This is a genomic window from Dactylosporangium sp. NPDC050588 (assembly GCF_040654975.1).
In the GTDB taxonomy this organism is placed as follows: domain Bacteria; phylum Actinomycetota; class Actinomycetes; order Mycobacteriales; family Micromonosporaceae; genus Dactylosporangium; species Dactylosporangium maewongense.
This window is the reverse complement of record NZ_JBFAJA010000075.1, coordinates 1-56,116: the sequence shown is the minus strand read 5'-3', so window position 1 is coordinate 56,116 and position 56,116 is coordinate 1. Positions and strand designations below refer to the sequence as shown.

The following is a 56,116-nucleotide window of genomic DNA, read 5'->3' as shown; positions in this document are numbered from 1 at the left end:
GGCCTCGAGTCAAGGTCGGCACCCAGATGCGTACGGCGGTCGGGCTGGTCGAGATCACGTCGGTCGACCGGGTGCCGGTGAGGTCGTTGACCGCCACGGACGCCCGCCGGGCCGGCGCGGCGTCGCTGGTCGCGCTGCGGGAGGGGCTGGACCGTGTCCACCCGGAGCGTCCGGTGTACCGGATCGGGCTGCGGTATGCGGGCGTGGACCCGCGGCACGCGCTGCGGGAGTCGGTGCCCGACACCGCCGAGATCGACGCGATCGTCGGGTGGCTCGACCGGCTCGACCGTGCCTCGCCGACCGGGCCTTGGACCCGCCAGACGCTGCTGCTGATCGACGAGCTGCCGGCCACCCGGGCGCCCGATCTCGCGCAGCGGATGGGGCGCGACACCCCGTCGTTCAAGCAGAACGTGCGCAAGCTGAAGGAGCGCGGCCTGACGGAGTCGCTCGACATCGGGTACCGGCTGTCGCCGCGCGGCGCCGCCGTCCTGGACCATGAGGGTCATCCCCGGCCGTCCCGGGGGCGACCGGCGCCGGAGCCGGGCATCCCGCTGCCGCACGTCGGCGCGGCCGCGACGCGTGCGCTCACCGGACTCGGCGTGGTCCGGCTCGAACAGGTGGCCGGCCTCAGCGAGCGCGAGGTGCTGGCGCTCCACGGCGTCGGGGTCTACGCCCTTCAACGCCTACGGGCAGCGCTGGATGAGGCCGGGCTGAGCTTCCGCGACGATCCAGGCGCATCGTCGTAAGTCCTCAGCGCGGTCGCGGTGCAAGGAGTCACGTGGTCGCGGTGCCGGAAGGGCCGAATCCGGGCGAACCGCTTGACGGTGAAAATGAAAACCGATACCACTAACGGTGTGAAGACAGCGTTTGTGGGCAAGGGTGGCAGCGGCAAGACGACGCTGGCTGCGCTCTTCGCCCGGCACCTTGCCCGACAGCACGTCCCGCTCCTGGCGATCGACGCGGACATCAACCAGCACCTGGCCGTGGCGCTCGGCGCCGGACAGGACGAGGCCGCGCTGCTGCCGGCGCTCGGCGACCACCTCGATGAGATCAAGGAACACCTGCGCGGGGACAACCCGCGAATCGCCTCGGCCGCGGCGATGCTGAAGACCACGCCGCCCGGCGCGGGGTCGCGGCTGGTCGGTGTCGGCGACGGCAACCCGATCTACGACCGCCTCGTCCGGCCGGTCGGTGGCGTCCGGCTCGCGGTGACGGGCCCGTTTGCCGTCGACGACCTCGGCGTCGCGTGCTACCACTCGAAGGTCGGCGCGGTGGAGCTGCTGCTCAACCACATGCTCGACGGGCCGGGGGAGTACGCGGTGGTGGACATGACCGCCGGCGCCGACTCGTTCGCCTCCGGGCTGTTCACCCGCTTCGACCTGACGTTCCTGGTCTGCGAGCCGACCGTGCGCAGCGTCGGGGTCTACCGGCAGTACACCGGCTACGCCCGCGACCACGGGGTGCGCGTCGCCGTCGTGGGCAACAAGGTCGACGACGCCGACGACGTCGCGTTCCTGCGCGACGAGGTCGGCGACGACCTGCTGTGCTGGATCGGCCGGTCCGCGTTCGTGAAGGCCGCCGAGCGGGGCCGGCACCTGCCGATCGGCGATCTGGAGGCGGGCAACGCCGAAGCCCTGCGCACCATGCGGGCCGCGCTGGACGGCTGCGGCAAGGACTGGCCCCGGTACGCCGCGCAGGCCGCCGAGTTCCACACCCGCAACGCGACCGCCTGGGGCAACGCCCGCGCCGGCGCCGACCTGACCGCGCAGATCGACCCCGACTTTGTCCTGCAGCCGGCGACCGTCGCCGCGCACTGACCGAAGGAGCACACGATGTCACTCGACGTCCCCACCGCACTGCTGGAGCGGGCCGAGGCCGGCCCCGTCGACGATGCCGAGTTCGTCGCCTGCGTGCGCGACTCCCTGCCATACGCGTGGACGGTCATCAGCGGCGTCGCCGGCGACCTGCACGCCTCCGGCGGCGACTTCGCCGACCACGAGGTGCCGCCGCCGAGCGAGGCCGAACGCGGCCAGCTGCTGCGCGCCCTGGCCAGCGACGCGATCCGCGGCGGCCTGGAGCGGCACTTCGGGGTGAGGCTCGCGTTCCAGAACTGTCACCGGGTCGCCGCGTTCACCCCGGCGGCGGTCGGCGGCGAACGGTACCAGGCGTTCGTCTCCCCGCGCGGTCAGCTGCTCAACCAGTCGCCGGAGCTTCGTGACTGCTGATCCGGGCGCCGGCATCGGCCCGGCCGGCGGGGCGTTGCGTGTCGACGCGTTCCTGCTGGCCGGCCAGTTCCCCGGCGCCGGGCACGGCGACGCGCTGCGCGCCGCGGTCACCTACGCACGGGCGGCCGAGCGGGCCGGCTTCGACGGCGTCTGGCTCGCCGAGCACCACTTCGTCACATACGGCACGTGCCCGTCCGCGGTCGCCATGGCGGGGTTCGTCCTCGGCCGGACGAGCCGGCTGCGGGTCGGCACCGGCCCGCTCCGGCACCGCTTTTCGGAACGAGCACTGGTGTGTCTTCCGCATGCGCACATTGCGATGCGATGTCTCGTTATTGAAAATGAAAACGAGTACCGTCTGGATCGCTCGGGCGGCTGACCGCCCGACGGACGACTCGTATCCGAGGAGCAACCGAAATGAAGCTGCGAACACTCGCAGTCGCCGCCGCGCTCACCGGCCTGGCGGCCGGGCTCGCCGCGTGCGGCGACGACGCGGGCACCACGGCCCAACCCGCGAACGCCGCCGGCGCCAGGCTGGCCGTGGTCGCGACCACCACCCAGGTCGCCGACTTCGCCCGCAACATCGGCGGCGACCGGGTCGCCGTCACGCAGCTCATCAAGCCCAACATCGACCCGCACGACTACGAGCCGACCCCGGCCGACCTCACCGCCATCGGCGCCGCGAAGGTGCTCGTCAAGAACGGCGTCGGACTGGAAGGCTGGCTCGACGCGACCATCAGCTCCGCCGGGTTCAAGGGGACCACGGTCGACGCCAGCACCGGTGTGAAGATCCGCCAGGGCGAGGGCGACGAGGCCGACGAGGCCGACCATGGCGACCCGCACATCTGGCACGACCCGCGCAACGCCAAGCTGATGGTGCAGACCATCGAGAAGGCGTTCAGCGCCGCGGCGCCGGCGGACGCCGCCACGTTCGCCGAGCACCTCGCCGACTACAGCGCCAAGCTGGACCAGCTGGACGCCGACATCGCCGCGAAGATCGGCAAGCTGCCCGCCGGCGACCGCAAGCTGGTCACCAACCACGACGCGTTCGGCTACTACATCGACCGGTACCAGCTACAGTTCGTCGGCTCGATCATCCCCAGCTTCGACACTTCCGCCGAACTGTCCGCCAAGGACGTCGACGACATCGTCGCGAAGATCAAGCAGAGCGGCACGAAGGCCGTGTTCTCCGAGAGCTCGCTGCCGCCGAAGACCGCCGAGGCCATCGCCCGGCAGGCCGGCGTCAGGGTCGTCGCGGGCGAGGACGCCCTGTACGGCGACACCCTCGGCCCCGAAGGCTCCGCCGGCGACACCTACCTCAAGATGGAAGCCCACAACACCGACACCATCGTCAAGGCGCTCGGTGGCTGAGCAGGCGTCGGGACCGGCGACGCCGACGGCCCTCCCCGTCGGCGTCGCCCTGCGCATCGAGCACGCCACCGTCGCCTACGACGGCACCCCCGCCCTGCAGGACGTCGACGCGCAGGTGCTCCCCGGCGAGACCGTCGCGCTGATCGGCCCCAACGGCGCCGGCAAGTCCACCCTCATCAAGGCCGTCCTCGGCCTGGTACCGGTCACCGCCGGCGCGATCACGGTCCTGGGGAAGCCGCCGGCCGCGGCCCGCCGCGACGTCGCGTACGTCCCGCAGGCCGACACGCTGGACCCCGAGTTCCCGATCTCCGTGGCGCAGGTCGTGCTCATGGGCCGCTACCGCCGGACCGGCTGGCTGCGCCGGCCCGGCCGCGCCGACCGGCGCATCGCCGCGGAGGCACTCGCGCAGGTGGGTCTCGCCGACCGGGCCGGGGCCAGGTTCGGCACCCTGTCCGGCGGGCAGCGCCAGCGCGTGCTGCTCGCCCGGGCCATCGCCCAGCAGCCTCGGCTGCTGCTGCTCGACGAGCCGTTCAACGGCGTCGACGCGCTCAGCCAGGACGCGCTGCTGACCGCGATCGCGGCACTCAAACGCCACGGCGCCGCCGTCGTCATCAGCACCCACGACCTGACCCTGGCCCACCTGGCCTGCGACGCGGCCTGCCTGCTCAACCGGCACATGTACGGGTTCGGGCCGGTCCACGACGTGATCACCCCCGCCCTGCTGCGCGCCACGTACGGCAGCCAGGCCCTGGAACTGCGCGGCGACCGCGTCGTCGTCGCCCACCCGGTCGCGAACCGCCATGCGTAGCGTCCTCGTCGAGCCGTTCACCCCGCCGTTCATGGGTCGCGCCCTCGCCGAGCTGCTGCTCCTGGCACTGCTCGCCGGCGTCGTCAGCACGTTCGTGCTGATCCGGCGGCTCGGGTTCGTCGCCGACACCATGACCCACACCGTCTTCCCCGGCGTCGTCGTCGGGTTCCTCGCCGGCGGCGCCGGCGGCGTGTTCCCCGGCGCGCTCGTCGCCGCGGCGGTGACCGCGGTGCTGCTGACCCTGCTCACCCGGTCCCGGCGGGTCACCGACGACACCGCCCTCGCCGTCCTGCTCGCGGCGATGTTCGGCGTCGGGGTCGTCCTCGTCTCCCGCCGCAGCTCGTACAGCGCCGACCTCACCGCCTTCCTGTTCGGCCGGCTGCTGGCCGTCACGCCCACCCAGCTGGCCCAGACCGCGGCCGTGACCGGGGTCGTCCTGCTCACGCTCGGCCTGCTGGCCAAGGAGCTGCGGCTGCGGGCGTTCGACCCGCAGACCGCGGCGGCCATGGGCTACCGCGTGTGGCTGCTGGACCTGCTGCTCAACCTGAGCGTCGCCCTCGTCGTCGTGGCGGCCGCCCAGTCCGTCGGCACCATCCTCGTCGTCGCGCTGCTCGTCGTCCCCGCCGCGACCGGCCGGCTGCTCTCCGACCGCCTCGCGGTGATCGCCGCCGTCGGCGTGCTGGCGGTGGCGGGAGCCGGATACGCCGGCCTCGTCGTCAGCTATCACGCATCCGTCACGTACGGGCTGCGGCTGGCCAGCGGCGGCACCGTCGTCCTGGCCCTCGTCGCCCTGTATCTGCTCGCTCTGCTCGTGCCGCTCGTGCGTCGGAGGCCGTCCGATGTCGTGGCTTGACCTGGCCCTCAACCAAGCCTTCAACCGCGCCATCGTCGAAGCGGTCTTCATCGGCGCCGCCACCGGTCTGCTCGGCGTCCAGGTCGTGCTGCGGCGCCTGTCGTTCTTCACCATGGCGATGACCCACGCCACCTTCCCCGGCGTCGTCATCGCCGCGGTCGTCGGTGTCGACCTGTACCTCGGCGGCGCCACCGCCGGGGTCCTCGCCGCACTCGCCGTCGTCGCGCTGTCCCGGCGGCGCGGGCACGACCCGAGCACCGCGACCGCTGTGGCGCTCGCCGCCGGGTTCGCGCTCGGCGTGGTGCTGCTGTCCGCGCAACGCGGCTTCACCAAGGACCTCACCGCGTACCTCGTCGGCTCGATCCTCACCGTGACCACCGAGGACCTGTACGTCGCCGCGGCGGTCACCGTCATCGTCGCCGTGGCGCTGCGCGCCGGCCACAAGGCGCTCACCTACACGGCGTTCGACCGTGCCGGTGCCCGGGCCGCCGGCTACCGCACCACCGCCATCGACCTTGGGCTCCTGCTGCTGATCTCGGCGGTGGTCGTCACCGCCGTGCCCGCCGTCGGCACCATCCTCACCCTCGCGCTCGTCGTCGCCCCGGCCGGTGCGGCCCGGCTCTGGACCGACCGGATCGCCACGATGACCGCCGTCGCCGTGAGCCTCGCCGTTGCCAGCACCATCGGCGGCCTGCTGCTGTCACGCAGCTGGGACGTCGCGGCCGGCGCGGCGATCAGCCTGGTCGCCACCGGCTGCTTCGCCGCCTCGATGCTCGCCGGACCGCGCCGCGGCCTGCTCGGCCGGTGGCTGCGCCGCCGCCACCGCGGACCGGGCGGCGGGAGGGCGCGGATACTCGTACCGTGATCACACGCCGAGCAGCACGCCTGGTGGAAGGTAAGGCGAAGGCGTGTGGTGATCCGGTCGGACATGTCAACGGTGACCGCGAAGTGTCGCGATGGTGAGTATCGTTCCTGTCAGCCGACGTGGACGAGGGGCCGGCGTTCGGGGTCGCGTTCGGCTTCGCGGAGGACCTCGCGGGTGACCGGCGCGATCTCGCCGTCGCCGAGGAAGAGGAAGCGCAGCAGGTATACGACCGGGTTGCCCTCGGTCCAGTTGAAGTAGATGTGCGGCAGGTCGCCGGTCTCGTCGCGCAGGTGCAGCAGGAGCGCGGCGATGGCGTTGGCGATGGTGGGGCTCTGCATCTTGAGGATGCGGTAGCCGAAGCGTTCCTCGCCGGTGACGTGCAGCGCCGCTTCGAAGTCGGACGGGTCGGCGACGGTCACCTCGAGGAACAGTGGCCAGGAGCGGCCCGGGATGTGGTTGTGCTTGCGCTGCTCGAACTCCTTGTCGCGGTACTCGGCCTCGTCGCGGGCGTCGGGCTCGTTGGCGATGATGCGGATCTCGCCTTCCTCGGCAGCCTCCTTGACGAAGCGTTGCGCGAGCGGGTCGAGCCGGACCTCCGTGACCCGTAGTTCGGTGACGCGCAGGATGCGCGACAGCAGCGATGTGGCCACGATCGCGAGGATGAACAGCGACGCGATCTTGACGCCGTCGGGGCGTTCGATGATGTTGTCGACGGTGGTGTACGCGAAGACGAGCGTGATGACGGCGAACGCGATGCTCGACTTGCGGTGGCCGCGCCGGCGGGCGGACATGGTGACGGCGACCGCGGCGGAGGTGATCAGGACCAACACGCCGGTGGCGTAGGCGCCGCCCTGGGCGTTGACGTCGGCGGCGAAGATGACGGTGATCAGGAACGCGGTCAGGGTGAAGACGACGACGAGCGGTCGCACCGCCCGGGTCCAGCGCGGTGCCATGCCGTACCGGGGCAGATACTGCGGCACCAGGTTGAGCAGTCCGGCCATGGCGGAGGCGCCGGCGAACCAGAGGATGAGCACGGTGCTGACGTCGTAAACGGTGCCGAAGCCGTTGCCGAGGTAGGAGTGCGCCAGGTAGGCCAGGGCGCGTCCGTACGCCTTGCCGCCCTCCTCGAACTCCTGCTGGGGGATGAGCAGGGTGGTGGCGAAGCTGCTGGCGACCAGGAACACGCTCATGATCACAGCGGCGGTGGTCAACAGGCGGTGCGCGCCCTGGATGCGTCCGCGGGGCTCCTTCGGGTCGTCGCCGGGGTCGCCCTTGATGAGCGGCATCACCGCGACGCCGGTCTCGAAGCCGGACAGGCCGAGCGCGAGTTTCGGGAAGACCAGGAGGGCCACCAGCACGATGCCGAACACGTCGGGGTGCTCGGTGCGCAGCAGCGCCTGCCAGTCGGCGACGACGTGAGGCCGGGATGCGACGTGCTGCAGCGCGACGGCGACGACGATGGCGTTGAGCGCCAGGTAGACCGCGACGATGCCCACGGCGATGCCGATCGCCTCCTTGAACCCGCGCAGGAACACGGCGCCGAGCAGCGCGATCAGCACCAGCGTCACGACGACCTGCTTGCCGTGCAGCCCTTCGGGCAGGTAGGGGTTCTCCAGCACGTGGGCGGTGGCGTCGGCGGCGGACAGAGTGATCGTGATGATGAAGTCGGTGGCGGCGAAGCCGAGCAGCGCCAGGACGAAAAGTTTGCCGGTCCAGCGGGGCAGGATGCGTTCCAGCATCGCGATGGAGCCCTGCCCGTGCGGGCTCTCCCTGGCCACCCGCCGATACACCGGTAGCGCGCCGAGCAGGGTGAGGCTGACGAGGATGAGGGTGGCGATCGGCGACACGGCGCCGGCGGCGAGGGCCGCGATGCCGGGCTGGTAGCCGAGGGTGGAGAAGTAGTCCAGGCCGGTCAGGCACATGACCTGCCACCAGGGTCGCTGGTGCGCTGTCGCGGGTGCGGCGTGCGGGCCGGTGGACTGCTCGGCGTTGAGGTCCTCCAGGAGCCATCCGCGGAGCCGTCGGCGAGGTGTCGTCGACTGCTGTCGTGCCGGCTGCGCCACTGAGGTTCCCTTCACCGTCCGGGTTGCCCGCCCATCCTCACCCGGCGCCGCGGTGCTGTGCCTGCCTGAGGGCGTTAAGAACGCATCAAGATCCGTTCTCGTGCCACGGGAGGAAGGCGACCCGGTCAGGGGGACAATGCGGGCGTGGACGCTGGAGGGCGAGTACCGGCGCGCCGGGGTGTGCTCGGCGTGGTGGCCGGCGGGGTGGGCCTCGTCGTGCTCACCGCGGTGCTGGTGCCGTTGCGGGGTGAGGTGTCGCTCGCCGGTGTCACGCTGCTGTACCTGGTGCCGGTCCTCGGCGCCGCGGTCGCCGGCGGAGTGTGGTCAGCGTTGCTCGCTGCGGTCGCCGCCGATCTGGTGGTCAACTTCGCGTTCGTCGCGCCGTACCGGACCCTGGCCGTCGATGACCCCGGCAACGTGCTTGTCCTGGTCGTGTACCTGCTGGTGGCGGGCACCGTCGCCGGTGCGGTCGACGTCGCGGCCCGGCACCGCAGCACGGCCGTGCGCCGCGGCGTCGAGTCGCGGCTGCTTGCCCGGATCAGCGCCGCACCGGCCGCCGCGGGGGCGCTGCCGGACCTGCTGGAGCAGGTCCGCGTCACCTACGGGCTGCGGTCGGTCGCGCTGCTGCGTGGCGAGGAGCCGCTCACCCGCGTCGGTGCGGCGCAGGCGCACCCTCCGGACCTGACGGTCCGGGCGGGTCCGGGTCTGCGCCTGGCGGCGTGGGGACGGCCGGTCGGGGTCGAGGAGCGGGGCACCTTGACCCGTCTGGCAGCCGCCGCCGCCAGGCTGCACGAGCATCAGCGCTTAGCCGACGAGGCGGCCCGGGCACGCGAGCTCGCCGAGATCGACCGGCTCCGCGCGGCCCTGCTCGACGCCGTCGGCCATGACCTGCGGACGCCCCTCGCGGGGATCAAGGCCGCCGTGTCCAGCCTGCGGCAACCCGACGTCGACTGGGCGCCGCACGACCGGGCCGAGCTCCTGGCGACGGTCGAGGAGTCCGCCGATCGGCTCATCGCCGTGGTGGAGAACCTGTTGTCGCTCAGCCGCCTCCGTGCCGGGGTCCTGTCCGCCGTGGTGCGCCCGATCGCCCTCGACGCGGTCGTCGCCGAGGCCATCATCCACCAGGCCGACCGGCACCGGATCGCGTTCGAGGTGCCCGACGACCTTCCGCTCGCGCTGGCCGACCCGGGCCTGCTGGAGCGGGTCGTCGCCAACCTCATGGCCAACGCGGTCGCCGCGAGCCCGTCCGACCGGCAGGTCCGGGTGACTGGCGACCACGCGGCGGACGGATCGCTGCGGCTGCACGTCGTAGACCACGGGCCGGGCCTGGCGGCGGCCGACCGGGACCGCATGTTCGAGCCGTTCCAGCGGCTGCACGACCACGGAGGCGGGCTCGGCCTCGGGCTGGCGATCGCCCGCGGCTTCACCGAGGCGATGGGCGGTAGCCTCACCCCTGCGGAGACCCCCGGCGGGGGCCTCACCATGACCGTGACCGTCCCGGCGGCCACCCGAGCCGACCGGAGCGCCTACCCGTGACCCGGATCCTCATCGTCGACGACGACGAACCGTTGCTGCGCGCGCTGCGGGTCAACCTCACCGCCCGCGGCTACCAGGTCGACACCGCGGGCACGGCGAAGGCAGGCCTCGTCGCGGCCGGACACCACCCGCCGGATCTGGCGATCGTCGACCTCGGCCTGCCCGATCTTGACGGCATCCGGGTCGTGGAAGGACTGCGGGGCTGGAGCCGGGCGCCGATCGTCGTGCTGTCCGCGCGGCACAGCGAGCCGGTCAAGGTCGCGGCGCTGGACGCCGGCGCCGACGACTACGTCACCAAACCGTTCGGCATGGACGAGCTCCTCGCCCGCATCCGTGCCGCCTTGCGCCGGGGGACGCCGGCGGTTCCCGACGCGCCGGTGATCCGGGCCGGTGAGGTCACGGTCGACCTCGCAATGAAGCGGGCCACCGGCCCGGACGGCGAGATCAGGCTCACCCCGACCGAGTGGCACCTCCTCGAGGTCCTGGCGCGCAACCCCGGCAGGCTGGTCGAGCACCGGCAGCTGCTGCGGGAGGTCTGGGGTCCGCAGTACGAGACGGAGACGAACTACCTGCGGGTGCACTTCGCGAACCTCCGCCGCAAACTCGAGCGGGACCCGGCCCGGCCCCGTCACCTCATCACCCAGCCCGGGATCGGCTACCGGCTGGAGCTGTGACGCCTTACCCGACGTGCACCGCCGGTCGCAGCCGTGGGTCCGGTTCGACCTCGCGGAGCAGGTGCCTGGTGAGCAGGGCGACCTGTCCCGTGCCGAAGCACAGGAACTGCAGCCAGTGCACCGACGGTCGTCGCTGCGGCCAGTCGAAGTGCACGACCGGTCGTAGCCCGGTCCGGTCGCGCAGGTGCAGCAGGACCGCGGCGATGGCGTCCGGGACGTCCCAGGCGGCGACCCGCAGGACCGGCAACCCGTCGCGGCGGTCGCCGGTGACGGCGAGTGCAGCGGCACGCCGGGCCGTGTCGGGTGCGACGACCTCCAGCCGCAGGGCGGTCCCAGCTCCTGGCGGGCACGTGGCCGGTGCGGTGCCGGGACGCTGCGGCACGACCGTCAGGCGGCCCTCGGCGGCCGCCTCGTCCACGCAACGGGCGGCCGTGCCGTCCAAGTGGACCGTCGGCGGCACGGGCGCGAACAGCCGGCGGACCCGCGCCGCCGTGAAGGTGACGAGCAGCACGAGCAGGGCGGCGCCGAGCAGGGCGGCGTTCACGGTTCAGTCCGCCTGGTGGTCGCTGTCACGGGACAGCAGGTCGGTGAGCGTCTCGCGGCGTACCAGCGTCCGGGCCTGCCCGCCGGCGACCCCGATCAGTGCCGGCCGGGGCACCAGGTGGTAGTTGGAGGCCCGCGAGTGGTGGTAAGCGCCGGTGCCGGCGACGGCGCCGTGCCTGGCCTTGACGGCCGCGCAGAAGGCTACGATGCGGTGGAGCTCGCGTTCGTACACGCTGAACCGGCTGACCTGGTGCCCGACGGAGCAGTCGAACCCGGCGAGCCGCAGGCCGGGCTGACCGACGATCCGGGTGACGGCCGTGTTCGCCTCGCCGGTGCCGATCCGTGGCCCGAACCGGTTGTCGGCGCCGTCGGCGGGCTCCGGGCCGGCGAACACCCGCAGCAGGACCCGCTGCCCGTGGGGTGCGGTTGCGGCGAGCCGGGTGATCTCCGACAGCGACTCCACGACGATCGTGCCGACGCCGGCGGCGTAGGCGGCGTCGAGGTCTTGTGGCGTCTTGGCGCTGCCGTAGAGGACGGTTCGGTCACTGGGGAACCCGGCGGCCTGCGCGACCCGCAGCTCCCCGGCGGAGCCGACGTACAGGTGCAGCCCTTCCTGCTCGATCCAGCGGGCGATGCCGACGCTCAGCAGCGCCTTCGCGGTGTACGCGACCCGGCCGGCGCCGAATGCGGTGAGGTACTGGCGGCAGCGCAGCCGCACGTCGGCTTCGTCGAGCACGTAGGTGGGTGTGCCGTGCTCGGCGGCGAGCCCGGTGAGGCTGACGCCGCCGCCGTCGAACCGCATGGCGGTCAGCAGCCGGTCGACCGCGGAGAGGTCGGCGCAGTGCACGTGGACGGCGAGGTCGATGTCGCCGATGACGTGCCAGGCGGCGACGACACCGTCCACGCCGCCGAGGAACCGTTCGAACCGTGCCGGGCTCGGATCATCGAGCCGCACGAACACCAACGCGTGTATCGGATCAGGGTTGCCGGTCATGCCGTTCACGCTTCCACCGCAGGTCAGGGCCGCCTAGACGTCCTGATGCAATCCCTACGCGGCTTGACGTTCTTCCTAGGCCGGCTGCGGTCACGGTTGGAAGCGGTAGCCCATGCCGGGTTCGGTCAGCAGGTGCCTGGGGCGGGACGGGTCGGTCTCGAGTTTGCGGCGTAGCTGGGCGAGGAACTGCCGCAGGTAGTGCACCTCGTTGACGTACGTGGGCCCCCACACGTGCTGCAGCAGCTCCCGGTGGCCGATGAGCCTGCCGGGGTGCGCGACGAGCAGCTCCAGCAGCCGCCACTCGGTCCGGGTCAAGTGCTGGCGGTCGCCGTCGTCGCGCCGGGCGTCGCGGGTGGCCAGGTCGACGCTGTACCGGCCGATGCGGGCCCGGGCCGGTTCGCCGGGGCTGCCGCGGCGCCGGGTGACCGCGCGCAGCCGGGCGAGGAGCTCGTCGATGTTGAACGGTTTGGTGACGTAGTCGTCGGCCCCGGCGTCCAGCGCCTCGATCTTGTCGCTGCTGCCGCGCCGGCCGGACAGCACGATGACGGGCACCGGCGTCCAGGTGCGCAGCGCGCGGATGACGTCGACCCCGTCGATGTCCGGCAGGCCGAGGTCCAGCACGACGACGTCCGGATGCTCGCCCTGCACAGCGGCGATGGCCTGGGTACCGTCGGCGGCAGCGACCACGTCGTACTGCCGGGCCTGCAGGTTGATCCGCAGGGCGCGCAGGATCTGCGGTTCGTCGTCGACGATGAGGATGCGGGTCATCAGGTGGCCTCCCAGGGGCGGCTCATGTCGAGGAGGTTCTCGACCAGGCGGTTGAGCTTGTCCAGGGGACCGCGAGGACGAGACCGACAAGGTTCTCGGCGTTCACAGCCGCTCCACCGCCCGCACCACCAGGCCGAAGGCCTCGAACAACGCGATCGTCAGCAGCACGGACCACAGGTCAGCCACGAGGGATCCCCTCCCTGACTCCACAACGCGCAGCCGACATCCGGCCGCACCCGAAGTGAAGCCCCGGCCACCTGCCCTGCCCAGAGGCGTTGATGAAATCCATACGCCGCGACCGGGTCCTTGACGGTTTCTTGACGCCCGTGCCTCACACACTCCGGTCCCGGTCTTGACCCTGACGCAGCGTCAACCCCGCATACTCGCGGCCATGAGCGATCCGGCGATTCGTGTGCGGGGCCTGGAGAAGTCGTACCAGGCGCTGCGCGTCCTGCGCGGCGTCGACCTCGAGGTGGCGCGGGGCAGCATCTTCGCGCTGCTGGGCTCCAACGGGGCGGGTAAGACCACGGTGGTGAAGATCCTCGCCACGCTGCTCAAGGCCGACGACGGGACGGCCCAGGTCAACGGCTTCGACGTCGGTACGCAGCCGGGCAAGGTCCGCGAGTCGATCAGCCTCACCGGGCAGTTCGCCGCCGTCGACGAGATCCTCACCGGGCGGGAGAACCTGTTGCTGGTGGCGAAGCTGCGGCACCTCAAGGATCCCGGTTCGGTCGTCGACGGGCTGCTGCGCCGCTTCTCGCTGACCGAGGCGGGCGGCCGGCGGGTGGCGACCTACTCCGGTGGCATGCGCCGGCGGCTCGACATCGCGATGAGCCTCATCGGCGACCCGCCGGTCATCTTCCTCGATGAGCCGACGACCGGCCTGGACCCGGAGGGCCGCCTCGAGGTGTGGCAGGCGGTCCGGCAGCTGGCCGAGGGCGGCACGACCGTGCTGCTCACCACCCAGTACCTGGAAGAGGCGGAGCAACTCGCCGACCGGATCGCGATCCTGCACGAGGGCCGGATCATCGTCGACGGCACCCTCGAGGAGCTCAAGCGGCTCCTCCCGCCCACCAAGGTCGAATACGTACAGAAGCAACCAACCCTGGAGGAAGTCTTCCTCACGATCGTCGGAGGGCACCGATGAACGACACCGCCGTCCTGCTGGGCCGGTCGCTGCGGCACATCGTGCGCAGCCCGGACACCATCATCACCACCCTCGCCATGCCGATCGCGTTCATGCTGCTGTTCGTGTACGTGTTCGGCGGCGCGATCCAGACCGGGACGACCGGCTCATACGTGAACTACCTGCTGCCGGGCATCCTGCTCATCACCATCGCGTCCGGGATCTCCTACACCGCGTACAGGCTCTTCCTGGACATGCAGGGCGGCATCTTCGAGCGACTCCAGTCCATGCCGATCGCCCGGTCCGCGGTGCTGTGGGCGCACGTGCTGACCTCGGTCGTCGCCAACCTCATCTCGGTTACCGTCGTGGTGCTCGTCGCGCTCGCCATGGGGTTCCGCAGCGGGGCGGGCGTGCTGGCGTGGCTCGCGGTCGCCGGCATCGTCACCCTGTTCACCCTCGCCCTCACCTGGATCGCGGTCATCCCCGGCCTCACCGCGTCGACGATCGACGGCGCCAGCGCGTTCTCCTACCCGCTGATCTTCCTGCCGTTCGTCAGCTCGGCGTTCGTGCCGACAGGGTCGATGCCCGGCCCGGTCCGCGCGTTCGCCGAGCACCAGCCGGTGACCTCCATCGTCGACACCATCCGCCGCCTGTTCAACCATGAACCCGTCGGCACCGGCGTCTGGACCGCGCTCGCCTGGTGCACCGGCATCCTCGTCGTCGCCTACGTTCTCGCCGGCATCTCGTACCGTAGGAAGATCTCCTGAGACGGGAGCGGCATGCTCACCATCGGCCAGCTGGCGGCGTACACCGGCGTCACGGTGCGCACCGTCCGGCACTACCACCAGATCGGGCTGCTGCCGGAGCCTGAACGCGACGCCGCCGGCTACCGGAAGTACGGCGCGACCGCCGTCGTGTCGCTCATCAAGATCCGGACCCTTGCCGCCGCCGGCGTCCCGCTCACCCAGATCCGCCCGATGCTGGACGCCGACCCGGCCACCTTCGCCGAAGCGGTCCGCCGCATCGACGAACAGGTCCGCCAGGAGATCGCCCGCCTCGAGGCCGGCCGCAGGCAGCTGGCGCAGCTCACCGCCGGCGACGGCCTGGTCCTGCCGCCAGAGGTCACCGCATACCTCGACCGTCTCCGCGAGCTCAGCGTGTCGGAACGCATGGTGCGGGCCGAACGCGACGGCTGGATCCTCGTCTCGGCCCGCTGGCCCGACCGCGTCCGCGAGTGGATGCCCGGCAAGTTCGCACATCTCGACGACCCGCGCGTGATCAGGCTGTACGAGCTGCTCTCGGAACTGTTCGACAGCGACGCCACCACCGACGACCCCCGCGCCCACGAGGCCGCCGACATCATGGCCGAGCTGGCCGAGCAGGCGTACGCCGCGGGCGAGGTCGACTACGGCGCCGGAGAGGACGCCCTGGCTTTCGACCTGCTGGACGCGCTCGCCGTCGAGTCCGACCCCCGCGCCGAGTGGATGCGGGAGCTGATGCGCCAGCGGGGCTGGGCCGGGTGGAACCGGATGGAACGGGTGCCGCGGCCACCCACCTGACATCCGATCGCCGGGCGTCGGCCATCATGTGTCCCGCGATCGCCGCCGCCGATCCGGCGCCATGCGCACCCCAGCACGGCAGCGGCACCCAACGGCACCAGGTCCCGCCACGTGTCACCGGGCAGGGCGAGCACGCCGGACTCATTGACGAGGAACCCGACGAAGAGCAACGCCGCGACGACGGCGACGGCGAGCACCGCGACAAGGTCCGCCACCGTGGCGGCGAACACGCCGATCATGACCGACATCACAGCGGCTCGTGCGGCGGTATCGCTTCCGGGAAACAGCGCCCCGGCGACCAGCGCCGCGCCGACCGCCGCCGCGCAACCCCCGGCAACGCTGATCCCGGTCGGCGTCCGCAACCGGCCACCGGGACCACTGGTCATCACAGAGTCACGCATGGCCGGCAGCGCCCTTCGTCAGACCGGCGGCCGGGAGGACCGCCGGCCACCGCCTCCATCACATCCGCCGCCGGACCGGGCGACCAGTGCTCTTGACGAAACCAATACGGCCGACCCAGGCAGCGGAAACCCCCGGATCCTCGTACCGTGATCCCGGCGGAAACCGCTGTCGGCACCACCTGGAAGAGGACGCATGGAGACCACGGACGACGCGGCGGCACTGGACGAGTACGCGCTGCCGGCGGTGGTGCAGACACCGGCCCGACGGCCGCCGCGCGGCGGTCCGGTCGCCCGGTGGCTGTTGCGGCACCGGGTGCAGCCGGTCGGCCCGGCGGCGGGGGAGGCGCACGCCGAGCAGCACGCCTGGTGGAAGGTGATGTGCCTGACCGGCGTCGACTACTTCTCCAGCCTCGCCTACGTGCCGGCCATCGCGGCGACCGCCGCCGGGGCGCTGTCGCCGCTCGCGACGCTGCTGATCGTGGCGCTGACCCTGTTCGGGATGCTGCCGATGTACCGGCGGGTCGCGAAGGAGAGCCCGCACGGCGCCGGGTCGGTGTCGATGCTGGAGCAGCTGCTGCCGTTCTGGCGCGGCAAGATCTTCGTGCTGGTCCTGCTCGGGTTCGTCGCCACCTCGTGGATCATCACGATCACGCTGTCCGCGGCCGACGCGAGCCTGCACGTGCTGGAGAACCCGCACGCCCCGGGCTTCCTGCACGGCCACGCGGTGGCGCTGACCGTGATCCTGCTGCTGGTCCTGGGCGGGGTGTTCCTGCTCGGGTTCAGCGAGGCGGTCAGCGTCGCCATCCCGCTCGTCGCGGTGTTCCTGACTCTCAACGCGGTCATCGTCGTCGTCGGCGTGGTCGAGGTGATCACCACGGCGGGCGCGTTCTCCACCTGGACGACCGCGCTGACCGCCGGTGGCACCGGCTTCACCGACCTCGCGCTGCCGGCCGTGCTGGCGTTTCCGCTGCTCGTGCTGGGCCTGTCCGGCTTCGAGACCGGCGTGAGCATGATGCCGCTCGTCGCCGCCGAGGGCGAGGACCCGCAGGATCGGCTGCGGGCGCGCATCCGCAACGCCCGCAAGCTGCTGACCGTGGCCGCCGCCATCATGAGCGTGTACCTGCTGGCCAGCAGCTTCGTCACCACCGTGCTCATCCCGCCGGCCGAGTTCGAGGCAGGCGGCCAGGCGAACGGCCGGGCCCTCGCCTGGCTGGCGCACGAGCAGCTCGGCGAGGTCTTCGGCAGCGTGTACGACCTCAGCACCGTGCTCATCCTGTGGTTCGCCGGCGCGTCGGCGATGGCGGGCCTGGTCAACATCGTGCCCCGGTACCTGCCCGGCTACGGCATGGCCCCGGAATGGGGCCGGGCGGTGCGCCCGGTGGTGCTCGTCTACACCGCGATCAGCGTCGCCATCACGATCGCGTTCGGCGCCGACGTCGACGCCCAGGCCGGCGCGTACGCCACCGGCATCCTCGCCATGATGGTCTCCGGCGCCTTCGCCGTCACCGTGTCCGCGTTCCGGCAGCGGCACAAGGCGGCCGGGTCCGGCTTCGGCCTGCTCACCGCCGTGCTGGCCTACGCCCTGGTGGAGAACATCCGCGACAAGCCCGACGGGCTCGCCATCTCGGGCATGTTCATCGCCGGCATCATCACCATCTCGCTGATCTCCCGGGTGTCACGCACGACGGAGCTGCGCGCGGACCGCATCGAGTTCGACGACACCGCCCGCCGGTTCGTCACCGAGACCATCGCCTACGACGGGCGGATCAACCTGATCGCCAACCGCCCCGGCACCGGCACGGCGGCCGAGTACGCGGAGAAGGAGCTCGAACAGCGCGGCGAGAACGCCGTCCCCGGCTCCGCCGACGTCATGTTCCTCGAGGTCACGGTCGTCGACCCGTCGAGCTTCAGCGACACCCTCACCGTCCGCGGCGCCGAGGTCGACGGGCACCGCGTCCTGCGCGCCGAGGCCCCGGCAGCGCCGAACGCCATCGCCGCGATCCTGCTCGCCCTGCGCGACACCACCGGCGTCCGCCCGCACTGCTACTTCGCCTGGGCCGAGGGCAGCCCGCTGGTCCACATGGTCCGCTACTTCCTGCTCGGCCGCGGCGACACCGCCCCCGTCACGCGCGAGATCATCCGCGAGCAGGAACCCGACCCGCGGCGCCGCCCCGGCATCCACGTCGGCGCCTGACGCCTGACGCTGGCGGGCGCGGCAGCCGCATGCAGGCGGTCGACGCTCAGGGGGTGCCGTATCCGCCGCCGCCGGGTGTCTCGACGACCAGGACGTCGCCTGGCTGGACGTCGACGGAGCCGCAGCCGGCGAGGTGGACGACACTGCCGTCGGCGCGTTCCACCCGGTTGGTGCCGAGCGCGCCGGGTGAGCCGCCGGCCAGGCCGTACGGCGCCACGCGCCGGTGGCCCGACAGGGTGCTGACGGTCATCGGCTCGCGGAACCGGATGCGCCGCACCGCGCCGTCGCCGCCCAGCCACCGGCCGCCGCCGCCGCTGCCGTGCCGGACGGCGAACTCGTCCAGGAGCACCGGGAAGCGCCATTCGAGGACTTCGGGGTCGGTCAGCCGGGAGTTCGTCATGTGGGTCTGCACCACGGAGGCCCCGTCGAACCCTTCGCCGGCGCCTGAGCCGGAGGCGACGGTCTCGTAGTACTGGTGCCGCTCGTTGCCGAAGCTGACGTTGTTCATCGTCCCGGACCCTTCGGCCTGGACGCCGAGCGCGGCGTAGAGCGCGCCGACGATCGCCTGCGACGTCTCCACGTTTCCGGCGACCACGGCCGCGGGGTAGGCGGGCGCGAGCATCGAACCGGCCGGCACCACGATGCGCAGCGGGCGCAGGCAGCCGTCGTTGAGCGGGATCTCGTCGGTGACCAGCGTCCGGAAGACGTACAGCACCGCCGCGGTGACGACCGACGAGGGTGCGTTGAAGTTCGTCGCCAGCTGTGGTGACGTGCCGCTGAAGTCGATCGTCGCGCCGCGGCCGGCGCGGTCCACCGTGATCCGGACCGAGATCGCCGCCCCCGAGTCCATCTCGTAGCGGTACCCGCCGTCGCCGAGGGCGTCGATGACGCGCCGTACCGCCTCCTCGGCGTTGTCCTGGACGTGGCGCATGTATGCCTGCACCACGTCGAGGCCGAAGTGATCGATCATCCGTCCGACCTCTTCGACACCCTTGGCGTTCGCGGCGATCTGGGCGCGCAGGTCGGCGAGGTTGGTCGCCGGGTTCCGGGACGGGTACGGCGCCTCCGTGAGCAGCCGGAGCGTCTCCTCTTCGCGGAACCGGCCGTCCTCGACGAGCGGCCAGGTGTCGAACAGCACGCCCTCCTCGTGGACGTCGCGGCTGTTCGCGGGCATGGAGCCGGGCGTGAGCCCGCCGATCTCCGCGTGGTGGCCCCGGGAGGCCACGTAGAACAGCACCTCGGACCGGCCGGTGCCGGAGACCGGGGCGCCGAAGACCGGGGTGACGACGGTGATGTCGGGCAGATGGGTGCCGCCGTGGTACGGGTCGTTGATCGCGTACACGTCGCCGGGCCGCATGCCGGCGCGGCGGCGACGGATGACCTCCTTGATGCTGGCGCTCATCGAGCCGAGGTGCACGGGGATGTGCGGCGCGTTGGCGATGAGACTGCCGTCCGGGTCGAACAGTGCGCACGAGAAGTCCAGCCGCTCCCGGATGTTCACCGACTGCGCGGTCGACTCCAGCCGGGCGCCCATCTGCTCGGCGATCGACATGAAGAGATTGTTGAAGATCTCCAGCAGCACCGGGTCGACCCGGGTGGTCGCCCCGGAGGCCGGGTCGCTCGGCCGCATCCGTTCCAGCAGCAGGTGGCCGAGCTTCGTCACCGCCGCCCGCCAGCCGTCGTCGACCACCGTGGTCGCGTCCGCCTCGGCCACGATGGCCGGACCGCCGACGGTGTCGCCGGGGCGCAGGCGTTCCCGCTCGTACAGCGGCACCTCCCGCCATGCTCCGCCGGTGTACAGGCGGGTCGTGCCGAGCGGCCGTGCGGCGGCGCGTCCGGGCGTGCCGGCGGGATCGTCCGGCCGGGAGAGGTCCGGGGGTTCGGTCAGCCCGACGGCCTCGACCGAGACCGCCTCGACGATCAGCGGCCGGTCCATGAGGTACGCGTACATGCGCCGGTATGCCGTCCGGAACGACGTCACCATCGTGTCCAGGTCGGCGAGCTCGACCGGCAGCGCGGTGTCGGTGCCCTCGAAGCGCAGGTGCGCGCGCCGGTGCACCCGGATCCGCCGGGCCGGCACGTCCTCGTCCAGCAGCTGCGAGCGGGCCGCCGCCTCCAGCGCGTCCGCGACGCCGGTCAGCTGCCGCATCGCCGCGGGCTCCAGGCGGCGCTCCACCGACTGCTCGCGCATCGCGGTGGTGTCGGCGAGTCCGATGCCGAGCGCCGACAACACACCCGCCATCGGCGGCACGAGCACGGCGCCGATCCCCAGCGAGTCGGCCACCGAGCACGCGTGTTGCCCGCCGGCACCGCCGAACGTCGTGAGCACGTATCCGGTGACGTCACGGCCCTGCTGCACCGAGATCCGCTTCACCGCGTTGGCCATGTTCGCGACCGCGACCTGCCGGTACCCCTCCGCGACCTGCTCCGGCGTGCGCTCGTCGCCGGTGCGCCCGGCGATGGCCGCGCTCAGCTCGGCGAACCCGCGCCGCACCACGCCGGCATCCAGCGGCTGGTCACCGTCGGGCCCGAAGACCTGGGGAAACGTCGAGGGCTGGATCCGGCCGAGCATCACGTTGGCGTCGGTGATGGTGAGCGGCCCGCCGTTGCGGTAGCAGGCCGGCCCGGGGTCGGCACCCGCGGAGTCCGGCCCGACGCGGTAGCGGGCGCCGTCGAAGTGCAGGACCGACCCGCCTCCAGCCGCCACGGTGTGAATGTCGATCATGGGGGCGCGCAGCCGTACCCCCGCGATCTGGGTGTGGAAGACCCGCTCGTACTGGCCGGCGTAGTGCGACACGTCCGTGGAGGTGCCGCCCATGTCGAAGCCGATCACCTTGTCGAAGCCGGCCAGCTGCGACATGCGCGCCATGCCGACGATGCCACCGGCCGGACCGGACAGGATCGCGTCCTTGCCGCGGAAGTGCCCCGCCTCGGCCAGGCCCCCGTTGGACTGCATGAACATCAGCCGTACGCCGCGCAGCTGCTCCGCCACCGCTTCGACGTATCGGCGCAGCACCGGCGACAGGTACGCGTCGACGACGGTGGTGTCGCCGCGCGGCACCAGCTTCATCAACGGGCTCACCTCGCTGGAGCACGAGACCTGGTCGAAGCCGATCCGCTCCGCCAGCCTCCCGATGTCCCGTTCGTGGGCCGGGAACAGGTGGCTGTGCAGGCAGACCACCGCGACGGCGTGGATGCCGCTGTCGTGCGCCCGCCGCAGGTCGTCGGTCAGCCGGTCGAGGTCCGGCGAGCGCAGCACGGTGCCGTCGGCCGACATCCGTTCGTCCACCTCGATCACGCGCTCGTACAGCACGTCCGGCGGCACGATCCGCCGGTCGAAGATGCGTGGCCGGTTCTGGTAGCCGATGCGCAGCGCGTCGCCGAAGCCCTCGGTGATGACCAGCGCGGTGCGTTCGCCCCTGCGCTCCAGCAGCGCGTTCGTGGCGACCGTGGTCCCCATCCGCACCGCCTCGATCCGGTCCACCGGTATCGGCACCGCGTCGGGGACACCGAGCAGCGCCCGGATTCCGGCGACCGCCGCGTCGGCGTAGCGTGCCGGGTTGTTCGACAGCAGCTTGCGTGTCACCAGCCGGCCGTCGTCCGGCCTCCTGGCGACGATGTCGGTGAACGTGCCGCCACGGTCGATCCAGAACTGCCACCGTCCGCCTACCATCGCGGGCCCTCCTCTTCTGGTGCCGATGCCGGTGCCGGTGCCGGTGACGCGTCGCCGTGGGGGCACGGACGGGATACCGTTGGCGGAGTCTGCGGGGAGGCGAAATCCCGGTGGCACACCAGACGGTCGGCGTCTACAGCGAGACCGCGCCCGGCGAGCGGCGCGTGGCGGTCGTGCCCGCGGCCGTCCGTTCCATTCTCGACCTCGGGCTCGTGGTCGTCGTCGAAACCGGCGCCGGCTGCGCGGCCTGGTTCCCCGACGCCGACTACGCCCGGGCCGGGGCGACGCCGGTGCCTCGCGCCGAGGTGTTCGACACGGCCGACATCCTCATCGGTGTCCGGCCACCGAACGTCGCCGCGACCCACCGGTTCCGTGCCGGGCAAGCGCTCATCTGCCTCCTGCGACCGCTGTGCGTGCCGGATCTGGTCCGCCGGTGGGCCGAGCAGGGTCTCACCATCATCGCCGCCGACCTGATGCCGCCCACTCCCGGCCATACGGGGCCGATGGACTTCCTCGGTGCGCAGGAGCGGGTCGCCGGCTACCAGGCGGCGCTGACCGCCGCTGACGTCTTCGGCCGCGCCCTCTCCGGACCCGCTCGCGGCGGCGGCGCGGTCCGGCCCGCGCGGGTCCTCGTCATCGGCCGTGGACCCGCGGGTTACGAAGCCGCTGTCACCGTGCGCCGGTTGGGCGCGGAGGTCCACGTGTGCGAGGCCCGTCGACGCTCGTGCGCGGACATCACGGCGGGCGTCCGGGACAGCGACATCGTCATCGCCACCGCCGAGATCCCGGGCCGGCGGCCGCCGGTGCTCGTGTCCGCGCGAGACGTGCGGACCATGCGGCCGGGATCCGTCGTGCTCGACACCACGACCGACGGGTTCGGCCGCGTGGTCGAGCTCGCGGAGCCCGGCGCCGCACGGGTGGTGGATCCCGGTGTCACGGTCGTCGGCGACGACAACCTGGCGTCCAGGACACCCACCGGCGCGTCGAATGTCTATGCGACGGGCATCGCGGTCCTGCTCACGCATCTCGTCCACGACGGTCGGCTGTCGATCGACCTCGCCGACCCCGTCCAGGCCGAACTGGTGGTGGCGCACCATCGGGACATCCTCAACGACGCGGTGTGGCGGCGGATCCTGGACGGGATCTCACTGGCGGGCCTGCCCTGATGCGTGCCGCGCCATGGAACCCGCGAGTTCGGCGCAGTGCGAGTAGTACCGGCAGGCCAATGCGGCGTCCAGCGCGGCGTCCACATCGACCGGAGCCGGCTCGTGCAGCAGCAGGTGGTCGAGCCGTTGCCGCAGCCGGCCCACCTCGGCACCGGCCGCCTCGATCCGCGCCTCCGTGCCGGCCGGCGTCGCCACGGCGCCGCCCGCCGTGACCATCAGGTCGGCGCAGACCCGGCCCATGCGGCCGACGACGGCCCGCACCTCGGCCGGCATCGCCGGCCGCGCCGGCCGCGAACCGGCGATCTCGGCCAGCCGCTTCGCCAGCCCTGCGACGCACTCCGCGTCGGCGTTCACCTGCGCGGCGGCGAGGATCGCCCGCACAGCGCCGGCAGGCGCTACGTCCCTGGTCTCCTCGATCGCCAACGCCTGGTCGTCGACGGCCCGGCGCAGCGCGTACAACGCCTTCTCGGCAGCCTGCAACGCGTCCGCGGCGGAGGGGCCGGAGTCCGACAGCGCTTCGGTGACGTGCTCCATCGCGACTCGCGAGCGCTCGATCACCTCGGCCAGGTGGCCGCTCAGCCCGTTCGTTTCCTGAGGATTCCACACGCTGGGCCCCCGCTGGATGGTCGCGACACCGGATCGTGTTGCGCCGCCTCCGGGGCGCGTGGCGTCGTGCACGGCCGACTACCCCGGACGCCGCGCGCCAATCACCCGCGGCCCCGCCGATGCCTCACCCGGTCCGACCGGGCATACGGTGGACGATCACCCCGTCGGGTGGTCATGAACGTGGTCGTGTGGGCAACACGAGTCCTTGGCATACCGGATCTGGTGAGCGAGGAGCCATGCCGGGAGACATCGCACCGATCGTGGTCGGCGTCGACGGGTCGGCGGCGAGCCGTGGCGCGGTGCGCTGGGCCGCGGACGAAGCGGCCCGGCACGGGTGTCCGCTGAAGGTGGTGCACGCGCTGGGCATCCCTGTCCCCTTCGGTCTCTACGAGCAGGAGTCCGCTCCGGCCGGCGACGCGGCCGCACTCGTGCGTGGATGGGCACCGACCGTCGAGGTCGAGACCGTCGTCGCCGCCGGCGAGCCGTCCGACGTGCTGTGCGAACAGTCCCACCGCGCGCGGCTGGTCGTGATCGGCAGCCGCGGGCTCGGCGGTTTCGCCGGACTGCTGCTCGGTTCCGTCGGCATGCACCTGAGCTCGCATGCCGCGTGCCCGGTGCTGGTCGTCCACCACGCCGAGCGGTGGGCCGGCCCAGAGACCTCGCTGCCCTCGCTGCCGCAGGACGGCCCGGTCGTCGTCGGCGTCGACGGCTCCTCCGGGTCCGTGCTGGCGCTCGAACTGGCCTTCGAAGAGGCGGCCGCCCGCCATCTCCCGCTGGCCGTCGTCCGAGCCTGGCAGGTGCCGGACTCCGGCTCGGCCGCGGCCGAGGCGGCCGCGGGTCACGCGCTGGCCGCCGAGGTCGAGCCCTGGCAGGCGAAGTATCCCGACGTGGAGATCGATCTCCGGCTGCTGCCGGGCGCCGCGGCAGAGGTGCTGACCCGCGCGTCCGAGCACGCCGTGATGGTGGTGGTCGGCGTCCGGGGACGTGGCGGGCTCACGGGAGCGCGGCTGGGCTCGGTCAGCGGGCAGGTCCTGCACCACGCCGCCGGCCCGGTGCTCATCGCCCGCGCCGCGGGGGCCACGACCGAGACGGTGGCGGACCGGCCGTACCGGCGGATCGGCGTGGGCATCGACGGCACCGAACCCGGCTGGACCGCCTTGTCCTGGGCCTGTGACGAGGCCGAGGCCGGCGCCGCCGACGTCACCATCCGTCACACCGATCCATCGCACCGGTTCCGCGACCCCGGACCCGACGAGTCGGCACTGGAGCGCGCCGATCCCGTCCTGGCCCGGCACCTGCACGCCGTCCGCGACCGCCTCGGCGGGCACGTCGACTTCGAAGTGGCCGCCGGCGGTGCCGTGGAGGCCTTGCTGGACCTGGCCGACCGCGCCGACCTTCTCGTGCTCGGCGCGGCCGTGCCGGCCCGTCTGGGACACCTGTCGACCGCCGCCCGCGTCGCCGCCCACGCGCCCGTGCCCGTGGTGGTCGTGCCCGCTCCGGCGCCGCCGCACCGTCAAGGTCCGTTCGCCGGGCACGTCGTCGTCGGTGTCGACGGCTCGGCCGCGTCGCACGCCGCCATCAGGTTCGGCTACCGGTACGCTCACCGGCACCGCGCGCCGCTCGCCGCGGTCCATGTCAGTGCCCGGGCGGCGGGAGACTTCTGGTTCGACGAGACGACCCTGGAAACACACTTCGCCACCGAGCCGGAGTCGACCGAGCTCCTGGCCGCCGCGGTCGAACCGGTCGCCGCCCGGTTCCCCCGGGTGCCGCTCAAGCGCGCGGTCTTCCTCGGCCCACCCGTCGAGGGTCTGCGCCGCGCCGCCGAGGGTGCTGTGCTGCTCGTCCTCGGCCGCCGTGGACACCGCCTGCCGGCGCCGCTGCGGCTCGGCTCGGTCAGCCGGGCATTCGCCGACCGGCCCCCGGGTGTGGTGGCCATCGTCGGAGCCGCCGGATGACCGGCCCCACCCTGCTGTTGCGATGCCCCGATGACTCACCCCACGCGGTCACGCCCTCGACGTAGCTTGGGCGGTAGGCCTACGAGACGTGCGGGAGAGCCCAACTGGGTGACAGTTGAGCTGAGAGGCTGAACGACCGAGAGGTCGACCGCGATCCCCACGACCTGATCCAGGCAATGCTGGCGAAGGGAAATCGCCTCGTAGGTCTCTTGCCGCGCAAGGCCCCGGTCGTGCGGCGGTGCCGGTACGCGAGCCCCGGGGTCAGGTGGTGCCCTGACGACGTCAGCCCGAGTGCCGGCCGTCCGTCGTGGCGAGGTGCCGAAGGTAAGGGTCGGGCTCGCCGCCGACCGGCGCCAGGCGCAGCTTCACGTCGACCGCGGTGCAGCCGCGCGGGCCGACGAGGACAGGGTTCAGGTCGAGCTCCGCGATCTCGGGGAAGTCCTCGGCGAGGCGGCCGAGGCGCAGCAGCAGATCCTCCAGCGCCGAGGTGTCCGCGGGTGCCGCGCCGCGGTAGCCGGTCAGCAGCGGCGCGGCACGCAGCCCGCCCCACATCGCCGCGGCGTCGCGGTCGGTGAGCGGCAGCAGCCGGAGCGTCCGGTCGCCGAGCAGGTCCGTGTACACGCCGCCGAGGCCGAGCATGAGCAGGGAGCCGAACTGCGGATCGTGGACCACGCCGGCCACCATCTCCACGCCCGGATCGGCCATCGGCTGGACGGTCACGGCGGGCCGCTCGCTGCCGATGGCGACGCCGATCACCCGGTACGCCGCGCGGACCGCGGCCTCGTCGGCGAGACCGAGCCGCACGGCGCCGATGTCGCTCTTGTGCACGAGATCCGGTGCGGCGGCTTTCAGCGCCACCGGGTAGGAGATCAGTTCGGCGTCGCGCAGCGCCTCGTCGGCGTCCGTGGCGATGCGGGTCTCCACCACCGGCACGCGGTAGCAGGTCAGCAGCGATCTGGCCACGTCGGCGGGCTGCCATCCGCCGCCGGTCGCCAGTGCCCGCCGCACGATGCCACGGGCCGCGCCGTGGTCGACGTCGGGCAGCGAGGGGCGGTTCCCGACCGGCTCGCGGCGCCAGGCCGCGTACCGCGCCGCACGGCCCATCGCCAGCACCGCCGGCTCCGGCAGGTCGAACACCGGCACCTTGCGGGCACCCAGGGTGCTCGGCACGTCGGGCGCGCCGACCACGACGGCGGCGACCGGCAGGTGCGGGCAGGCGTCGGCAGCGGCGGCGATGGCCGCGATCGTGGCGGGGGTGTCGTTGGTCCTCGTGGAGACGAACGTGACGACCAGCAGGTCCACCTCGCCGGACCGGGCGACCGCCCGGATCGCCCCGCTCACGGTCTCGGCGGTGGCTTCGGCGCCGAGGTCGATGGGGTTCACGGCGGCCGGCGTGCGGCCGGGCAGCGTCAGCGTGGGCACGGTGAGGCCCGCGGCCGGGGCTGCGTCGGCCGCCAGCACGTTCAGCCCGCCCGCGTTGCCCACCACGGCGAGGCGGTTGCCGGTGGGCAGCGGCTGGTCGGCCAGCACCCGTGCCGTGTCCAGCAGCTCGCCGAGCGTGTCGGTGCGGATGACGCCGGCCTGTTCGAACAGCGCCGCCACCGCCGTCTCCGGCGCCGCGACGGCGGCGGTGTGCGAGGCACCCGCCCGCCTGCCGCCTTCCGAGCGGCCGCTCTTGACGGCCAGCACCGGCTTGCGGCTGGCCAGGGCCCGGGCGATCCAGGCGAACCGGCGCGGGTTGCCGAAGGACTCGACGTACAGGGCGACGGCGCGGGTCGCCGGATCGTCGGCCCAGTAGCTGAGCAGGTCGTTGCTGCTGATGTCGGCCTTGTTGCCGAGTGACACGAAGCTGGAGACGCCGATGCCGCAGCCGGCGGCCGCGGCGAGGATGGCCACGCCGATGGCGCCGGACTGTGACGCCACCGCCAGGCCGCCAGGGACGGGCGGTGCCGGGGCGAAGGTGGCGGTCAGCCGCACGGCGGGGTCGGTGTTCACCACGCCGAGGCAGTTGGGGCCGAGGATCCGCATGCCGTGCCGGCGGGCCTGGCGGACGAGGGCCGCCTGGGTCGCCGGTTCGATGCCGGCGGTCAGGATGACCGCGGCGCGCACGCCCGCGGCGCCGCACTGGCGCACCACCTCGGGGACCGCCGCCGCGGGAACGGCGATGACGGCGAGGTCCACTGCGTCGCCGATCGCCGTCACGCTGGGATGGGCGGCGACCCCGCACACCTGCGCGGCGTGCGGGTTGACCGCGTGAAGGGCCCCGGTGTAGCCGCCGGTTCGCAGGGCCGCGAGCACCTCGCGGCCGATCCCCCCGGGACGCCGTCCGGCACCGATGACGGCCACCGAGGCCGGGGCCAGCAGGGGTCGCAGCGAGTGGTGCGCCGCGGTGCGATCCCGCAGCCCGACGGCGGCCAGCGCCGCCTCGTCCGGCAGCGTCGGCACCCGGATCTGGAGCGTCCCGGCATCGGCCTCGAACCGGCGGGCGACACCCGGCGCGAGGTCCCCGCCCACCTGTAGCATGGCGGCGTTGTACGGCAGCACGTCGCCGACCAGCTCGGTGATGCCCGCCCGTCGCGCGGCGGCGGCCAAATGCTCCAGCAGCAGCGTGCCGAGACCCTCGCCGTGGTGGTCGTCGTCGACCACGAGCGCGAAGTCGGCCCGTGTGGCGTCGATGCGTTCATAGGAGCCGGCGGCGAGGACGCTGCCACGTTCCTCGACGAGCAGGTGTACGTGGTCCGGCCCCGCCGGCCGGGTGAGCCTGCGAATCTCGCCGTCCAGTGCCGTGCCCGCGCTGAAGAACCGCAGGTACCGGCTCGCCGGGGAGAGCCGCTGGTGCAGGGCGAGCAGGGCCGGCGCGTCCTGCGGCCGGATCGCGCGGAGCCGGACGATCCGGCCGTCCGTGGTCAGACAGTCGACGGCGCTCATCCGGTAGGTCATGGTTGCCTCCAGCCCGTTATGCCGCTGTCCGCGGCGTTCGGAGGAATGCGCCCTGCCCGTACACGTCATTCTCGTCCAAGACCGCGGCGAACGGCAGGTGCGGGCGACGGGGGCGCCGGCGGAGGCCGCTGCGCCGGCGGGTGAGGTCGGCCGCCTCCAGCTCCGCCAGTTGCAGGGTCCGGGCCGCGAGCGCGGCCTCCAGGGCGGGGATCCAGTGGCGGTCCAGGGCCCGTACCCGGCGCCGGGTGGCGGCCATCTCGCTCTCGACGGCGGCGAGCGCCGCGTCGGCGGCCGCGTGCCTCACCGCGGCGAGCGCCGCGGCGCGGTACGCCGCCTCGGCCTGCGAGAGCGCGGCCCCGCCCGGCGCAGGCAACCGCGCGGGGCGCGGCGGGATCAGCACCGACGGCTCTCCCGGGCAGCGGACGCCCATCACCGCGGTCCACGGCACGCAGACCTCGGCCGGCGGCATCTCGGCCGCCGCGTCGATCGCCTCCAGGCCGTCGAGCAGCACGGCCCGGTCGAGCCGGCCGCGGGCCGCCGCGTCGGTCGCCGTCCAGTCCCTGGCCGTCTGGGCACGGCGCCGCCGGAGGCGGTCGTGTTCGGCGGCGAGCAGGGTGAGCTTGCGCCGCAGGACGCTGCTGCCGTGCCGGGTGACCTCGAGGCGGTGACGCAGCCACAGCAGGCCCGAACGGCCCACCGGCACATGGCGCAGGGCGATCATCCGGTCGCCCCGGTGGGGTGGGCCGCGCGGATCGCCTCGGGCAGCATGACGAGCTCCCGATCCGGCAGGGTCCGCACCGCCTGCCAGGCCCGGTCGAGCGTGTCGTCCAGGGTCCGGGCCTCGTCCGGCCGCTGGTCGATCAGCCGCTGTTCGACGACGTCGGCGAAGCCGAGGTACTGGCGGTCCACGTCGCCGAGCGCCGCCGCCCCGATCAGGTCGGCCAGCTCGCGGGTCTGCCGGGCGCGCGACAAGGCGGCGAGCACCTGCGCCGCGAGCGGAAGGTGGTCGTCCCGGGTGCGGCCCGGGCCGGCCCCGTGGCGCATGAGCCGGGAGAGCGACGACAGTGGGTCGGCCGGCGGATACACGCCCCGGCCGTGCAGTTCGGTGGAGAGCACGATCTGCCCCTCGGTGATGTACCCCGTGAGGTCCGGCACCGGATGCGTGATGTCCCCGGCCGGCATGGTCAGCACCGGCAGGATCGTCACCGAGCCGGGCCGGTGCCGGATCCGGCCGCACCGTTCGTAGAGCGAGGCGAGGTCGGTGTAGAGGTACCCCGGATAGGCCCGCCGGGCGGGCAGCTCGCCACGGGCCGACGACACCTCCCGCAGCGCCTCGGCGTAGCTGGTCATGTCGGTCATCACGACCAGGACGTCCCGGCCGCCGGTGAACGCGAGATCCTCGGCCACTGTCAGCGCCAGCCGCGGCGTGAGGATCCGCTCGATCACCGGATCGTCGGCCGTGTTCAGCAGCAGCACCAGCTCACCGGCGGTGGCCCGCTCGTCCAGGGCGTCCCGGACGTACGCGGCGTCGGCGTGGGTGAGGCCCATGCCCGCGAAGACCACGCTGAACGGTGCGCCGCCGACATGGGACTGCGCGGCGATCTGGACGGCCAGTTCGAGGTGCGGCAGGCCCGCGACGCTGAACACCGGGAGCTTCTGGCCGCGCACCAGGGTGGTCAGCGCGTCGACCGCGGAGACGCCCGTGATGACCGGCTCGGCCGGAGGTTCGCGCCACGTCGGGTTGAGCGGTGCGCCGGCGACCGCCGCGCTGCGCTCACCGGTGACGGGCGGCCCGCCGTCGATCGGCGCGCCGCGGCCGTTGCAGGTGCGCCCCAGCCAACGGTCGCCGACAGCGATGCGCATCGGTGCGCCGGCGAACGCGACGGTGCTGCCGTGGCGGCCCATGCCCGCCGTCCCCTCGAGCACCTGGACGACCGCCGTGTCGCGGTCGACCTCGAGCACGACGCCGTGCCGGTGGGCGCCGGCGGGCAGGCGGACGGTGACGACATCGTCGTAGCCGGCTCCGGAGACGCCGCCGACGACGACCAGGGGGCCGCGCAGCTCCCGGATGTCGCCGTGCTCGACCACGGGCCACGCGGTCATGCCGCCGTCCCGGGGGTTGTCGCGTCGAGCTGGGCCAGGACCGCGTCGCGCAGCCGGGCGACGCCACCGGCGTCGGCGGGACCGAGCGTTTCGCGGGCACGGGCCAGCGGGCCGAAGTCGATCGCCTCGATGGAGGCCGGCGCGGTGCCGGCGTCGACGAGCGCGTGGCAGCGGTCGCAGACGGTGAGGACGGCGTCGAGCAGCGCCGCCGACTTCACCGCCGTGCAGTGGGCGTCGGTCGCGACGAGGGCGTTCTGTCGCAGGACGCCGTCGCGCAGGAGCCGGCCGGCGAGCAGCGTCATCCGCTCGTGCGCCGGCAGCCCGCCCGTGCCGACGAGGTCGGCGAGCGCGGCGATGCGGTCGGCGTCGGCGAGTACGTCCAGCGCCCGTGCCCGCCGGGCATCCCAGCCCGGGTCCCCGCGACGGGCGTAGTCCGCACCGACCAGGCCGGTGTCGCGGGAGAACGACGCCGACCAGGACACCGCGGGGTAGTGGCGGGCGTAGGCGAGATCCCGGTCGAGCGTCCACCGGCAGCGCACGAACCGCTCGGTGTTCGCGATGACCGGCTCGGTCATGTCGCCGCCGGGCGGGGACACCGCGCCGACGATCGTGACCGAGCCGGAGCCGCCGCCGAGCGTCCGCACGGCGCCGGCCCGTTCGTAGAAGGCGGCCAGCGCCGAGGCGAGGTCGGCGGGGTAGCCCTCCTCGGCCGGTGGCGTTCCGCTGCGGGACGCGAACTCGCGCAGCGCCTCCGCCCAGCGCGATGTGGAGTCGGCGATGACCACCGCGTCGTAGCCCATGTCGCGGTAGAACTCGGCGACGGTGACGCCGGTGTAGATGCTGGCCTCCCGGGCCATCATCGGCATGTTCGACGTGTTGGCGATCACGACGGTCCGGTCGAGCAGGCGGCCCCCGGTCCGGGGGTCCTCCAGTGTGGACAGTTCGCCGACGACGTCGGCCATCTCGTTGCCGCGCTCGCCGCATCCGACGTAGACGATGACGTGGGCGTCGCACCACTTGGCGATCTGCTGCAGCAGGAGGGTTTTGCCGGTGCCGAAGCCGCCCGGCACGGCCGCCGTGCCGCCCTTGGCGATCGGGAAGAACGCGTCGACCACGCGCTGCCCGGTGAGCAGGGGTGCGTCCGCGGCGCGGCGGGCCGTGTACGGGCGCGGGGTGCGTACGGGCCACGACGTGGTCATCGTCACCGGCGCCGTTCCGACGGTGACGAGGACGTCGTCGGGTCCGTACTCGCCGGGTCCGGCGACCTGCTGGACGGTGCCGGACACATGTGGCGGGACGAGCACCCGGAACTCGATCGGGCCGCCGGTGGCGACGGTGCCGAGGATCCCGCCCGGTCCGGCCGTGTCGCGCTCCGCCACCCGTGGGGTGAAACGCCGGGTCGTGCCCTGTGCCGGGGCGGCGGCGAGTGACCCCGAGGTGAGCCAGACCGGGCCGCCGGCGAGGGGGCGCAGCAGGCCGTCGAACAGTCCGCCGAGCAGCCACGGCCCGAGCGGCGCCGCCAGTGGACGGCCGAGCGGGACGGCGGCGTCTCCCGGGCGGAGGCCGCCGGTGTACTCGTACGCCTGCACGGTGACGGCCGGCCCCCGGACGGCGACCACCTCACCGGGTGAGCGGTGCGGGCCGAGCTCGAGCACGTCGTGCATGGCGGCGTCCGCGCCGTCCACCTGGACCAGCGGCCCGCTGACCCGCGTGATCCGGGCGGGTTGCGCGGAGTCGCTGCCCCGTGCGGTCATCGCCACAGCTCCGCTATCGTTTCGGCCGACTCGACGGCATGCGCGGTGAGCGACGCGACGGAGCAGTCCACGCGCCGGTCACCGAGGCGGGCCGTGAAGCCGCCACCGGTCGCCGGTTCGACCGTCGCGCCCGGGCCGAGGGCGGCGGCGGCCCGGGCGGCGAGCGCGGGGCCGAGCCGTCTGTCGTCGAGTGCCGTCCGCAGCGCCTCGGCCACGCGACGGCACAGTTCGTCGTAGACGTCCCGCTGCGCCGCCAGCACGAGCGCGTGGGCGGCACGGCGGGTGTGCGCCTCCTCGGCCTTGGCGAGGCGTGCGGCGTCGGCGCGGCCGGTGCGGCGCGCCACCTCCAGGAGCCGTTCGGCCTCGGCGCCGGCGTCGGCCAGCAGCCGGGTGCAGGACCGTGCGGTCTCGGCACGGACGGCGGCGGCGTCCGTCTGCGCGCGGTGCAGCAGGGCCGAACGGACCGGCTCGAGGCTCTCACGGACCGGCGTGCTCATGCGGCACCGTCCGGGTCCGGCAGCACGGCGAGCAGGCGGCCACCCGGCCCGCCGGCCGCGGCCACGGCCCGGGCCGCGGACGGGGTGACGATGACGATGCCGACCCGGGGGTCGAGCTCCCGCCATGCGGCCTGCGCCGCCCGTTCGTCCTCCGCGGTGACGACCGTGACCCCGGCCAGGCCGTAGCCACGGACCAGGCGGGTCTCGCCGATCGCCGCGACGCGAGCCGTCGCGTCCATGCTCACGCCTTGCCGATCAGGATGATCGCGACGATGAGCCCGTAGATCGCGATGCCCTCCGCCAGGCCGACGACCACCATGGCACGGCCGAACAGCTCGGGACGCTCGCTCAACGCCGCCAGCGCCGCGGCGCCGGTGTACGCCACGGCGATCGCCGCGCCGATCGACGATCCGGCCACCGCGATGGCCGCGCCGAGCAGCGCGGCCCAGCTCGCGTCACCCGTCCCGGCCTGGGCGACCGCCGTGGTGCCCGCACCGGCCCGGGACGGGGTGAGCAGCAGCGCCACGGCGGAGACGGCGGCGGCGGACAGCACGGCGTTCACCAGGACCAGCGCGCGGGTCACCAGCCAGGGCCGCCGGGTGGCGGATCGCCGTACGGCCCAGGCGACCATCAGGACACCCGGCACCGCGCCGAGCCAGAGTGCGTTCACCGCTGAACCTCCTTCGAAGCCGGAACACAGCGCCACGGCCGGAAGGGCCGGCCGGCCCCCTCGAACACCCGGGAGAACAGCTCGTAGTACTCCAGGCGCAGCGCCTGAACCCCGGCGACGACGGCCTCGAGGCCGAACGCGATCGCGTTGCCGAGCACGAAGACGGTCACCGCCGCGACCGTCCACACTCCGCCCCGGTGCCACAGCCCGGTGGTCCCGGCCCACACGAGCGCGCCGAGTGCCGCATGCGTCAACCCGAACGCGGCCAGCCGGGCGAACGAGACCAGGTTCGCGCAGATACGGACGACGAGGTCGAAGAGCTGGACGACGGTCTGCGCCACGGCGGCACCCTCGCCCGCGGCGGCATGCAGGCCGGCGGCGGCGAACGCCAGTCCCACGGCCGCGACAGCCGCCGAGACGGCGACCAGCGGGACGCTCGCGGCGAAGAGTCCGGCCGCGAGCAGGGCCAGGCCGGCGAACACGGCGGCGCCCGCGACGCCGGACGGCGCGTACAGCGCCAACCCGGCCGAGCCCTCCCGCCAGCGGTTCACGATGCCCACCACGTAGGCGACGGCCAGGAACGCCCCACCGAGCCCGACCGCGGCGACCAGCAGCCGCACCGGCTCGTCCAACGGCCGCAGCCACAGTGCCGGCAGCAGCCCGGTGGGCCCGAAGAACTCGCCGTAGAGCACCCCGAAGACGGTGGCGGCCAGGCCCGCGCCGGCGACGAACGGCCACGCGTCGCGCAGCCGGGGGTACCGCCGCGGTGGGCGCCGGGCCAGCAACACGGCCACCAGCACCAGGACGAGTCCGTGACCGGCGTCGCCGAACATCATCCCGAACATCACCACGTAGGCCACGCCGGCAGGCAGCGTCGGGTCGACGTCGGCGTAGGGCACCGCGCCGTACGTCTCGACGATCGGCGCGAACGACCTGCTCACCCGCCCGGCCCGGATGAGCAGCGTCGGCGGCTCGGCTCCGGGCGGCGGCCGCAGCGCGGCGAGCGCACCACCGAGTGGTGCCAGCCGGTCGGCCAACGCCCCTCGGGCCGGCTCGGGACACCAGCCCAGGTACGCGGCCGCGCCGTGGCGGCGTATCGCCGCGGCCCGCATCTGGTCGATGCTCACCGCGTCCGGATCGCCGGCGCCGTGGTCGACCGGCTCCAGTTCGACCACGCCGGCCACCCCGACCTCGGCCAGGACCGCGTCGAGCGTGTCCTCCGGAGCCACCAGGGCGACGCGCGTCATGCGCACCGGCCGCAGCCGTTGCCGCCACGACGCCGGCCCGGGCGCGGTCACGGTGTGCCCTGGCCCCGGGCGGTGCCGTACACCTCGTCCAGCGCGGCCGAGACGATCGACGGCGCGGCGACGTCGAGGCGGTCCCAGGCGCGGGCACGCAACGCTTCGGCCGTGTGCTGCGCCTCGGCCATGACGGTCTCCATGGCGTGGGCGGTGTCGGCGCGTGCCGCGGCGAACGCCTCGGCGCGAGCCCGTTGTGCGCTTTCGTGCGCGGCCGCCACGATCCGTTGCGCTGCGACACCGGCCCGGCGCCGTCGCTGCGCGGCCGCCGCCTCCGCCTCGGCCCGGTTCGCGGCGGCCTCCGCGTCGGCGGTGGCGAGCAAGGAGAAGACCGGGCGCAGTTCCTCCTCGGCCCGGGCCACCCGGTCGGCGGGCACCGCAGCCTGCCCGGCCGCGCCCGGTGGGCCGGCCGGCCGGAAGCGTTGCAGGAGCTGCCGCAGCGTCGTCACGGTCGCTACCTACCCCCGCCGGACGGCGAGCAACGGTTCGCCCGCCGCATCCTGAGCGCATCCTGGGGGTATGCGATCCGGTGCGGCACACGTCGCCGGCGCCGTGCGGGCACGCGCCCTCGTCCGGCGTTGTGTGGGTCCGGCCTCGGCGCGGGTGCTGGCCGGGAGCCCGGGGCTCGATGCGGCCATCGGCGTGCTGGCGTCGGGTCCGTACGGCCGTGAGGTGCGGCCTGGCCAGGACGCGCAGTCGGTGCAGGACGCGGTGTCCCGCACGGCGCTGTGGCACCTGCGGATCCTCGCGGGATGGCTGCCGCGGGACGGCGTCGAGCAGTTGCGGGCGATCGCCGGCTGGTTCGAGATCCGCAACGTGGAGCGGATATTGCGCCACGGACGGGGGCGCGACGGCCCCGCACCGTTCAGGCTGGGGTCGTTGGCGGTCGTCCGGCCGCCGCTGTCCGCCGCGCTCACGATGGACCAGGTGCGGGCGGCGCTGGCGTCATCCGCGTGGGGTGACCCCGGGGCCGCGACCGCCCGCGCGATCGGACAAGGCATGCGGGCCTCCTGGGCGGTGCGCGCCGCCGCGGTACCTCCGGCCGAGCCCTGGGCCGCGGGCGGCCTCGCGCTGATGGTCGCGCGGGAGCGGTGGCTCGATGGCCGGCCGCTCACCGAAGCGGCCCACACCCGCGCCGCCGGTCTGCTCGGCCGTCGCGCGCTCGACGCCGCTTCGTTCGCCGGTTTCGTCGCGGCACTTCCGCCCCCGGCCGCGTGGGCACTCGCCGGCGTCGCGGAGCCGGATGCGCTCTGGCGGGCGGAGGCGGGCTGGTGGGCACGGGTCGGCCGGGACGCACACGGGCTGCTGCGTGCCGCCGGTTTCGACGGCCGTCCCGCCATCGGCGCGGCCGCCGCGCTCGCGGTCGACGCCTGGCGGGTCAGGGCGGCCGTGGCCGCCGCGGCGGACGGCGCCGGCACCGGGCGGTACGACGCGATGATGGACGCCGGCCGCCAGGAGTGACGGGTGAGAAGCTCCGGACTTCGTGTGCGGATGCGCGCGCGAGGACGAGACTTGAACTCGTGCAGACGGTCGCGACGCGGGTGGCGCGCCGTATCGAGGTCCGTGGGACGGTGCAGGGCGTCGGCTTCCGGCCGTTCCTCTACCGGCTGGCCCGCGGGCTGGGCCTGGACGGCTGTGTCCGCAACGACGGCGGCGTCGTGGTGGTCGAGGCCGCCGGCCCTGCCGAGGCGTTGCACGCGCTCGTCGCCCGGCTGCGGACCGAGGCGCCCGTCCAGGCCCGCGTCGCCGACGTGCGGGTGAGTGAGCTGGACGGCCGCGCGCCGGCACCCGGCGCCGGCTTCCGGGTCGGCCTGTCGATCCGCCCGCGCCCGGCCGGTGCCGCGCCCGGCCGGATACCGCCGGACCTCGGCACCTGCGACCGTTGCCTGGCGGAGCTGTTCGATCCCGGCGACCGGCGATACCGCTATCCGTTCGTCAACTGCACCGACTGCGGTCCCCGGGCGACGATCGTCGACGCCCTGCCGTACGACCGGGCACGCACGAGCATGCGGGAGTTTCCGATGTGCGCGGGCTGCGCGGCGCAGTACGCCGATCCGGCGGACCGGCGCTTCCACGCCGAACCGATCGCCTGCCCGGCCTGCGGCCCGCGGCTGGCATGGCACGGCGCGGGCGACGCGGTCGCGGCCGCCCACGGCGACGACGCGCTCGCCGCGGCGGAGCACCTCATCCGCCGCGGCGGTGTCGTCGCGCTCAAGGGACTCGGCGGCTATCAGCTCGTCTGCGACGCGACCGACGGGACCGCCGTCGCCCGGCTGCGCGAGCGCAAGCATCGCCCGGCCAAACCCTTCGCCGTGATGGTGGACGGCGTGGCGACGGCGCGGCGGCTGGCCCGGGTCGGCGCGGCGGAGGCGGCGCTGCTGACCTCGCCGGCGCGCCCGGTCGTGCTGCTGGCCCCGCTGGCGGACGGCCGCGTGGCGGACGCCGTGGCGCCCGGCGTCCCGCGGCTCGGGCTGTTCCTGCCCACCACGCCGCTGCACCATCTGCTGCTCGCCGATCTGGCCCGCCCGCTGGTGGTCACCAGCGGCAACGTCTCCGACGAGCCGATCGTGGTCGACGACGACGAGGCCCGGCGGCGGCTGGCCGGGATCGCCGACGGCTTCCTCGGCCACGACCGGGCGATCCGGTCCCGGTACGACGACTCGGTGACCCGCGTCGTCGCCGGCCGGGCGTCGCTCGTGCGGCGCGCCCGCGGCTACGCACCCGAGCCGATCGCCCTGCCGGTGCCCGCGCGGCCGCCGCTGCTGGCCGTCGGCGCTCAGCTCAAGCACACGTTCACGCTCGCCGACGGCGGCACCGCGTTCGTCGGCCCGCACACCGGCGACCTGGAACAGCAGGCCACGATGGAGGCGTTCACGGCGAACCTCGCGCAACTGTCCCGCGTCGTGGGCGTCACGCCGGACGTCGTCGCGCACGACCTGCATCCGGGGTACCTGTCGACGCAGTACGCCGCGGCGCTGCCGGTCGGGCGGCGGATCGCGGTGCAGCATCATCACGCGCACGTCGCGTCGTGCGCGGCGGAGCACGGTGTGACCGGCCGGTTCATCGGCGTGGCGTACGACGGGCTGGGGCTCGGCGACGACGGCACCCTGTGGGGCGGCGAGGTGTTCGTCGCCGACCTTGCCTCGTGCCGGCGGGTGGCACGGTTTGCCCGGGCGCCGTTGCCCGGCGGTGAAGCCGCGGTGCGGCGCCCGGCCCGGATGGCGCTCGGCTATCTGTTCGGCTCCGAACTGCCCGACGAGCGTGTGCCGCGCGCAGCCGAGGCGTTCCTGCGCCGGTTGCCCGACCGCGAGGTCGCCACCGTGCGCCGGATGGTCGAGCGCGGCGTCAACTGCCCGGTCGCGTCGAGCGCGGGCAGGCTCTTCGACGCCGTCGCGGCGCTGCTCGGCGTGCGCGACGACGCGACCTACGAAGGGGAGGCGGCGGTCGCGCTGGAGGCGCTCGCGGCCGGCTTCGCGGGCGCGCCCGAACTGCCGTGGCGGCTGACGGCACGGGACGGCCTGGTGGTGTACGACCCCACGCCGACCCTGCTGGCACTGCTGGAGGCGGTGCGGGACGGCGCCGGCGCGGGGCCGCTCGCCGCCGGGTTCCACGCCACGATCGCCGCCGTGACCGTCGCCCTGTGCGCCGACGTCGCCGCGCGGCACGGGCTACGGACCGTCTGCCTGTCCGGCGGGGTCATGCAGAACCAGCTCCTGGTGGAGACCGTCGTCGCAGGACTGGCGGAGGCGGGGCTGGAGCCACTGGTCAACGAGCTGGTGCCGGGCAACGACGGCGGGATCAGCTACGGCCAGGCGGCGGTCGCCGCCGCCCGGCTGCGGAAGGGGTGAGCCGGATGTGTCTGGGCATTCCGGGCCGGATCGGGTCGGTCGACGACGCGAGCGGCCTGCACATGGGCACGGTCGACTTCGGCGGCGTGGAACGCGAGGTCTGCCTCGCCTACGTCCCCGAGGCGCAGGCCGGCGACTACGTGATCGTGCACGTCGGATTCGCCATCAGCACCGTGGACGAGGCCGAGGCGCGGCGGACCCTGGAGGTCCTGGAGGCGATGGGCGACGTCCTGGAGCAGGAGCTCGCCGGCGGACCGGGGGCGGCGCCATGAGGTACGTCGACGAGTACCGCGACCCGGCCCTCGCCCGGCGCCTGTTCGCCGAGATCCGCGCGGCGGCCACCCGGCCGTGGACGCTGATGGAGGTGTGTGGCGGCCAGACCCACACCATCGTGCGGCAGGGCATCGACGAGCTCCTGCCGGCAGGGCTGCGGATGATCCACGGGCCGGGGTGCCCGGTCTGCGTGACACCGCTGGAGCTCATCGACAAGGCCCTGGAGATCGCCGGGCGGGACGAGGTCGTCTTCACGTCGTACGGCGACATGCTGCGCGTGCCGGGCAGCCGGACCGACCTGCTGTCGCTGCGGGCCCGCGGCGCCGACGTCCGTGTGGTCTACTCGCCGCTCGACGCGGTCCGGATCGCCGCCGACCGTCCCGACCGTGAGGTCGTGTTCTTCGCCGTGGGCTTCGAGACGACCGCCCCGGCCAACGCCATGGCCGTGCTGCGGGCCCACCAGCTCGGGCTGCCCAACTTCAGCATGCTGGTCAGCCATGTGCTGGTGCCGCCCGCGATGACCGCGATCCTCGACGCGCCGGACTGCGAGGTCCAGGCGTTCCTCGCCGCCGGGCACGTCTGCGCGGTGATGGGCTGGACGCAGTACGAGCCGATCGCCGCCCGCTACGGGGTCCCGATCGTGGTGACCGGATTCGAGCCGCTCGACCTCCTCGAAGGCATCCTGATGGCCGTCCGGCAACTCGAGGACGGCCGCGCGGCGGTGGAGAACCAGTACGCCCGCGCGGTGCGCCGCTCGGGCAACACCCAGGCGCAGGACGCGATCCGGCGCGTGTTCCGCATCGGCGACCGCGCCTGGCGTGGCATCGGCACCATCCCGGGCAGCGGCCTGATGCTCACCGACGAGTTCGCCGGATACGACGCCGAGCCGCGCTTCGCCGTCGCCGGCCTGAGCGCCCGGGAGCACCCCGCCTGCATCGCCGGCGACATCCTCAGGGGCACGCGCGTGCCGACCGACTGCGCGGCCTACGGGACCCTCTGCACCCCACGTACGCCGCTCGGCGCGCCGATGGTGTCGACCGAAGGGACGTGTGCCGCCTTCTACAACGCGGGGCGCGTGCGCCCGGCGGTCACGGCGGGACCGCGATGACCGCCGCCGACCCGTCCGGCGGTGGGGCGGCGATGACCGCCGCCGACCCGTCCCGCGGCGGGTGCCCGGTGCCGCTCGCCGAGACCGAGAAGGTGCTGCTCGGCCACGGCAGCGGCGGCCAGCTGTCCGCGGAGCTGCTGCGCGACGTCGTGGTGCCGGCACTCGGCGCCGCCGCCGCCGAGACCGTGCCTGAGGACGCCGCCGTGGTCCGTGTCGACGGCCTGGACCTCGTCGTGAGCACCGATGCGTTCGTGGTCAGCCCCCTGTTCTTCCCCGGCGGTGACATCGGCGTGCTGGCGGTGCACGGCACCGTCAACGACGTGGCGATGATGGGTGCGACGCCGCTGGCGCTCGCGGTGGCGTACGTCATCGAGGAGGGATTCCCGGTCGCCGATCTCCGGCGGGTCACCGCGTCGGTCGGCGCCGCCGCGGCCGCCGCCGGGGTGCCGGTCGTCACCGGCGACACGAAGGTGGTCGGGCGCGGTGCGGCCGACGGCCTGTTCGTGACCACGACCGGGCTCGGCCGCCGGCTGCCCGGCGCCCGGGTTTCGGCGGCGCTCGCGCGTCCCGGGGACGCGGTGCTGCTGTCCGGGCCGATCGGCGCGCACGGCACGACCATCCTGAGCACGCGCGAGGCGCTCGGGTTCGAGGCCGACCTCGCCTCCGACACCCGCCCGCTGCACCGGCTCGTCGCGGCGATGGTGGCCGGGGCCGGGCAGGCGGTCCACGTCATGCGTGACCCGACCCGGGGCGGGGTGGCCTCGACGCTCAACGAGATCGCCGCCGCGGCGGGGGTGGGAATCGAGATCGACGAGGCGGCGGTCGCGGTGCCGGCGCCGGTGGCGTCGGCGTGTGAGCTGCTCGGCCTGGATCCGCTGCACGTGGCCAACGAGGGTTGCCTGGTGGCGGTGGTGGCGCCGGAGTCCGCCGAGGCTCTGCTGGCCACGATGCGGGCGACGCCGGAGGGGCGGGACGCGGTCCGGCTCGGGTCGGTGGTGGGGGAGCACCCCGGGCGGGTGGTCATGCGCACCCTCATGGGCGGCCGCCGCGTCGTCGACATGCTCGTCGGCGAGCAACTGCCCCGGATCTGCTGACATCGGGGTGAAACGGCCTTGACGGGGTAGTGCTGGTGACCAGCTCAGTTGTGGAGGCGCGCTCGATGGCCCCGGTGGTGTTGTCCCGGCTCGACGACCTCCTCGCCGCCCTGCGACAGGACGGACGCACCGTCATCGGCCCGACGGTGCGCGGACCCGCGATCGTGCTCACCGAGATCGCCGGTGCGGCGGACCTGCCGTACGGCCGGCGGACCGAGGTCGAGGCAGGCATCTACCGGCTGCTGCCCGGCGACGAGCGGCTCGCGTTCACGCACACGTCCGGGCCGCAGTCGTGGAAGCAGGTCCTCCATCCACCCCGGCAGCGGCTGTGGTCGGCCGACCGATCCGCGGACGGCTTCACGGTCACCGACGAACCCGAGCCGCCGCGGCGGCTGGCACTGTTCGGCGTCCGCCCGTGCGACCTGCGCGCGATCGGCGTGCTCGACCACGTCCTGGGCGACGGCGGACGCTACGCCGCCCGCCGCGCCGAGGTGCTCATCGTCGCGGTCAACTGCACCGAGCCGGGCGGCGCGTGCTTCTGCGTGTCGGCGGGCGGCGGACCCGGCGCCGACACCGGCCACGACATCGCGCTGACCGAACGCCCCGACGGGACGTACCTGGCGAGCGGCGGCACGGCCGACGGCGAAGCGCTGCTCGCCCGTGTCCCGGCGACGCCGGCCTCCGCCGACGACATCAGCTCCGCGGAACGGGCGGTGGAGTCCGCCGCGACGCGGATGGGCCGGACTCTGCCCGAGGCCGACCTGCGCACGTTGCTGGCCGGTCACCGGGCGGACCCGCAGTGGGACGACGTGGCGCAGCGGTGCCTGACCTGCGGCAACTGCACGATGGTGTGCCCGACCTGCTTCTGCACCTCGGTCACCGACACGACGGACCTGACCGGTGACCACGCCGAGCGCTGGGAGTCCTGGGAGTCCTGCTTCGACCTGGAGTTCACCTCGCTGCACGGCGGGCCGGTGCGCGAGTCGAACGCCGGCCGCTACCGCCACTGGCTCACGCACAAGTTCGGCACCTGGCACGATCAGTTCGGCGAGTCGGGATGCGTGGGCTGCGGCCGCTGCATCGCCTGGTGTCCGGTCGGCATCGACGTCACCGCCGAACTGCACGCCCTCAACGCCCACCCGCCCACGCCGGCCGAGGACGCGCCATGACGACCACGCACGACCTGCTCGTCGGGCATCCGTTCCTCGCCGGGCTGCCGGCGGAGCACGTCGAGCGTCTCTCGCACTGGGCGTCCCCCGCGCCGTTCGGCGCCGGCATGCGGATCTTCGAGGAGAACGGCCGGGCCGACCGGTTCTGGCTCATCCACGACGGCTGCGTCCACCTCGACATCCGGGTGCCCGGCCGCGGCGACGCCGTCATCGAGACGATCGGTGCCGGCACGGTCCTCGGCTGGTCCTGGATGTTTCCGCCGTTCCGCTGGCACTTCGGCGCGGTCGCCGTCGACCAGGTGCGCAGCATCGCGATCGACGGCGCCGCGGCCCGTTCGCTGCTCGACGCCGACCCCGGCTTCGGCTACGAGCTGACCAAGCGGTTCATGGCCGTCGTCGTGGAGCGCATGCAGGCGACCAGGATCCGGCTGCTCGACCTGTACAAGGCACCCGCATGACCACGATGACCGCCGCCCGCTACCGGGTGACCGAGCGCCGGCGGGAGACCGGCGACACGGTCACCCTCGCGCTCGAACCGGTCGACGCGCCGCTGCCGGTGTTCCGGCCCGGCCAGTTCGCGATGCTGTACGCCTTCGGGGTGGGCGAGGTGCCGATCTCCGTCTCCGGCTACGGCACAGCCGGCCCGCTGCACACGATCCGGGCGGTCGGGGCCACCACCGGCGCCCTGTGCGGCGCCGGTCCGGGCGCGATGCTCGGCGTGCGCGGGCCGTTCGGCCGCGGCTGGGAGCTGCCCGCGCCCGCCGGTGCCGACCTGGTCGTCGTCGCCGGCGGGCTCGGGCTGGCCCCGCTGCGGCCGGTCGTCCTCCACGCGATGGCCGACCGGGACCGCTACCGGCGGGTGGCCGTGCTGATCGGTGCCAGGACTCCGGACGACCTGCTGTATCCCGGCGAGTACGAAGGCTGGCGGGCCGCCGGGCTCGACGTGTACACGACGGTGGACCGCGCCACCACCGAGTGGGACGGTCACGTCGGAGTGGTGACCGCGCTGTACGACCGGCTCGACCACCGGCTGGCCGCCACGGTCGCCTGCGTGTGCGGGCCCGAGATCATGATGCGGTTCGCCGCGCGGGGCCTGGTCGGCCTGGGCGTGCCCGCCGGCCAGGTGTGGCTGTCGCTGGAGCGCAACATGCAGTGCGGACTCGGCCACTGCGGCCACTGCCAGCTCGGCCCGCTGCTGGTCTGCCGCGACGGCCCGGTGGTCGCCTACGACCGGGCCGGCCCGCTGATGACGGTCAAGGAGCTGTGATGACTGTGACGGCACGGCCGAAACTCGCGGTGTGGAAGTTCGCGTCCTGCGACGGCTGCCAGCTCACCCTGCTCGACTGCGAGGACGAGCTGCTGCCGCTCAGCGAGCACGTCGACATCGCTCACTTCCTGGAGGCGTCCAGCGCGGTGGTGGAAGGCCCGTACGACGTCTCCCTCGTCGAGGGATCCGTCACCACCCAGGACGACGTCGAGCGGATCCACCGCATCCGGGAGCAGTCGGGGATGCTGATCACCATCGGCGCGTGCGCCAACGCCGGCGGCGTCCAGGCGTTGCGCAACTTCGCCGACGTCCAGGAGTTCCGCTCGGTCGTGTACGCCAGGCCGCAGTACGTGGCGACCCTGGCCGAGTCGACGCCGATCTCGGCCCACGTGCGGGTGGACCTGGAGCTGCCGGGGTGCCCGATCGACCGGCGCCAGCTCATCGGAGTGCTGACCGCCCTGCTGGCCGGCCGGCGTCCGGGCCTGCCCGTGCACAGCGTCTGCCAGGAGTGCAAGCTGCGCGGGACGACCTGCGTGACGGTGGCGCAGGGCATCCCGTGTCTGGGGCCGGTCACCCGGGCCGGCTGCGGCGCGCTCTGTCCCGCGTACGGCCGCGGCTGCTACGGCTGCTTCGGCCCGATGGCGAAGCCCAACACCGACGCCATGGTCGCCTCGCTGCGCAGCCTCGGCATGTCCCCGGCCGACGTGGCCCGCGTCTTCCGGACCTTCCACGCCGCCAAGCCGGAGTTCCGGGCCGCCGCCGAGCAGGGGGAGCGGCGATGAGCCACCGCAACGACCGATCGCTGCGCGTCGGTGCGCTCGCCCGGGTCGAGGGGGAGGGGGCGATGCACGTGCGGGTCGACGGGGCGACGGTGACCGACGTGCAGCTGCGCATCTACGAACCGCCCCGGTTCTTCGAGGCGTTCCTGCGCGGCCGCGGCCACCTCGAACCACCCGACATCACCGCCCGCATCTGCGGCATCTGCCCGGTGGCGTACCAGATGAGCGCCTGCCTGGCGATCGAGGACGCGTGCGGCGTGCGGGTCAGCGAGCCGGTCGCCGAGCTGCGCCGGCTGCTGTACTGCGGCGAGTGGGTCGCCAGCCACGCACTGCACGTGTACCTGCTGCACGCACCCGACTTCCTCGGCTACCCCGGCGTCGTCGAGATGGCCCGGAGCCACCGCGACGCCGTCGAACGCGGACTGGCCCTCAAGAAGGCCGGCAACGCCATCCTCGAACTCGTCGGCGGCCGCGCGATCCACCCGATCAACGTCCGCGTCGGCGGCTTCTACCACGCCCCGTCACCGGACGAGCTGCGCGCGCTCGCCCGCGACACCCTGCGACCGGCCCTCGATCACGCCCTTGCCACCGTCGACTGGGTCGCCGGCTTCCCGTTCCCGGACTTCACCGTCGACCACGAGCTGCTCGCGCTGACCGACCCGGACCGGTACCCGATAGACCGGGGAGAGCCGCGGACCTCGGCCGGCCGGTCGTTCCGGGTGCGCGACTTCGAACACCACATCGTCGAGACGCAGGCGGCGCACTCGACCGCCCTGCACGCGGGACTCGCCGGCGCCGGGAAGTACCTCACCGGACCCCTCGCCCGGTACACGCTCAACCACGCCGCGCTGTCCCCGCCGGCCCGCCGGGCCGCCACAGCGGCAGGCCTGGGGGAGCGCTGCGACAACCCGTTCCGCAGCATCGTCGTCCGCGCGGTGGAGATGGTCCACGCCCTCGACGAGGCGCTGCGCATCATCGAGGCGTACGAGCCTCCGGCACCGCCTCACCTGGCGGTGCCGCCGCGCGCCGGAATCGGATACGGCGCCACCGAAGCACCCCGCGGAACCCTCTTCCACCGCTACGAGCTCGACGCCGCCGGGACGGTCGTCAGCGCCCGGATCGTGCCGCCCACGGCACAGAACCAGCCGAGCATCGAGGACGATCTGCGCCGCTACGTGCAGGACCGCCTGGACCTCGACGACGAACGACTCACCTCCCAATGCGAGCAGGCGATCCGCAACTACGACCCGTGCATCTCGTGCGCCACCCACTTCCTGGACCTCACCGTGGAGCGCCGATGAACCCGCCGGTCGTCGTGATCGGGGTCGGCAACCCGTTCCGCCGCGACGACGGCGCCGGCCCGGCGGTCATCGAGCGGCTCAGGCTCGCCGGCCTGCCCGGGGCCGACCTGGCCGAGAGCGACGGCGAGCCCAGCTCGCTCATCATGCTGTGGGAAGGGCGCCAGAACGCCGTCGTCGTCGACGCGGTCCACACGCACCGCGCCGCGGCCGGGCATGTCCACCGCCGGCTCATGGCCCACCGCCCGACCGGGCCAGGAGGCCGGGCCGGCTCGCACGCCATGGACCTCGGCGACGCCGTGGCCCTGGCCCGGGAGCTCGACCGGCTTCCCGACCGCATGCTGCTGCTCGGCATCGAGGCGGCGGACACCGGCTACGGCGTCGGCCTGACCCCCGCCGTGGCGAGGGCCGTCGACCGCGTGGTCGAGCACGTCGCCGCCGCGGTCCACGAACTGCGGCCGGAGGTCGCGCCGTCCCGGGACCATCGGCCTGAACCGGCGCACGGAACCCGGGAAGGCTTGAGGTGAGCTCGGGAAGCGAAGGATCGGGCAGAGCGAGGACGGAGGCGAGTGCGATGACCGCGACAATGATCGAGGCGACGACAGCGCGGAAGGCGCGTCCGGCACCAGCACACACGTGGCCGCCGACCACCGACACCGGCGACGTGATGCTGCGACTGTGCCGCGCGGAACGGCGTGTCGAGGCGCTGGCGCGCGCGGTCCGGCTGCTGTGCGGCGAAGACACGACACCCGCCCGGCGGCAGGCCGCCGAGCTGCTCGACGAGCTGAGGCTGTAGGCGTCGGCCCGCCGCGGGACCCGACGGGCGCCGGGCGTTCTGCCCGGCGCTCACGGCTGTGCGGCGTGCGTCAGCGGCGGGCGACGAGGACCGGGGCCGAGGCGTGGTCGAGCACCTGCTGGGTCACCGAGCCGAGCCTGAGGTCGTCGAAGCCGCCGGTTCCGCGGGGACCGAGGACGATCATGAGCGCGTCGCGGCCCGCGTCGAGCAGCGCCGCGGCCGGCGCCGCCTGGACGGTGCGGAGCTCGACCGGCACGGTCGGGTACTTCGCCCGCCACGGTGCCAACTCGGCGGCCAGCGCGTCGTGGGCCGTGGTGGCGCACCGGGTGAGGTCCGTGGCACGGCCCCACCGGTGGGCGGGCTCCTGCCAGGCGCGCACCGCGATCAGTGGCACCCCGCGCGACATCGCCTCCGCGAACGCCAGCTCCACCCCGACCTCGGCGTGTGCCGAGCCGTCGGCGCCGACGACGATCGGCTGATGCTGCGGCAGCGGCACCTCCGGGCCGGCCCACCGCTCCGCGTGGTGCACGACGAGCACGGGACAGCCCGCGTGCGCGGCCAGCTGCAGCCCGACGGAGCCGATCCGCAACGAGTGGAAGCCGCCCGTCCCTCGGCTGCCCACCACGACGAGCGCGGCGGATCGCGACTGGTCGACGAGCACACGGGCCGGGCTGCCGCGCCACGTGAACGTGGTGACGAGCAGGCCGGGTTGCCAGTTGCGGGCCTCGACCGCGGCGTGCAGTGCGACCTCGTGCTCGTCGGCCGCCGGTTCGAACGCGTCCGGAACGGCGATCACGTGGGTGACCCGGAGCAGTTGCCCGTGACGCATCGCCTCGTCCACGGCCCAGCGGACCGCGCCGAAGCTGGCCGGTGAGCCGTCGACACCCACGATCACCGGTCGAGGATTGGCGGTCATGACCCTCTCCCGTTGTCGGCGGATCCGCCCCTACCCTCACCGTGCCGCGGCATGCGCCGCGCAGCAGTGGAATTCGGCCCGCTCCTGGACCGTCAGCGCCGGTCGAAGCGCTCGCGGCGGGCCACCTCATCCGGTAGGGCCGGGCCGGGGCGCTGGAGCCGGTCCGGCCCGTGCAGCCAGGACTGCCGCGGCGGTCGCGACGGCGATGGTGATGAGCGCGCCCAGGATCAGCGCGGCGGGTTCGCCGTCGGCCAGCAAGTGCTCCTGTGTGCCGAGGGTCGCCGCGGCGACGGGCACACCGACCTGGGCGGTGGCGAGGCCGGCCAAAGAGGCGGGTTGCCCGGTTGTCCGTGCGACGAGATGTGTCAGTGTCGCGCCGACACCGAGAGCGATGCCGAGCCCGATCAGCGCCGGCCGGTGGCCGAGGGCGGCGAGGTCGAGCGACGCGCCGAGCCAGACGAAGAACACCGGGCCGATGAACCCCTCGGTGACCGCGAACAGTTGGCGGGCGAGCCGGCGCGGCTCACCGACGGCGGCCACGGCGAGTCCGAAGCCGAACCCGGCGAGCATGACCGAGACCCGGGTCGCCTGCGCCACCGCGCCGAGGCCGAACAGCAGCGCCAGATTGAGTCGCAGTTCCAGCGCGAACTTGCGCCGCGCGGACAGGCGGTGGATCGCCTTGCGCCACCCCTTGCGCTCCACCAGCCGCAGCACGGCGAACAGCCCGATCGTGCAGATGATGAGCACGGCCGCGCCGGGCGCGGACCGACCGGCACGCGCCGGATCGATCGCGAGTGGCAGCGCGATGATGCAGACGGCATCGGCGAGCGCGACCTGAGGCAGCAACTGCAGAATCGGCAGCCCGGTCAGATGCATCGCATCGATGATCGGCAGGACCAGCGCAGCCGAGGACGACGCGAGAAGCACCACGTAGAGGGCGATGTGTCCGGTGTCGAACGCGCGGGCGATCACGAACGCGACGGGAACCGCCGCCGCGGCGACCAGCACCGCGCGCAGTGCCCCCAGCGGCAGTGCCGTCCGCAACGCCGGATCGCGGACCGGCACGTGCGAACCCGCGACGAACATGACCAGCGCGAAGCCTATGTTGGCAAGGAATGTGAACAACGCGTCGTCGGCGTGCAGCACACCCGCTCCCGACGGGCCGAGCGCCACCCCTGCCAGCAACTCTCCGACGACGACGGGCGGTCCCCAACGCCGGGACAGCGCCAGCAGCGGACCGGCCAGCCCGGCCACGCAGATCAGCGCCAACAGACCGAGGCTCATCCCGGATCCCCCGGTGCGGAGGGGCCGTCACCACCGCCGGGCGTCCCTGCAGGCGCCGGCGGAATGCCCGCACCGCCCACACCCGTCGCCGTCACGTGCCGCCGTGCCGCCGGCCGATCCGCCAGACCGATCGACATGTTCATGGCGCCGACCTCCCGGCTGTGCACCTTCGCGTCCGCTTCCCCGACCCCACCCCGCCACCGGCACCCCTCGCCGAACCTGTCGCGGATCCGCCGCAGGGAAGCGGTCTTCCACCCCCACCATGCCGCAGCATGCGTCCAGCGGCAGGGCATTCGGCCCGTTCCTGGATTGTCAGCGCCAGTCGAAGTGCTCGCGGTGGATGTTGCGGTTCGGGATGCCGGCTTCGCGGAACCGGCGCACGAACGCGCCGACCATGCCGGCGGGGCCGCACAGGAACACCGACACCGCTCGCGGGTCGTCGTGTCCGGCGGCGGCGAGGACCTCGTCGGGGGTGAGGTAGCCGCGGGCGCCGCTGTCGTGCAGGTGCACCCGGACGTTGTGCGTGCGGGCGACGGCGGTGATCTCGTCGGCGAACGGGGCCGCGCCCTCCGTGCTGTAGAACAGGTCGACCCGGGTCGCGGAAGGGAACCGGTCGAGGGCCCGTATCCAGCTGAGGAACGGGGTGATGCCGATGCCGCCGGCGATCCAGATCTGCTGGTCGGTGCCGCGGGCACCGGTCGGCGGCCCGTGGTGACCGGAGGAGAACATGATGTGCGGGACGAGGAGCAGCAGCCCGGTGATCGACAGGCGACGGTGCCAGATCGCCGTCTTGTCGATCCCGTCGAACCAGGCCTCGACCGCGGGCAACACCGAGATCAGCACGATCGCGACCGACATGAGCAGGACCGCTTCGGCGCCGGCGAGCTGCCCCGCGAACGACAGCCACCCGCCGTCGGACGGACCGACGATGATCCAGGCCGCGGCGTACCCGCCGGCCAGCGCCCACACACTGGCCGGGCCGAGTCGTCGCGCCGGGGGCAGCACCGACCGCACCGATGCGGTGACCGGCCGGGCGAGCAGCGTCACCCCATCACCATCCCACCGTCTACGACGACCGGCGCGAGATCCGGCAAAGCCGGCGGACCCGTCCCGCCGGCGACGGTCGCGGCGCGCCGCACGGGTCACAGCGGCATCATGCTGACCCGGTTTCCTCACTGGCCGGCGATCCACGGCGTGATGCGGTGCCGGTTCAAGAGCCGAAGTGGGCGGCGTCGAGCGCGGCCTGCAGGGAGCGGCGGTAGCCGTCGCTGGTGACGGTGGCGCCGGACACCGAGTCGATGTCGGCGCTCTGCGCCCGCAGGACCGCGTCACGCAGCGCCGGCACCGCAAACGAGTTGATCTCCCGGTCGCGCCGGTTGCCGCTGGGCACCTGCAGCGCCACCACGTCGGTGATCCGGCCGCCGGAGATGGTCACCCGCACCTGCACCGGCCCCCACCGGGTCTGCGAGACGGTGCCGTTGACGACCGTGGAGCCCGGCGGGGCGGAGGAGCCGGTCGACGCCCCGGGTGCTGGGCCGCCGGGCACCACGCCCGGCGCCGCGCCGACGGGGCCAGGCATGTTCGGTGCCGTCGCACCCATCGTGCTGGTGCGGTAGCTGAACAGCAACACGACCGCCGCCACCGTGGACATCAGCCACAGCGTGATCCGCCTCATCCGTGCTCTCCCCTACCAGCTGAATCGCTCGGTGTGCAGGCGCCGCGGGGGCACACCGGCCCGCAGGACCGCCGCCGCGGCGGCCGACATCCAGGCGTCCGGCCCGCAGACGTAGACGTGATGGTCGTGGAGTCCGGGCACCCATCGGGACAGCTGGTCGTCCCGGAACCCCGCCGGAACCCAGGAACCTTCCCGGGAGCGCGGCCCCACCAGGAATCCGACCCGGAGCCGCCCGGCGGCGACCGCCGCGTCGAGCTCGTCCTTGAACATGAGCAACACCTGGATCAGCAGCAGATCGGCGGAGATCAGGCCGGTGAGCCGACCGAGCGAGCTCAGCCCCGCCGCCGGACCGGCGAGGTCCTGCACGCCGCGGTCGTGCACCCAGAGCGCCAGGACCACGAGCATGCTGAGCAACGCCGCGGCGCCCACGACATCGGCCCACCAGGCGCGTGGCCCCGCACCACGCTCCCGCCGTCGTCCCGGCCGCGATCCGCCACCCGGCGCCGCCGGCAGCCACCACCGCGCGGGGTCATGCTGGGCGCCGGCTACGGGCCGGGTCGGAAGAACGCGAGGCACCGTGCCACTGTGTCGCGCTGTTCTTCGAGGATTCTTAGCCCATCGCGTGCCAAGCTTGGGCCCGTGCTCAACGCTCCCGCGCCGCCCAGGCTGCTGCTGGATCGTGCTCGACCGGCGGCTCCCGGCGATCGAAGGACTGGACCTGCTGCGCCGGTTGCGAGGGCGCGGCGTCACCACGGCGGCGCTCGTGCTCACCGCCAGGGGCACGGTCGCCGACCGGGTCGAGGGCCTCGACGCCGGGGCCGAGGACTACCTGACGAAGCCGTTCGACGCCGAGGAACTGCTGGCCCGGCTGCGGGCGCTGCGCCGCCGCCACCGCGAGCGGGCCGACCAGCTGCCGATCGGGCGCGGGTGGCTCGACGCGACGACCCGCCAGGTGCACGGCCAGTCGGGTGACGTGGTGGCGCTGTCGGACCGTGAGTGCGCGCTCCTGCGGACGCTCGCCGCGCGGCCGCATCAGGTGTTCAGCCGCGACGACCTGCGCACGCTCGTCTTCGACGCCGCCGAGAACCCGGGCGTCGTCGACACCTACGTGCACTACCTGCGCCGCAAGCTGGGCCGCCCGGTGGTCAGGACGGTGCGTGGGCTCGGCTACCAGCTCGGCTCCGCATGACGGGCAGACCCGAGGCGCGCCTGTTGCGCCGCGCCACCGCGGTGATCGCCGTGCAGGCCGCCGCCGCCGTCGCCGCGACCGTCGTCCTGGTCAGCGTGCTGGCGTTCTCGCTGACCATCCGCGCCGAGCACCGGGCCGAGGAGCGCACCGTCCGCGTGCAGACGCTTGCCGCCGATGCGGATCTGATCGGCACCGAAGGCGTGCTGCTGTTGCGCCGCGCACCTGACGGCACCGTCACGGCGAGCGGCGGCACACCGCCCGCCGTCGCCCGGATGGACGTCACCCGGCTGCGGCCCGGACGCGGCAACGCGACGGTCGGCGGCCGGCACTTCGAGGCGTACGCGGTGGACGGCGCCGACGGCAGCCGGACCGTCGGCCTGCTCGACGTCACCGCCCGCGAGGAGTCCGGCGAGCGCCTCATCGGATCCCTGCTGGTCGCCGGTCTGATCGGGATCGTCGCGGCCGCATCGGTCGGTGCCGTCCTCGGGCGGCGGGCGGTGCGCCCGCTGGCGCGCGCCCTCTCGCTGCAGCGACGCTTCGTGGCCGACGCCAGCCATGAGCTGCGCACCCCCTTGGCCGTGCTGCACACCCGCGCCCAGCTGCTGCAGCGGCGGCTCAACCGCGACGTCGACAGCGCGCGGGTACGCGCGGACGTGGCCGAGCTGGTGGCCGACACCCACGCGCTCGGCGAGGTGGTCGACGACCTGCTGCTGTCCGCGGAACTGTCGCACCGGCCCACCGGCGGCGTCGCGGTCGACGTCGCAGGCCTGGCGCGGGAGGTCGCCGCGTCCGTGGAGCCGCACGCCGGTGCGCATCACGTCACGTTGCGCACCGACATCGGTGCGGGGCCCCTGGACGTGACCGGGGTGCGGTCCTCGCTGCGCCGGGCCCTCGCGGCGCTGGTCGACAACGCCCTCGGCCACGTCAGCGCGGGAGGCACCGTCACGGTCAGCGTCGGTCGGGCGGACGACCGGGTCTGCCTGGCGGTCGTGGACGACGGCGTGGGGCTCGACCCGGCCCGGGCCACGCACCTGCTGGCCCGCTTCGCGCGCGGCGAGGATCCCGTCGACCGGCCGGGCCGCCGCTTCGGGCTCGGGCTGGCGCTGGTGCAGGAGGTCGTCGTCGCGCACGGCGGGCAGCTGCGCATCGACGGCAGCCCCGGGCACGGCGCCCGCTTCACGATGATCCTCCCCGCGGCCCCCGTCCCCGCCGGTCCCGCGGCGGCGGCCGGGGAGTAGGAGCGGTTCGGGACCTTCGGCCTTGGAACGGTGGCCGCGCCGCGTGGACCATGAAATGTGGTCGGCCCGCTGTGCCGACCGGCTCCTCAGGTGGATGGAAGGTGGACGGAGGACCGGGATGTCCGTTTGGCGCGGGTCGCGCATCGGCCGGCTGTGGGCCGTCCGGGAGGCCGTCCTGTTCTGCCTGGTGACGCTGCTGCTCATCGCCGGTGCGGTGGCCGCCGCCGTGGGTGCCGGCGGCTGGGCGTCCGCCCTGTGGACCGGTGCGGCGCTGGTCGGGCTGGCCTGGTCGACGGTCACCATCGCCGTCGCGCTGCTGCGCCGCCGGCCCTCGGTGGATGTCATCGCGTGGCTGGCGCTGGCGGGCGCTCTGCTGGTCGGCGAGCCGCTGGCGGGCGCGGTGATCGCCGTCATGCTGTTCACAGGAGGCGTGCTGGAGGCGCGCGCGTCGGCCCGGGCCCGCCGGGAGCTGGGCCGGCTGGCCGCCGGAGCGCCGCGGATCGCCCGCCGGGAAGGCCCGGACGGCGTGGCGGAGATCCCGGTGGACCGGGTCGTGGCCGGCGACCGGCTGCTGGTCGGTGCGGGCGAGCTCGTCCCGGTCGACGGCCGGCTGCTCGGCGACGGCGTGTTCGACGAGTCGGCGCTGTCCGGCGAGCCGCTACCGGTCGAGCGTCGCGCCGGCGACGACATCCGCAGCGGTGTCGTCAACGCCGGGCCGGCGGCGCGGATGCTGGCCACCGAGACCGCGGCCGCGTCGACCTACGCGGGCGTGGTGCGCCTGGTCGAGCAGGCCCAGGCCAGCAGCGCCCCCTTCGTCCGCCTCGCCGACCGGTTCGCGCTGGCCTTCGTACCCCTGACGCTGCTGGTGGCCGGGCTTGCCTGGGCGATCTCGGGTGAGGCGGTGCGGGCCGTGGCCGTGCTGGTCGTGGCGACGCCGTGCCCGCTGCTGCTGGCCGCCCCGATCGCGATCATGTCGGGGGTGTCCCGGGCGGCGCGGTACGGGGTGATCCTCAAGGGCGGTGCGGCGCTCGAGCGGCTGGCCGCCGGGCGGGTCCTGCTGTTCGACAAGACCGGCACGCTGACCCGTGGCCGGCCGGTCCTCTCCGCCGTGATCACAGGCCATGACCTGCCGGCCGACGAGGTCCTCCGGCTGGCCGCCGCGCTCGACCAGGCGTCGGCGCACGTGCTGGCCGCGCCCATCGTGACCGCGGCCCGCGAGCGCGGGGCCGGCCTGCCGACGGCGACGGACGTGCGGGAACGGCCCGGATTCGGCATCGAGGGAATGGTCGAGGGCCGTCCGGTACGCCTCGGCAAGGCGGCCTGGGTCGTCGACGGCGCCGCACCGGAGTGGGTGCGCCGGGCCCGCCGCCGGGCCGCGCTGGACGGGTCGCTGACCGTGTTCGCGGCGGTGGACGGCCGGCCCGCCGGGGTCCTGCTGCTCACCGACCCGCTGCGGCCCGACGCGCCGCGCATGATGCGGACGCTGCGCAACGCCGGCATCGAGCGCACCGTCCTGATCACCGGGGACCGGGCGGACATCGCCGAGACCGTCGGGCGGATCGCCGGAGTCGACGCCGTGTACGCCGACCGCGACCCCGCGGACAAGCTCGCCATCGTCCGCGCCGAACAGGCCGCCGCACCGACCGTCATGGTCGGCGACGGGGTGAACGACGCCCCGGCGCTGGCCGCCGCCGGTGTCGGCGTCGCGCTGGCGGCCCGCGGTGTCACGGCCGCCGCCGAGGCGGCCGACGTCATGCTCACCGCCGACCGCGTCGACGGTCTCGCCGACGCGATCCTCGTCGCCCGGCGCGCCCACCGCATCGCCCGCCGTTCGGCGGCGCTCGGCATGGCCCTGTCGCTGGCCGCGATGATCCCCGCCGCGGCCGGGCTGCTCACGCCGGTGGCGGGTGCGCTGTTGCAGGAGGTGATCGACGTCGCGGCCATCTGCCTGGCCCTGACGGTCCTGCTGCCGCAGCGTACGCACACCGTCACCATGCCGACCGCCGACCTCGCCGTGACCCGGCAGCTGTACGCGCAGCACACCGCCATCCGCCCGCTCGTCGAGCGGATCCGGGCCGTTGCCGACGACCTCTCCGTCACCGGAGGCGACCTCGGACCCGTCCGTGAGCTGGTCGACCGCCTCGAGACCGACCTGCTGCCGCACGAGCGGGCCGAGGAGGCGCAGCTGCTGCCGATCGTCGCGCGGGCGCTCGGCGGTCCCGACCCGATCGCGGCGCTCAGCCGTACCCACGCCGAGATCGAGCACCAGATCCGCCGGCTGCGCCGCATCCTGCCGGACAGCGCCGGCCGCGCCGAGCCGGAGGACGTGATCGACCTGCGGGCCGGCCTCTACGGTTTGTACGCCATCATGCAGCTGCACAACGCCCAGGAGGAGGAGAACGCGTTCAGCCTCATGCCGGCGGCGTCCGCCCCGACCTGAGCCGGCCGCTGGTCACAGTCCGGAGGCGGGCAGTCCCTCCAGCGTGAAGCGCTCCTGGAGCCAGGGCAGCAGGGTCCGGTACGCCGTGATGGTGTTCGGCTGGCCGTTGTCGTGGGACAGCACGATCGAGCCCGGGCGGGTGTGACCCTGCACGTGGCTCACCACGCGCGAGATGTGCGCCGACGCTCCGCTGTCGTGGGTGTGCTCCCAGTCGCGCGGATCCACGTCCCAGGAGATCGAGTCCATGCCCAGCGCGCGTGCCTTGGCCACGAGGGCGGGCGTGAAGTTGCCGCCGGGCGCGCGGAAGTACCGGATCGGCGCGTCCTGGCCGACCGCCGCGCGGATCATGTCGTTGGTGTGCTTGAGGTCCCAGTCGATGTAGGCGTCGTCGCGCTTGGCGAGGTTCAGCAGGTGCTGCCACGAGTGGTTGCACAGGGTGTGCCCGTCGGCGTAGATGGCCCGGACGAGGTCGGGCCGGTCACGGACCCGGAAACCGACCATGCAGAACGTGGCGTGGATGTGCCGCTCCCGCAGCATGTCCAGCAGCTTGGGGGTGTTGATCGGGTCCGGCCCGTCGTCGAAGGTCAGCGCGACCGCCGGGCTCCTCGTGGTGATGAACGCGCCGAAGCGCCCGTCGCCGTCGTGGAAGGTCGGGCTGGCCGAGGGCGACGCCGACGGCGTGGGGCTGGGCGAGGGCGCGGCGGCGACTGGCACCGCGGACACGGCCGGCGGCGGTTGCGCGGGCCGGTGCACCGGGACGCCGTCGCCGCCCAACGTGCCCAGCAGCAGGACCACGGCGGCCAGCAGGCCAGAGATCGTAGGACGCACGCCTACCAGACGGCCGAACACCGCGACAGGGTTGCAACCGGTGCCGGCCCGAGTCAAGCCGGCTGCGGGTGCGCGGCTCATGATCGCGGCACTCTTCCCATTCATCGACGAATGACTCTATGATGCTGATCAATTCATTGTGATCTCTGCTGGAGGTGGCAAATGCGGAAAATGACGATCCGCCACAAGAGTGCCGTTCGCCTGTTGTCCGGAGCGCGGCGGCTCTGGATGGAATGGTGCTGGTAAGAACCGGCCGGGCGGGCGCCTCCGAGCGC

General features: G+C 73.8%; 52 protein-coding genes and 1 riboswitch. Of the genes, 31 read left to right on the top strand and 21 right to left on the bottom strand.

Annotation, left to right across the window (positions count from 1 at the left end):
* Positions 1 to 26 precede the first annotated feature (26 nt).
* From AB0I21_RS41255 to AB0I21_RS41220, 8 genes are all read left to right on the top strand, one after another.
* The gene (locus AB0I21_RS41255) at positions 27 to 746 is read left to right on the top strand and encodes a hypothetical protein (protein ID WP_360569124.1); all 720 of its coding nucleotides are present in this window, start codon (positions 27 to 29) and stop codon (positions 744 to 746) included.
* A gap of 108 nt (positions 747 to 854) precedes the next feature.
* Entirely contained in the window at positions 855 to 1,817 is a 963-nt protein-coding gene (locus AB0I21_RS41250; protein ID WP_360569123.1) for an ATP-binding protein, read from the top strand.
* Positions 1,818 to 1,832: 15 nt separating this feature from the next.
* A complete protein-coding gene (locus AB0I21_RS41245; RefSeq protein ID WP_360569122.1) occupies positions 1,833 to 2,225 on the top strand; it encodes an SCO5389 family protein in 393 nt (130 codons plus the stop codon).
* Positions 2,215 to 2,601, top strand: a complete 387-nt coding sequence (locus AB0I21_RS41240) for an LLM class flavin-dependent oxidoreductase (RefSeq protein WP_360569121.1) — start codon at positions 2,215 to 2,217, stop codon at positions 2,599 to 2,601. Before AB0I21_RS41245 ends, AB0I21_RS41240 begins: the two co-directional genes overlap by 11 nt.
* 38 nt (positions 2,602 to 2,639) lie before the next feature.
* Positions 2,640 to 3,593 carry a metal ABC transporter substrate-binding protein gene (locus tag AB0I21_RS41235; protein ID WP_360569120.1) on the top strand — a complete coding sequence of 318 codons (954 nt, stop codon included), beginning with the start codon at positions 2,640 to 2,642 and terminating at the stop codon, positions 3,591 to 3,593.
* Positions 3,586 to 4,401, top strand: a complete 816-nt coding sequence (locus AB0I21_RS41230; RefSeq protein WP_360569119.1) for an ABC transporter ATP-binding protein — start codon at positions 3,586 to 3,588, stop codon at positions 4,399 to 4,401. The genes AB0I21_RS41235 and AB0I21_RS41230 overlap by 8 nt, the downstream gene beginning before the upstream one ends.
* Positions 4,394 to 5,254, top strand: a complete 861-nt coding sequence (locus tag AB0I21_RS41225) for a metal ABC transporter permease (protein ID WP_360569118.1) — start codon at positions 4,394 to 4,396, stop codon at positions 5,252 to 5,254. The genes AB0I21_RS41230 and AB0I21_RS41225 overlap by 8 nt, the downstream gene beginning before the upstream one ends.
* A complete protein-coding gene (locus AB0I21_RS41220) occupies positions 5,241 to 6,119 on the top strand; it encodes a metal ABC transporter permease (protein WP_360569117.1) in 879 nt (292 codons plus the stop codon). The genes AB0I21_RS41225 and AB0I21_RS41220 overlap by 14 nt, the downstream gene beginning before the upstream one ends.
* Positions 6,120 to 6,229: 110 nt before the next feature.
* Here AB0I21_RS41220 and AB0I21_RS41215 read toward each other — a convergent pair whose 3' ends face one another.
* Complete coding sequence (locus AB0I21_RS41215; RefSeq protein WP_360569116.1) at positions 6,230 to 8,182, bottom strand: amino acid transporter; 1,953 nt, start codon at positions 8,180 to 8,182, stop codon at positions 6,230 to 6,232.
* Positions 8,183 to 8,326: 144 nt separating this feature from the next.
* On the opposite strand from AB0I21_RS41215, the gene AB0I21_RS41210 reads away from it, so the two are divergent.
* Together AB0I21_RS41210 and AB0I21_RS41205 are read left to right on the top strand one after the other, a co-directional pair.
* Entirely contained in the window at positions 8,327 to 9,718 is a 1,392-nt protein-coding gene (locus AB0I21_RS41210; RefSeq protein WP_360569115.1) for an ATP-binding protein, read from the top strand.
* Entirely contained in the window at positions 9,715 to 10,392 is a 678-nt protein-coding gene (locus tag AB0I21_RS41205; RefSeq protein WP_360569114.1) for a response regulator, read from the top strand. Before AB0I21_RS41210 ends, AB0I21_RS41205 begins: the two co-directional genes overlap by 4 nt.
* 4 nt (positions 10,393 to 10,396) lie before the next feature.
* Here the strand turns inward: AB0I21_RS41205 and AB0I21_RS41200 are convergent, their stop codons facing one another.
* The 3 genes from AB0I21_RS41200 to AB0I21_RS41190 all read right to left on the bottom strand — a co-directional run bounded on the left by AB0I21_RS41200 (position 10,397) and on the right by AB0I21_RS41190 (position 12,697).
* Positions 10,397 to 10,936 carry a hypothetical protein gene (locus AB0I21_RS41200; RefSeq protein WP_360569113.1) on the bottom strand — a complete coding sequence of 180 codons (540 nt, stop codon included), beginning with the start codon at positions 10,934 to 10,936 and terminating at the stop codon, positions 10,397 to 10,399.
* 3 nt (positions 10,937 to 10,939) lie between these two features.
* On the bottom strand, positions 10,940 to 11,929 hold the full coding sequence (locus AB0I21_RS41195) for an Lrp/AsnC ligand binding domain-containing protein (protein ID WP_360569133.1): 990 nt from the start codon (positions 11,927 to 11,929) through the stop codon (positions 10,940 to 10,942).
* Positions 11,930 to 12,019: 90 nt separating this feature from the next.
* Positions 12,020 to 12,697 (bottom strand): response regulator, encoded by a 678-nt coding sequence (locus tag AB0I21_RS41190; RefSeq protein ID WP_360569112.1) that lies wholly within the window; start codon positions 12,695 to 12,697, stop codon positions 12,020 to 12,022.
* A gap of 391 nt (positions 12,698 to 13,088) precedes the next feature.
* Here AB0I21_RS41190 and AB0I21_RS41185 point away from each other — a divergent pair, with 391 nt between their 5' ends.
* From AB0I21_RS41185 to AB0I21_RS41170, 4 genes are all read left to right on the top strand, one after another.
* A complete protein-coding gene (locus AB0I21_RS41185; RefSeq protein WP_360569111.1) occupies positions 13,089 to 13,844 on the top strand; it encodes an ATP-binding cassette domain-containing protein in 756 nt (251 codons plus the stop codon).
* Positions 13,841 to 14,590, top strand: coding sequence for an ABC transporter permease (locus AB0I21_RS41180; RefSeq protein ID WP_360569110.1), 750 nt, complete (start codon positions 13,841 to 13,843; stop codon positions 14,588 to 14,590). Before AB0I21_RS41185 ends, AB0I21_RS41180 begins: the two co-directional genes overlap by 4 nt.
* A gap of 12 nt (positions 14,591 to 14,602) precedes the next feature.
* A complete protein-coding gene (locus AB0I21_RS41175; RefSeq protein ID WP_360569109.1) occupies positions 14,603 to 15,382 on the top strand; it encodes a MerR family transcriptional regulator in 780 nt (259 codons plus the stop codon).
* A 594-nt stretch (positions 15,383 to 15,976) separates the two neighbouring features.
* Positions 15,977 to 17,977: an amino acid transporter gene (locus AB0I21_RS41170; RefSeq protein ID WP_360569108.1), complete on the top strand. Its 2,001-nt coding sequence runs from the start codon at positions 15,977 to 15,979 to the stop codon at positions 17,975 to 17,977.
* A 46-nt stretch (positions 17,978 to 18,023) separates the two neighbouring features.
* Here AB0I21_RS41170 and AB0I21_RS41165 read toward each other — a convergent pair whose 3' ends face one another.
* The gene (locus AB0I21_RS41165; RefSeq protein ID WP_360569107.1) at positions 18,024 to 21,650 is read right to left on the bottom strand and encodes a hydantoinase B/oxoprolinase family protein; all 3,627 of its coding nucleotides are present in this window, start codon (positions 21,648 to 21,650) and stop codon (positions 18,024 to 18,026) included.
* Between the two features lie 110 nt (positions 21,651 to 21,760).
* On the opposite strand from AB0I21_RS41165, the gene AB0I21_RS41160 reads away from it, so the two are divergent.
* The gene (locus tag AB0I21_RS41160; RefSeq protein ID WP_360569106.1) at positions 21,761 to 22,816 is read left to right on the top strand and encodes an NAD-binding protein; all 1,056 of its coding nucleotides are present in this window, start codon (positions 21,761 to 21,763) and stop codon (positions 22,814 to 22,816) included.
* Here the strand turns inward: AB0I21_RS41160 and AB0I21_RS41155 are convergent.
* Positions 22,796 to 23,350 (bottom strand): hypothetical protein, encoded by a 555-nt coding sequence (locus AB0I21_RS41155; protein WP_360569105.1) that lies wholly within the window; start codon positions 23,348 to 23,350, stop codon positions 22,796 to 22,798. The genes AB0I21_RS41160 and AB0I21_RS41155 overlap by 21 nt on opposite strands.
* Before the next feature lie 308 nt (positions 23,351 to 23,658).
* On the opposite strand from AB0I21_RS41155, the gene AB0I21_RS41150 reads away from it, so the two are divergent.
* Entirely contained in the window at positions 23,659 to 25,377 is a 1,719-nt protein-coding gene (locus AB0I21_RS41150) for a universal stress protein (RefSeq protein WP_360569104.1), read from the top strand.
* Positions 25,378 to 25,459: 82 nt separating this feature from the next.
* Positions 25,460 to 25,585, top strand: a riboswitch (TPP riboswitch).
* 74 nt (positions 25,586 to 25,659) lie between these two features.
* On the opposite strand, the gene AB0I21_RS41145 is transcribed toward AB0I21_RS41150, so the two are convergent.
* The 9 genes from AB0I21_RS41145 to AB0I21_RS41105 are packed head-to-tail and all read right to left on the bottom strand — an operon-like array spanning position 25,660 to position 35,088.
* The gene (locus AB0I21_RS41145) at positions 25,660 to 28,317 is read right to left on the bottom strand and encodes a GNAT family N-acetyltransferase (protein ID WP_360569103.1); all 2,658 of its coding nucleotides are present in this window, start codon (positions 28,315 to 28,317) and stop codon (positions 25,660 to 25,662) included.
* 16 nt (positions 28,318 to 28,333) lie between these two features.
* Positions 28,334 to 29,038, bottom strand: a complete 705-nt coding sequence (locus AB0I21_RS41140) for a V-type ATP synthase subunit D (protein ID WP_360569102.1) — start codon at positions 29,036 to 29,038, stop codon at positions 28,334 to 28,336.
* Positions 29,035 to 30,420, bottom strand: a complete 1,386-nt coding sequence (locus tag AB0I21_RS41135) for a V-type ATP synthase subunit B (RefSeq protein WP_360569101.1) — start codon at positions 30,418 to 30,420, stop codon at positions 29,035 to 29,037. Before AB0I21_RS41135 ends, AB0I21_RS41140 begins: the two co-directional genes overlap by 4 nt.
* The gene (locus tag AB0I21_RS41130) at positions 30,417 to 32,174 is read right to left on the bottom strand and encodes a V-type ATP synthase subunit A (RefSeq protein WP_360569100.1); all 1,758 of its coding nucleotides are present in this window, start codon (positions 32,172 to 32,174) and stop codon (positions 30,417 to 30,419) included. Before AB0I21_RS41130 ends, AB0I21_RS41135 begins: the two co-directional genes overlap by 4 nt.
* Positions 32,171 to 32,671, bottom strand: a complete 501-nt coding sequence (locus AB0I21_RS41125; RefSeq protein WP_360569099.1) for a hypothetical protein — start codon at positions 32,669 to 32,671, stop codon at positions 32,171 to 32,173. The genes AB0I21_RS41130 and AB0I21_RS41125 overlap by 4 nt, the downstream gene beginning before the upstream one ends.
* Complete coding sequence (locus AB0I21_RS41120) at positions 32,668 to 32,910, bottom strand: V-type ATP synthase subunit F (RefSeq protein WP_360569098.1); 243 nt, start codon at positions 32,908 to 32,910, stop codon at positions 32,668 to 32,670. The genes AB0I21_RS41125 and AB0I21_RS41120 overlap by 4 nt, the downstream gene beginning before the upstream one ends.
* A gap of 2 nt (positions 32,911 to 32,912) precedes the next feature.
* The gene (locus AB0I21_RS41115; RefSeq protein ID WP_360569097.1) at positions 32,913 to 33,341 is read right to left on the bottom strand and encodes an ATP synthase subunit C; all 429 of its coding nucleotides are present in this window, start codon (positions 33,339 to 33,341) and stop codon (positions 32,913 to 32,915) included.
* Positions 33,338 to 34,588, bottom strand: coding sequence for a V-type ATPase 116kDa subunit family protein (locus AB0I21_RS41110; protein WP_360569096.1), 1,251 nt, complete (start codon positions 34,586 to 34,588; stop codon positions 33,338 to 33,340). The genes AB0I21_RS41115 and AB0I21_RS41110 overlap by 4 nt, the downstream gene beginning before the upstream one ends.
* Positions 34,589 to 34,635: 47 nt before the next feature.
* Positions 34,636 to 35,088: a hypothetical protein gene (locus tag AB0I21_RS41105; protein ID WP_360569095.1), complete on the bottom strand. Its 453-nt coding sequence runs from the start codon at positions 35,086 to 35,088 to the stop codon at positions 34,636 to 34,638.
* 70 nt (positions 35,089 to 35,158) lie between these two features.
* Between AB0I21_RS41105 and AB0I21_RS41100 the strand changes: the two genes are divergently transcribed.
* Genes AB0I21_RS41100 through AB0I21_RS41045 form a run of 12 tightly spaced genes read left to right on the top strand, consistent with a single transcriptional unit; the run spans position 35,159 to position 46,271 of the window.
* Positions 35,159 to 36,100, top strand: coding sequence for a hypothetical protein (locus AB0I21_RS41100; RefSeq protein ID WP_360569094.1), 942 nt, complete (start codon positions 35,159 to 35,161; stop codon positions 36,098 to 36,100).
* Between the two features lie 59 nt (positions 36,101 to 36,159).
* Complete coding sequence (gene hypF, locus AB0I21_RS41095; protein ID WP_360569093.1) at positions 36,160 to 38,487, top strand: carbamoyltransferase HypF; 2,328 nt, start codon at positions 36,160 to 36,162, stop codon at positions 38,485 to 38,487.
* A gap of 5 nt (positions 38,488 to 38,492) precedes the next feature.
* Positions 38,493 to 38,759 carry a HypC/HybG/HupF family hydrogenase formation chaperone gene (locus AB0I21_RS41090; RefSeq protein ID WP_360569092.1) on the top strand — a complete coding sequence of 89 codons (267 nt, stop codon included), beginning with the start codon at positions 38,493 to 38,495 and terminating at the stop codon, positions 38,757 to 38,759.
* On the top strand, positions 38,756 to 39,868 hold the full coding sequence (hypD, locus tag AB0I21_RS41085; RefSeq protein WP_360569091.1) for a hydrogenase formation protein HypD: 1,113 nt from the start codon (positions 38,756 to 38,758) through the stop codon (positions 39,866 to 39,868). Before AB0I21_RS41090 ends, hypD begins: the two co-directional genes overlap by 4 nt.
* A complete protein-coding gene (gene hypE, locus AB0I21_RS41080) occupies positions 39,865 to 40,962 on the top strand; it encodes a hydrogenase expression/formation protein HypE (RefSeq protein ID WP_360569090.1) in 1,098 nt (365 codons plus the stop codon). Before hypD ends, hypE begins: the two co-directional genes overlap by 4 nt.
* A gap of 35 nt (positions 40,963 to 40,997) precedes the next feature.
* The gene (locus AB0I21_RS41075; RefSeq protein WP_360569089.1) at positions 40,998 to 42,131 is read left to right on the top strand and encodes a 4Fe-4S dicluster domain-containing protein; all 1,134 of its coding nucleotides are present in this window, start codon (positions 40,998 to 41,000) and stop codon (positions 42,129 to 42,131) included.
* Entirely contained in the window at positions 42,128 to 42,589 is a 462-nt protein-coding gene (locus AB0I21_RS41070) for a cyclic nucleotide-binding domain-containing protein (RefSeq protein WP_360569088.1), read from the top strand. Before AB0I21_RS41075 ends, AB0I21_RS41070 begins: the two co-directional genes overlap by 4 nt.
* Complete coding sequence (locus AB0I21_RS41065) at positions 42,586 to 43,398, top strand: FAD/NAD(P)-binding protein (protein ID WP_360569087.1); 813 nt, start codon at positions 42,586 to 42,588, stop codon at positions 43,396 to 43,398. Before AB0I21_RS41070 ends, AB0I21_RS41065 begins: the two co-directional genes overlap by 4 nt.
* Positions 43,398 to 44,180 carry an oxidoreductase gene (locus AB0I21_RS41060; RefSeq protein WP_360569086.1) on the top strand — a complete coding sequence of 261 codons (783 nt, stop codon included), beginning with the start codon at positions 43,398 to 43,400 and terminating at the stop codon, positions 44,178 to 44,180. Before AB0I21_RS41065 ends, AB0I21_RS41060 begins: the two co-directional genes overlap by 1 nt.
* The gene (locus AB0I21_RS41055) at positions 44,177 to 45,478 is read left to right on the top strand and encodes a Ni/Fe hydrogenase subunit alpha (protein ID WP_360569085.1); all 1,302 of its coding nucleotides are present in this window, start codon (positions 44,177 to 44,179) and stop codon (positions 45,476 to 45,478) included. Before AB0I21_RS41060 ends, AB0I21_RS41055 begins: the two co-directional genes overlap by 4 nt.
* Positions 45,475 to 46,002, top strand: a complete 528-nt coding sequence (locus tag AB0I21_RS41050) for a hydrogenase maturation protease (protein ID WP_360569084.1) — start codon at positions 45,475 to 45,477, stop codon at positions 46,000 to 46,002. Before AB0I21_RS41055 ends, AB0I21_RS41050 begins: the two co-directional genes overlap by 4 nt.
* A 59-nt stretch (positions 46,003 to 46,061) precedes the next feature.
* Entirely contained in the window at positions 46,062 to 46,271 is a 210-nt protein-coding gene (locus AB0I21_RS41045; RefSeq protein ID WP_360569083.1) for a hypothetical protein, read from the top strand.
* 70 nt (positions 46,272 to 46,341) lie between these two features.
* On the opposite strand, the gene AB0I21_RS41040 is transcribed toward AB0I21_RS41045, so the two are convergent.
* The 5 genes from AB0I21_RS41040 to AB0I21_RS41020 all read right to left on the bottom strand — a co-directional run bounded on the left by AB0I21_RS41040 (position 46,342) and on the right by AB0I21_RS41020 (position 50,551).
* Complete coding sequence (locus AB0I21_RS41040) at positions 46,342 to 47,187, bottom strand: universal stress protein (protein WP_360569082.1); 846 nt, start codon at positions 47,185 to 47,187, stop codon at positions 46,342 to 46,344.
* A 126-nt stretch (positions 47,188 to 47,313) separates the two neighbouring features.
* Positions 47,314 to 48,471, bottom strand: a complete 1,158-nt coding sequence (locus AB0I21_RS41035; protein ID WP_360569081.1) for a cation:proton antiporter — start codon at positions 48,469 to 48,471, stop codon at positions 47,314 to 47,316.
* Positions 48,472 to 48,783: 312 nt separating this feature from the next.
* Positions 48,784 to 49,518, bottom strand: a complete 735-nt coding sequence (locus AB0I21_RS41030; protein ID WP_360569080.1) for a hypothetical protein — start codon at positions 49,516 to 49,518, stop codon at positions 48,784 to 48,786.
* Positions 49,519 to 49,681: 163 nt separating this feature from the next.
* A complete protein-coding gene (locus tag AB0I21_RS41025; protein ID WP_360569079.1) occupies positions 49,682 to 50,146 on the bottom strand; it encodes an FMN-binding protein in 465 nt (154 codons plus the stop codon).
* Positions 50,147 to 50,158: 12 nt separating this feature from the next.
* Positions 50,159 to 50,551, bottom strand: coding sequence for a hypothetical protein (locus AB0I21_RS41020; protein ID WP_360569078.1), 393 nt, complete (start codon positions 50,549 to 50,551; stop codon positions 50,159 to 50,161).
* Positions 50,552 to 50,825: 274 nt separating this feature from the next.
* On the opposite strand from AB0I21_RS41020, the gene AB0I21_RS41015 reads away from it, so the two are divergent.
* The 3 genes from AB0I21_RS41015 (at position 50,826) to AB0I21_RS41005 (ending at position 55,013) form a co-directional block, all read left to right on the top strand.
* Positions 50,826 to 51,335, top strand: coding sequence for a response regulator transcription factor (locus tag AB0I21_RS41015; protein ID WP_360569077.1), 510 nt, complete (start codon positions 50,826 to 50,828; stop codon positions 51,333 to 51,335).
* Positions 51,332 to 52,573, top strand: coding sequence for an ATP-binding protein (locus tag AB0I21_RS41010; RefSeq protein WP_360569076.1), 1,242 nt, complete (start codon positions 51,332 to 51,334; stop codon positions 52,571 to 52,573). The genes AB0I21_RS41015 and AB0I21_RS41010 overlap by 4 nt, the downstream gene beginning before the upstream one ends.
* Before the next feature lie 118 nt (positions 52,574 to 52,691).
* Positions 52,692 to 55,013: a heavy metal translocating P-type ATPase gene (locus AB0I21_RS41005; RefSeq protein WP_360569075.1), complete on the top strand. Its 2,322-nt coding sequence runs from the start codon at positions 52,692 to 52,694 to the stop codon at positions 55,011 to 55,013.
* Positions 55,014 to 55,025: 12 nt separating this feature from the next.
* On the opposite strand, the gene AB0I21_RS41000 is transcribed toward AB0I21_RS41005, so the two are convergent.
* Positions 55,026 to 55,841, bottom strand: coding sequence for a polysaccharide deacetylase family protein (locus AB0I21_RS41000; RefSeq protein WP_360569074.1), 816 nt, complete (start codon positions 55,839 to 55,841; stop codon positions 55,026 to 55,028).
* Positions 55,842 to 56,116 lie beyond the last annotated feature (275 nt).

What these genes read in the sequence shown, in the direction of transcription:
- AB0I21_RS41150 (WP_360569104.1), top strand. Translation starts at nt 23,659, where the DNA reads ATGCCGGGAGACATCGCACCGATCGTGGTCGGCGTCGACGGGTCGGCG.
- AB0I21_RS41185 (WP_360569111.1), top strand. Translation starts at nt 13,089, where the DNA reads ATGAGCGATCCGGCGATTCGTGTGCGGGGCCTGGAGAAGTCGTACCAG.
- AB0I21_RS41180 (WP_360569110.1), top strand. Translation starts at nt 13,841, where the DNA reads ATGAACGACACCGCCGTCCTGCTGGGCCGGTCGCTGCGGCACATCGTG.
- AB0I21_RS41155 (WP_360569105.1), bottom strand. Translation starts at nt 23,350, where the DNA reads ATGGAGCACGTCACCGAAGCGCTGTCGGACTCCGGCCCCTCCGCCGCG.
- AB0I21_RS41125 (WP_360569099.1), bottom strand. Translation starts at nt 32,671, where the DNA reads ATGAGCACGCCGGTCCGTGAGAGCCTCGAGCCGGTCCGTTCGGCCCTG.
- AB0I21_RS41145 (WP_360569103.1), bottom strand. Translation starts at nt 28,317, where the DNA reads ATGACCTACCGGATGAGCGCCGTCGACTGTCTGACCACGGACGGCCGG.
- AB0I21_RS41235 (WP_360569120.1), top strand. Translation starts at nt 2,640, where the DNA reads ATGAAGCTGCGAACACTCGCAGTCGCCGCCGCGCTCACCGGCCTGGCG.
- AB0I21_RS41140 (WP_360569102.1), bottom strand. Translation starts at nt 29,038, where the DNA reads ATGATCGCCCTGCGCCATGTGCCGGTGGGCCGTTCGGGCCTGCTGTGG.
- AB0I21_RS41110 (WP_360569096.1), bottom strand. Translation starts at nt 34,588, where the DNA reads ATGACGCGCGTCGCCCTGGTGGCTCCGGAGGACACGCTCGACGCGGTC.
- AB0I21_RS41090 (WP_360569092.1), top strand. Translation starts at nt 38,493, where the DNA reads ATGTGTCTGGGCATTCCGGGCCGGATCGGGTCGGTCGACGACGCGAGC.
- AB0I21_RS41175 (WP_360569109.1), top strand. Translation starts at nt 14,603, where the DNA reads ATGCTCACCATCGGCCAGCTGGCGGCGTACACCGGCGTCACGGTGCGC.
- AB0I21_RS41190 (WP_360569112.1), bottom strand. Translation starts at nt 12,697, where the DNA reads ATGACCCGCATCCTCATCGTCGACGACGAACCGCAGATCCTGCGCGCC.
- AB0I21_RS41050 (WP_360569084.1), top strand. Translation starts at nt 45,475, where the DNA reads ATGAACCCGCCGGTCGTCGTGATCGGGGTCGGCAACCCGTTCCGCCGC.
- AB0I21_RS41225 (WP_360569118.1), top strand. Translation starts at nt 4,394, where the DNA reads ATGCGTAGCGTCCTCGTCGAGCCGTTCACCCCGCCGTTCATGGGTCGC.
- AB0I21_RS41035 (WP_360569081.1), bottom strand. Translation starts at nt 48,471, where the DNA reads ATGAGCCTCGGTCTGTTGGCGCTGATCTGCGTGGCCGGGCTGGCCGGT.
- AB0I21_RS41010 (WP_360569076.1), top strand. Translation starts at nt 51,332, where the DNA reads ATGACGGGCAGACCCGAGGCGCGCCTGTTGCGCCGCGCCACCGCGGTG.
- AB0I21_RS41120 (WP_360569098.1), bottom strand. Translation starts at nt 32,910, where the DNA reads ATGGACGCGACGGCTCGCGTCGCGGCGATCGGCGAGACCCGCCTGGTC.
- AB0I21_RS41245 (WP_360569122.1), top strand. Translation starts at nt 1,833, where the DNA reads ATGTCACTCGACGTCCCCACCGCACTGCTGGAGCGGGCCGAGGCCGGC.
- AB0I21_RS41255 (WP_360569124.1), top strand. Translation starts at nt 27, where the DNA reads ATGCGTACGGCGGTCGGGCTGGTCGAGATCACGTCGGTCGACCGGGTG.
- AB0I21_RS41100 (WP_360569094.1), top strand. Translation starts at nt 35,159, where the DNA reads ATGCGATCCGGTGCGGCACACGTCGCCGGCGCCGTGCGGGCACGCGCC.
- AB0I21_RS41005 (WP_360569075.1), top strand. Translation starts at nt 52,692, where the DNA reads ATGTCCGTTTGGCGCGGGTCGCGCATCGGCCGGCTGTGGGCCGTCCGG.
- AB0I21_RS41135 (WP_360569101.1), bottom strand. Translation starts at nt 30,420, where the DNA reads ATGACCGCGTGGCCCGTGGTCGAGCACGGCGACATCCGGGAGCTGCGC.
- AB0I21_RS41070 (WP_360569088.1), top strand. Translation starts at nt 42,128, where the DNA reads ATGACGACCACGCACGACCTGCTCGTCGGGCATCCGTTCCTCGCCGGG.
- AB0I21_RS41040 (WP_360569082.1), bottom strand. Translation starts at nt 47,187, where the DNA reads ATGACCGCCAATCCTCGACCGGTGATCGTGGGTGTCGACGGCTCACCG.
- AB0I21_RS41020 (WP_360569078.1), bottom strand. Translation starts at nt 50,551, where the DNA reads ATGCTCGTGGTCCTGGCGCTCTGGGTGCACGACCGCGGCGTGCAGGAC.
- AB0I21_RS41220 (WP_360569117.1), top strand. Translation starts at nt 5,241, where the DNA reads ATGTCGTGGCTTGACCTGGCCCTCAACCAAGCCTTCAACCGCGCCATC.
- AB0I21_RS41025 (WP_360569079.1), bottom strand. Translation starts at nt 50,146, where the DNA reads ATGAGGCGGATCACGCTGTGGCTGATGTCCACGGTGGCGGCGGTCGTG.
- AB0I21_RS41060 (WP_360569086.1), top strand. Translation starts at nt 43,398, where the DNA reads ATGACTGTGACGGCACGGCCGAAACTCGCGGTGTGGAAGTTCGCGTCC.
- AB0I21_RS41165 (WP_360569107.1), bottom strand. Translation starts at nt 21,650, where the DNA reads ATGGTAGGCGGACGGTGGCAGTTCTGGATCGACCGTGGCGGCACGTTC.
- hypE (WP_360569090.1), top strand. Translation starts at nt 39,865, where the DNA reads ATGACCGCCGCCGACCCGTCCGGCGGTGGGGCGGCGATGACCGCCGCC.
- hypD (WP_360569091.1), top strand. Translation starts at nt 38,756, where the DNA reads ATGAGGTACGTCGACGAGTACCGCGACCCGGCCCTCGCCCGGCGCCTG.
- AB0I21_RS41065 (WP_360569087.1), top strand. Translation starts at nt 42,586, where the DNA reads ATGACCACGATGACCGCCGCCCGCTACCGGGTGACCGAGCGCCGGCGG.
- AB0I21_RS41195 (WP_360569133.1), bottom strand. Translation starts at nt 11,929, where the DNA reads ATGACCGGCAACCCTGATCCGATACACGCGTTGGTGTTCGTGCGGCTC.
- AB0I21_RS41045 (WP_360569083.1), top strand. Translation starts at nt 46,062, where the DNA reads ATGATCGAGGCGACGACAGCGCGGAAGGCGCGTCCGGCACCAGCACAC.
- AB0I21_RS41130 (WP_360569100.1), bottom strand. Translation starts at nt 32,174, where the DNA reads ATGACCGCACGGGGCAGCGACTCCGCGCAACCCGCCCGGATCACGCGG.
- AB0I21_RS41055 (WP_360569085.1), top strand. Translation starts at nt 44,177, where the DNA reads ATGAGCCACCGCAACGACCGATCGCTGCGCGTCGGTGCGCTCGCCCGG.
- AB0I21_RS41170 (WP_360569108.1), top strand. Translation starts at nt 15,977, where the DNA reads ATGGAGACCACGGACGACGCGGCGGCACTGGACGAGTACGCGCTGCCG.